A 42,975-nucleotide genomic window follows, 5' to 3' on the forward strand; every position below is an offset into this window, starting at 1 on the left:
GCAGCCCTGTGGGCGCCAGCGGAATGTGGGGTCACCGCGCGGACCGCGTCTGATGGTGTCGACGTCAATGGTATACGGGCGCATCATCGACGTCTTCAATACAGAAAATATCAGTGCGGAATGTTTTCAGAGCTTTACCCTGTAGGGTCCCTGCCGCTACGTAGCAATCAGGGCATCTGGAGTGGACGGCGGCTTGACTACGAGCTGGGGCTGAAGATCTGAATGGATGGGTGCCGTTGCTAGGGGCGCAAGCGTTGCTGGCGATGGTCACTTTGGGACTGGTATTTCCGCCTGCTAGTAAAAAGGCCTCCGGAGCTGTTGCTCTGGAGGCCTTTCGTTTACTTGTAAATGCGCGCGTTAGTTGTTCTTGGTCAGACGCTCGACGTCGTGGGCGATCATGTATTCCTCGTCGGTGGGGATGACCATGACCGTGACGGCGGAACCGGCGGCACTGATGACCTGCGGGCCGCTGCCCACGGCCTCACGGTTCTTGTTGTTGTCGATGCGCACGCCCAACCACTCAAAGCAGTCGCAGAAGGCCTTGCGGATCGACCAGTCGTTCTCGCCGATGCCGGCAGTGAAGGTAATGGTATCCACGCCCGCCATAGAAGCGATCATGGAGCCGGCCTGCTGCATAGCCTTATAGGCGAACATATCGAAGGCGAGCAGGCAGCGCTCATCTCCCTCGGAGGCGCGCGTGCGAATGTCGCGGGCGTCGTTGGAGATACCCGAGATGGCGAGCAGACCAGACTGCTTGTTCATCATGTCGTCGACTTCCTGGTAGCTGTAGCCGCCCTCGCGCTGCAGGTAGCACACGGTAGCCGGGTCGATAGAGCCGCAGCGGGTTCCCATCATCAGGCCGTCAAGCGGCGTGAGCCCCATCGTGGTGTCACGGCATACACCGTCCTCGATGGCGGCAAGCGAGGCGCCGTTGCCCAAATGGCACGAGAGCAGGCGGTGGCAGCGCGAGCCCAGGATCTCCTTGGCCATCATCCACTCGTAGCGGTGGCTCGTACCGTGGGCGCCGTACTTGCGCACGTGGTACTTGTCGCACACGTCCTTGGGCAGGGCGTAGGTGTAGGCAACCTCGGGCATGGTCATGTGAAACGAGGTGTCGAAGACGGCCACGTTGGGCAGCTCCGGATACTTCTCACGGCAATACTCGATTGCTGCGGCCTCGCCATAATTGTGCAGCGGGGCGAGCGGGGCCACCTCGAGAATCTTAGCCATGACCTCGTCGTCGACGACCGCGGAATCCTTAAAGTGCCAACCGCCTTGAACAATGCGATGGCCAATGCCATCGATCGTAAAGTCGGTCTTCTCGAGCTCCTCGAGCACACGCGCGATAGCCGAACGGTGATCCGGGAAGGGAACCTCCTCGGTTTGCTTGGCGCCACCGTTCTCGGAGTGGCCAAAGATGCCCATGTCCGAACCGATACGCTCGCAGTTGCCCTTGGCGAAAACCTCGCGGGTATCGGTATCCAAAAGCTGATATTTAAGGCTTGAGCTACCGGCGTTGACAACAAGTACGTTCATGAGACTCCTTTGCAGTGCGATACGGTCGGCGCAGACCCCTTAAGGCGGCCGCATGTTAATAAGAAGTTATCACACCTTGATAAATAGCTATCAGGCATATCGCCCAACGAGCACAAAAGAGGGGCCGAACGGCGCTCGGTCGTCCAGCCCCTCCCCTCTTGCAATTACTTGCCGTTGACGATGCGCTCGACGTCGGAAGCGATCATGAACTCCTCGTCCGTGGGGATGACGAAAATCTTGACCTTGGAATCCTTGGCGGACAGGCACCAAGCGCCGTCGCCACGCAGGGCGTTACGGGCGTGATCCATCTTGACACCCATAAAGGCCAGACGATCGGCCACGCCGGCGCGAACGGCCGGAGCGTGCTCGCCAATGCCGGCGGTAAAGACGAGCGTGTCCATGCCGCACATGGAAGTAGCCATCTCGGCGGCCTTGGCGGCAATCTTGTAGACAAACATGTCGAAGGCAAGCTGAGCCTCGGGGTCACCAGCGGCGGCGAGCTCCTCGACGTTGCGGCAGTCGTTGGTCTTGCCGCCGGTCACAGCCAAAAGGCCGGACTTCTTGTTCATCATCTCGTCGACCTCGTCGAAGGTGTAGCCGCCCTCGCGCTGCAGGTAGCACACGGTAGCCGGGTCGATGGAGCCGCAGCGGGTGCCCATCATGACGCCGTCGAGCGGGGTGAGGCCCATAGTGGTATCCATGCACTTGCCGTCCTCGATGGCGCACAGGGAAGCGCCGGAGCCGATATGGCACACGACGACCTTGCGGGCCTCGCCGTTGGTCATCTCGGCGACCTTCTTGGAAATGTAGCGGTAGCTGGTGCCGTGGGCGCCATACTTACGGATGTGCAGTTTGTCGCAGACGTCCTTGGGCAGAGCGTAAGTCTTGGCGACCTCGGGCATGTTGAAGTGGAAGGCGGTGTCATAGACCGTGACGTTGGGCAGGTCGGGATACTGCTCCAGGCAGAACTCGATAACGTTGGCCTCGGGATTGTTGTGGAGCGGCGCGAGCGGGGCGACCTCGCGGATCTTAGCGAGAACGTCCTCGTCGACGAGGGAGGAGTCGCCAAAGTACCAACCGCCCTGAACGATGCGGTGGCCGATGCCCTCAATCTTGACGCCGTTGGCCTCGAGGTCCTTCAGGACAACCTCGATGGCGACCTTGTGGTCGGGGAACTCGATGTTCTCGGTCACCTTCTTGGAACCGTTGGCAGCATGGGTGAAGGTACCGCCGGTGAAGCAGACGCGCTCGCAGGAGCCCTTTGCGGACACCTTGTGGGACTTGGTATCGATGACCTGATACTTAAGGGTCGAAGATCCTGCGTTGACGACCAGAACGTTCATGTGTCTCCCTACTAACAGGCGGTGTGGCGCCGCCAGGTTACATACGCTTCAATAATAAACCCAAACGCCCTCGCGCTCGGGTTTATTGCGTTGATATATAAGTTATCGGTGCCTAAATACTCATGGCCTTTGGCTTGTAAGACGAAAGAGCGCGGGGATATACACCAGAGAAGAAATCCCGAGCGCAACAAGCAATATGACTCGAATATCCGCGATGCTGCTCAACGCAGCATTGAACAGGTAGAAAAGGATGGCACCCACCGCCACCATCTGGCTTTGAACCGAAATCAGTGAACAGCGCATCGAAGAATCGGCAGCATTTTGAAAAATCGAGTATTTGATTGGGGCAAACAACGAGTACGCAACCGTCTGCAGCACATAGAACACGGGCAGCAAATTAGCCGGAGTAAGGGGAATCAAAAACAAAGCTGTCAATACTAAGCGAATGATGCCGCAAATACGCGTAAAACGGCCCTTGTCGACACGAGCAATCACACTGGGCACAATAAATCCTATGGAGGCGGAGGCAAGGAGCTGGACCGCAATGGTCACGCCCGAAGCGACGGCATTCATTCCGCGGCCTGCAAGCAACAGTGAGAAGAAGTCTTCCAGGGCGACGAAGGCAAATGCCTGAGAACAGTCCATGATGAACGCTGACCGAAGAATGCCATTACCCGCAATAGCAGCACCGATCATCTTCGGGCTCATTCCATGCCCAGGTGTCACCGCAGCGCCCTCTCTTCTCGCCTCAGGAATACAGACAACGACAACCAATGTCAGCACCATTGTGATGATATCGACCGAAAGCCCAATGAGATACGCGCCAGCGGACGAAATGAAACCGCCCACACAAGCGGAGAGGGCATAAGAGGCATAGAAAACAAATCGCTCAACGACATTAAGTCTTACGAGCTGGTCCTGAGAGACGCTGTCAATGTAAATCGCTTCTATGGATCCGCTCAGACATGCAACGGCAAAACCTTTGAGAGCGAACGCACCGATTAAAAGCAGAGGAGAACGGACGAGAAGCAGGGCGGCGTAGTATCCAAGCATCCCCACGACGCCAACGAGACCGCTTGTCTTTCGTCCAAACCTATCAGCAATATAGCCAGTAGGAACTTCAAGGATGAACTTGCTCACTTGATATGCAATCATCATGCTAGAAATCGCCACCATCGAGAATCCGACGAATTCAAGGTAAACCGTCAGAAAATACAAAATGGTGCTGAAGTTCGACAGAAAAACGAACGTCATATAAAGCAAAACCGTACGGTTTTTCATGTTCCGCCCTCCAAGAGTCAGCAATCTAAATCGGAATCTTGGAAAAGCATGAGGGCAAAGCTGTCAGCTATGTGTTGCAAGGCGTCAATAATCACTTGACGTCTCGAAGCCAATTAATTTCGCGAAGCAAGATGACGCAATAGGTGCAGAAAAACCGTCTGGTGTCGATCAGTCCAGGAATTTTGCCGATAGCAAAAGTAGATAGGCAAGGTTACATCACGCGAGCCTTCAATGGAGCACTCACTCACTTCTGATCCATCCGATGCGAGAGAGGACCCGGACAAACTCAATATCAATCCCCCGGCTTGAAGAAACTCAGCCTGAGCCCTGCTTCCGTATTCAACATCACGGAAGCGAAAATTGACGAGCTGGGCTTCAGGGCATTGGTTGATCGCATTGAGACAGGGTGACAAATTAATGGGAACAGCGAGCCTGCCGCCCAGTAACTCACGAACGGTCATAGCGCCCACGGATTGATGACCCGCTGGGCAGGAAAGAACCTTGAGCTCCTTTTCACCCAAGTATTTCGAAGAAAGGACACTATCCCTTGGTTCCTCAAATGAGATGGCCGCATCCGAAATGCCAAGCACAAGTGATTCAAAGCATGTAGCCGTTGGCTGATGCCACACATCAAGGTGAATATGAGGGTGCGAGCTTTCAAACGAGTCATACCAGTTTTCGGCAAAAAGTCGCCCCCGCCCATGAAGGCAGGGGGCGTAAAGACGAAAGTGGCCGTCGGGCGAGACGCCGTCGTCCCTCGATTGAGCGTACTTTTTGAGATCGTCGACTTGTGCCAGGATCACGCGTGCACGACGCGCAAATTCTCTGCCCGCCGAAGACAAAACAGCCTCACCCGCCGATCGGTCAAGCAAAACAATCTGATACTCAGATTCCAACTTTTTGATTGCCGACGAAACGGCCTGCGGACTCACATGAACGGCGCGAGCTGCTTTGCGCACGCCGCCATAGTTCGCTACCGCTTGAAGGTATTCGAGTTGAGAAAGCTGCATAGACTACTCCAAAGGCAGCCAAGTCGACGGGCTACGCGTCCTCAGATGAGGTTCTCGCCCAGGTTTTTGCCACCGAGGACGTGCATGTGGAAGTGCATGACGGTCTGGCCGGCGTTGACGCCCTTGTTGGAGATGACGCGGAAACCGTCCTCCAGGCCCTTGACCTTGGCGACCTCCTGGATGGCGTGAGCCATGGCGCCCATGGTCTCGGCGGGCACGTTGTCGGCGATGTCGCTGTAGTGCTTCTTGGGGATCACGAGTGTGTGGACCGGCGCCTGGGGGTTGAGGTCGTCGAAGGCGATGACCTGGTCGTCCTCATAGACAACGGTTGAGGGAATCTCGTGGTTGGCGATTTTGCAGAAGATGCAATCACACATGGCTGGTTCCTTTCTCACAGACCAAGGTAATTATATTTGGTCGGGATGGTTAGAACGAAAGCTTGTCGTCGGTGTTGGCGGCCTCGCCGTCGGCGAGCACGTCGTTGCCGTCGACGTCCTTAAGGAGCACCGAGACCTTCTGCTCGGCATCGGACAGGCGGGTGCGTAGGCTCTTGAGGAGCTCGACGCCGCGGGTATAGCTCTCGAGTGACTCCTCGAGCTCCATATCGCCCGACTCCAAGCTGCGGATGATGAGTTCCAACTCCTGCGAAGCCTGCTTGTACGTAAGCTGCTCGACCGGGGTCTTCTCTGCCATATCTGTTTCCTTTCCTAAAGGCTTATCGCTATGTAACGCGGCCTACTCGACCGCATCGACCGTTGCCGCCACATTGCCGTCTGCCATGCGCACGCGGATGGCGTCGCCGGGCTTAAAGGTCTTGGCGGTCGTAGCCACCCCATCATCGCTGTACGCGATGGAATAGCCACGGGCAAGCACCTTGAGCGGCGACAGGGCATCGAGCGACGCGGCAGCTCGGCCTAAGTCGGACGCAGGCTTGCTGAGCATCGTGCGCCCCTGATGCTCCAGACGGGAGCTCGCAAGTGTGAGCGCATGGCGCTTGCCATCGAGCCCTGAGGTGCTTGCGATCAAGCGCTCGGGCAGACGCTCGAAGTTGGAGCGGAAGGCCCCAACCGAACGCGTTATGGCGCCGGACAGACGATCGGCCGTCAGGGCAAGCTCGGACTCGCGACGCTCGACCATAAACGTGGGGTCGTTGAGGCACGGGCGGCATGCGGCTGCATCGAGCGCGTCGCCCAGACGAGCCGTATAGGCATCCCAGGCTCGACGACCGCGCTGGTCGAGCATTTCCAGATCGACCTGATCCGACCCGATCATCGAAGCCATCGCGGCGCCCAGACGCTGATGGCGCGTCTCGAGCACGTCGGCCAACTCCGTCATAGCCGGCGCCACCGATTCTGCCGCTGCCGTTGGCGTGGAGGCGCGACGGTCGCTCACCATGTCGCAAATCGAGGTATCGGGCTCATGGCCAATACCGGTCACCACGGGCACAGGACAAGCCGCCACTGCGCGGGCAAGCTCCTCGTCATTAAAGGTCATGAGGTCCTCAAAGGAGCCGCCGCCGCGCACCAGCAAAATACAGTCGGGCGCCGGCGTAATGGAAGCGGCGCGGCGCAAGCCCTCGATGAGCTCGGCCGGCGCACCCTCGCCTTGAACCTTGGCGCCCACGCAGACGAGCTCGACGAGCGGGTTGCGACGACGCAACGTGCGCTTGACGTCGTCGATTACGGCACCCGAAAGCGAGGTGACGACCGCCACGCGGGAGCAGAACACCGGGATGCGGCGCTTGCGCGCTTCGTCCATCAGGCCCTCGCGGCGTAGCTTTTCGGCCAGTTGCGCCACTTGTTGACGCAGCAGACCCTCCCCCGCCAACGAAAATGAGCGGGCAACAAAGCTCATGCGACCCGTGGGCTTATAGAGATTGAAGCTGCCCTTAAAGCTCACCTGCATGCCATCGCGCAGATCGAAGGTGCGCTTGAGATAGGCGCCCTTCCAGATAATGCAGTCGACGGCGGCCGAGTCGTCCTTGATCTGGAAGTAGCAGTGACCGCTTCGGGCGTTAGGACCACGAAAACCTGTGACCTCGCCCAGAACGCTCAGCTGCGGAATGGCATCGAGCGCACCGGCGGCGATCTCCACTGCCTGGCTCACGCTGAGCTCCTTGCGCTCCTGATCGTCCGAACCGTCGAACTCGGCGGAAACGGCATTGCCGGTTAGATTCCAGCCTGCCACGCAGCCTCCTTTCGTTATCGAGCACAAGGGCTTCGACCCTGCGCAGATTCAAGTCCAACACATAGTACAGCGCCGCGGGGACAAGAATCTCCGCGGCGCCTGTCAAGCCAATTTGTTATCGGTTGGAGTTTCTGTTGTAGCGGGCCATCAGGTAGAGCAGCTGAATAATCGAGGTGAGCGCCGCCGCCACGTAGGTGAGCGCGGCTGCCGTCAGCACCTTCTTGGCACCGTTGACCTGCTTGGAACTCATGCCCGACTGCTCGATATACGCCACGGCGCGGCGACTGGCATCGATCTCGACAGGCAACGTAACGAGTTGGAACAGCACACTAAACGAGAAGAAGATCAATGCGAGGGTCGTGAGCCCGGCGATGTTCATAAACAGGCCCAAGAGCAACACGATGGTCCAGGTGTTCTGGGTAAAGTTGACGACCGGGACCAGGGCGGTGCGAACCTTCATCATGGCGTAACCGCTCTGACGCTGGGCGGCATGACCCGCCTCGTGGCAGGCCACGGCAACGCTTGCGACCGATCCGCCCGAACGGTTAGCGTCCGAGAGATACAGGTTGTTATCCTGCGGGTTGTAGTGGTCGGTGAGCTCACCGGCAACGCCCTTGATACCCACGGCGTTGCAACCGTTGGCGTCGAGCATGCGGCGAGCGACCGTGGCACCCGTGTCGCCGTCCGAGCGAACCTTGGACCAGGTCTTGTACGTCGAGTTGATATAGCTCTGCGCCGCAAGACCAAGCACCGTACAAACAAGGACAACCAGCAGGTACAGCGGGTCGATGCCAAAGCCGTAACCATAGTAATAGGGCATGCGAATTCCTCCGAATCGAATTACACGTTGGAGGCATTCTACCCAATCAAGCGGCTAGGCTTCCTTACAGCAATTCAATTTTGCCATCTTTGACCGTCAACCCCATGTTGCCGGAAAGCAGATCGTCCAGGCGCGAGCCCACAAGCTCAAAACGCCAACCTTCGCGCAAACGGCTTTGCTCAGGATGCTCAATGTAGTCGGCCAGGTCATCGCGCGAGGCAATGACCGAGGTCGCCACGCCCGAGCGCTCGGCAACCAGGCGGATGAGCGCGTACATGAGATCCGTCACGCTCTCAAGCTCCGGCGAAATCTGGCGATGCCCGCGCACCATGAGCGGCAGGCGATCGTGCGGACAGCTTGCGCCGCGCTTGATGGCCATCAACGCGCCATCCACGTCGCGCTCCCCCAGCTGGTCGGTACCGCGGATGCTACGGAACTCCTCGACACGCACGGGATTGCGCTTAACCAGGGCCAGCAGCGTATCGTCGGACATGACCCACTTGCGCGGGATGTTGCGACGCTCGGCGCGGTCCTCGCGCCAAGCGGCAAGCTCGCGCGCAATGCCCAGCTGATGGCGGCTACACGAGTTGATGCGTTTGACCTTGCGGAATGCCTCATGGCGGTCGGCGCGGTAGTGCGACTCGTCGGCCAAAGGACGCAACTCGTCGAGCACCCAGTCCACGCGGCCCAGCTCACGCAGGCGGCTCATCATCTCGGTATAGGCGACGATTAAGTACTTGACGTCATCGATCGCGTACTCGATCTGCTTATCGCTCAGCGGGCGGCGCGACCAATCGGTCAGCGACTCGGTCTTGGGCAGTGATACGCCGCAGAACGTCTGAACGAGCGCACCATACGAAATCTGCTGGCGCTCGCCCAAAAAGGCGGCGGCAACCTGCGTGTCAAAAATCGGTCGCGGCAGTGCGCCCACGGTATGGAGCATAACTTCCATGTCCTGTGAGCAAGCATGGAATACCTTGACCACGCCCTCGTCGGCCATAAGCTCGGCAAGCGGCGACAGGTCGTCGATCACCAGCGGATCGACAGCGACACTCTCGGCGGGGGTGGCAATCTGGACCAGGCACAGGCGCGGATGAAACGTGCGCTCGCGCAAAAACTCGGTATCGACGGCGATCGCGTCGAACTCGCGGGCGCGCTGGCAAAAGTCGACCAGAGCCTGATGTGTGGAAATGTACATATCAACCCATCGAATAAGGTTAGGCCCGAAAAACACGGGTAGGATATCAGCATTGCTCTACAACTATACTCGGTTAGTCACAGAACGGGAACGTAAGTATGCGCTGCCTTATCATCCACAACCCGGCATCGGGCCCCAGCTCAGATGAAATCTACGCGTTCACGCACGCCCTCGCGCAGGGCGGCGACGAGGTCGTGATGCGTTTTATCGGCGATGGCATGGAGCCCGAGGACGCGGTAGCGGACGTTCGCGAGTTCGATCGCGTGGTCGTTTCGGGCGGCGACGGCACCGTCTCCAACGTGCTCGACCAGATGCGCGGGTGCGGTGTCCCCACGCTTGTCTTCCCCTCCGGCACGGCCTGCCTGTTCTTTAACAACATCGGCAATGCCCCCGAGGCGGCGGCACTCGCCAAGGCTTGCCGCGACGGCCGCACGGTCAAAGTGGACATGGGTGAGCTCTTTTGGCTCGACGAGAACGGCAACGAGAAGCGCCACGGCTTTATCATCATCGCCGGCTCGGGCTTCGACGCCGAGATCATGATGAAGGCCGCTCCCACCAAAAACGACATTGGCGAGATCGCCTACTTCCTCTCCGCGCTCGCCACGCCCAACCCCACGGTGGCGCACTTTACCATTGAGCACGACGGCATTGTCGAGGAGCTCGACGGCATCTGCTGCATGGCAGGCAATACCTCGGTCATCCAAAACGACATCAACCTGTTCCCCAACTGCCGCATGGACGACGGCATGGTCGACATCGTCGTTATTGAGCCCGTGCGCACGATGCAGCTGCTCCCCACGGTAATTACCGCCGCGCTCGACCCCGCTGGCAAAGTGCTCGGCCGTCCGCAGTTTAAGATCATCCAGACCAAGGAAGCCAAGATCACCTGCACGCCATCGCTGGGTATGCAGTTCGATGGAGAGATCATCTCCAGCAACTCCGGCGTCTTTGGCGCTCGCGCGCTGCCGCAATGTCTCGACCTCATCGTCGACGATTTTTCACCGCTCGGAAAATAGGAGGACCCCATGAACGACAATCCCCTGATTGGCTTTATCGTCATCGTCTTGGCCATGCTCGTTGGTTACGCCATCAATGTGATCCACCGCCGAAAGAAGTAAATCCACATTGGTATGATATTCATCCAGTTATCGACTCTCCCGTTGTTTATGCAAATCCTAAACAGCGGGAGAGTTTTCTTTTTGAGCATTGTCTGGCGCTTTATTCAGCTACAGTAAATGCAGGGTGCCTTTATTTAACTAAAGCAATAAAATGAGTATTATTATCCGCTCATCGTATATTTCTTCACGCTCATCGAGTAAAAGCTGTTGTCGAATGAATACTCTTTACACTTCCTTTAGGCTAGTAGATGTATTTATTAGCTGAAACTCCGTACGGTTTCGCGGGGTTTCAACAGTTGGGAGGGATCATGAGGTTTACTCATCCTGTCAACACGCTCAAGAAGCTCGGCTGCGGCCTTGCATTTGGAGCAGCGGCCATTATGGCCATGCCGACTTCGGCGCTCGCTTGCACCCAGATCTACATGGGCAGCCAGCTCACGGCAGACGGCAACACGTACTACGGACGCTCCGAGGACTTCGGCCCGCGCTACATCAAGCACTTTGGCATCGAGCCCGCACACAAGGACGGCAGCAAGTACACCTCGGTCGAGTCCGGCTTTGAGTACAAGTCCAAGGGCGCAACCTACCGCTACACCTTCGTTCGCGACAACCCCTCTCAGTGGGAAGATCGTTACGACGCATATTCCGAGGCTGGCATCAACGAAAAGGGCGTTTCCTGCTCTGCCACGCTGAGCACCTCCTATAACGAGAAGGCAGAGGAAGCCGACCCCGTCACCGAGGAGACCGGCATCGGCGAGTACAACTACGCCAGCGTCATTCTGGGCGAGAGCGCCACGGCCCGCGAGGGTGTCGAGCTCCTCGGCAGCCTGATTGACGAGCAGGGCGTCTGCTCCAACGACCAGATCATCATTGCCGACAACAACGAGACCTGGTTGTTTGCAGCGCTTTCCGGCCACCAGTGGATCGCTATGAGGCTCACCGACGATATTGCCTCACTCAACCCCAACATCGGCAACCTCACCTATGACGTCGACCTCGACGACACCGAGAACTGCCTCCACTCCGAGGGCATCGAGTCCATGCCTAAGGAGAAGGGCTTTGCCGAGTACACCGACGGCAAGTTCGACGTCGCCAAGACCTACGGCGAGGAGATTAGCGAGGCCGGTATGCACCAGTGGTCGCGCTATGTCCAGGGCCGCGATTACTTCATGGCTCCGCTTGCTGAGGGCACCGACTATGAGATCGTCAAGGACGAGCGCGAAGACGCTCGTGCGACGACCGGCGCCCTGGTCCACGAGATGCAGCCGCTGTTCTTCCAGCCCGGCAAGTCCGACTGGAACACCTTTGAGATGATTCGTTCCTTCGCCGCTCGCGGCGAGAATGTCGCCGGCCTCAACGCCAACACCGACGGCGCCTATGCCATCGGCTCCAACCGCAACACCGAGATCCACACCTTCCAGATCCGTCACGGCATGGACCCCGAAATCGCGACCATCCAGTGGGAGATGCTCTCCAACGCCGAGTTCTCCGTCGCTATCCCCCTCTATTCCGCACTGCTCACCGAGGTCAGCCCCTACTTCAGCGATCAGGATGTCTCCTTCGATCACTGTGAAGAGGAAGACGTCGTGAACAACGAGGAGCCCAAGAACTCCATCAACTACGTCCTCATGGACATCAACACGCTCGCCTATGAGAACCGCGACAGCTGCGCCACCGGCGTCCGCGCCTATCTCGACGCCCTGCAGAAGGAGCTCATTGAGCAGAACCTGACCGTCGACGAGGCCATGCAGGCCGCCAAGGACACCGAGGCCCGCACCGCCCTGGCCAACAAGGCCGGCAAGGCAGCGACCAAGAACACCTACGTCAAGTGCAAGGCCATGCTCGAGGAGATGCGCGACTACCTCAAGAAGGGAGACTTCTCCGAGAAGTTCGTCCCGAGTGACTACGATGCCGACAACGACTGCCTAGTCGAGTCCATCACCTACGCCGACGAGGCCCTCTCCGATGAGGACGTTGCCGAGCCCGAGGTTGAGGAAGAGGCGACCGAGGAGAAGTCCGAGGGCAACAACATGGCCGCCATGGCCGTTGGCGCCGTCGTCATCATCGGTGTCTGCGGCTTCGTGCTCTATCGCCGCAAGAAGGCCTAAGACCCTCGCGTTCCAAGAGACGGGCGGGGTCGCATGAGTCATCCCGCCCGCTCAGCCTGCCCTTTTGACCGGCAGGAAACGCCGCCGAAATCTTTTCAAAAAAAGATTTCCCCGCACACACTTCGCTGTGCTATAGTGCAGCGCAACAGCAACGAGGTGCAACCGCGCCAAGGCATCACGAAAGGAGCCACCAAGATGATGAACACAATGAAGTCCCTCAACAACTGGTGGTGGCGTGATGCGAATACGATCGGTCGACAGTGAGTCCCTCACGCCTGTTTTTGCGCTCTAGGTGATTGGAAGGCCTCCGGTTTCGACCGGGGGCCTTTTTCTATCTCGAGCCCGATCGCATTCGCATCACGCGCCTCCGTTTTTCTCTTACACTCCCCTTTTTGAAAGGACTTTTACCATGTCTCAGAACACCACCGCCACAGCCCAGCCCCGCACCGTCCAGACCGCCGACCGCGGCAAACTCGATATCCACGCCCTTGTCCTGCTCGCCATTCTGCTTGCCGCAGGCTTCATCCTCAACTTCACCGTCGGCAAGGCAATCTCGGGCATCTCGGGCGGTATGATCAGTCCCGAGTTCATCATCTCGGCCTTCTGCCTCACCATCCTGGTCGTTCGTCCCAACATTGGCCAAGCGCTCGTCATTGGCCTCATCTCAGCGGCCGTGATCCAGATCACCACCACCTCGCCGTTTGTCGATTTTGCCGCCGAGGGTATCGCCGCCATGCTCATGGCCGTCATTGTCAACGCCGCCGCCAAGGACGGCCAGGTTAAGCCCGTCGTCGCCATCGTCGCAACATTCGTGACCACCTTTGTCTCCGGCGTTATCTTCATGGTCATCAAGATGGCCATGCTCGGCGTGGTGGGCGAGCTCGCCGCAGCCATGCTGCCCGTCGTCGCCATGACCGCCGTGTTTAACGCCATTCTGGTCGGCGCCCTCTACATGCCCATCCAGAAGGCCCTTAAGCTCAACTAACCTGTTCGGCTTTGCGAGCCACCCCATCTTGGCGTTCATTCGTCGCTCGCGTACCCAAGTACGCTTCGTTCCTCTTTCGCGCCAACCTGGGGCACCTCGTAAAGCCGTCTCCGTGCTTCACCGCCAAAGACTGTCCCAAACAACGAGCTCTTGAGGACGTTCTTATAAACGACTGGACATGCAAGAACGTCCCCAATGACTATGAAAGGTACCCATGGAAACGATCATCAACGTCGACGACGTCTCGTTCTCCTATGGCACGCAAACCGAGCAGGCGCTCAGCCACGTTTCGCTCAGCGTGAACAAGGGAGATTTCATCGGCATCATCGGGCCCTCGGGCGCCGGTAAGTCCACACTTGCCGCCTGTCTGTCGGGCGCCGTGCCTCACCACTACACCGGCACCTTTTATGGCTCCGTGTTAGTTGACGGCCACGACACCTGCGAGGTCTCGCTCACCGACGTATCGCAGGTCGTCGGTAGCGTACTGCAGGACATCGATACGCAGATGGTCGCTTCGGTCGTTGAGGACGAAATGCTCTTTGGCCTCGAGAACTTTGGCGTTCCGCACGATCAGATCGAGCAGCGCGTGAGCGAGACGCTTAAGACCGTCGGTATCAGCGACCTGCGCGACCGCGAGATCGCCACCCTCTCGGGCGGCCAAAAGCAAAAGGTAGCTATCGCCGCCATCCTCGCCATGCGTCCGCGCGTCTTAGTGCTCGATGAGCCAACCGCAGCGCTCGATCCCGCCAGTTCCACCTTGATCTTCGAGACGCTGCGCGAGGCAAACCGCGCGCTCGGCATCACCATCGTCGTCGTTGAGCAAAAGGTCGCTTTACTTTCGGAGTACTGCAACCGTGTGTTGGTGCTCGATCACGGCCAGATCGCGCTGCAAGGTGAGCCGCACGAGGTCTTCGCACGCACCGACGAGCTTCGCACCATCGGCGTCGATTGTCCGCGCGTCACGCGCATCTTCAACAGTCTCGAGGCCGATGGCTTGGTAAGCGGCACGCCCTGTCTGGATGTCGACGAGGCAGAACGCCTGATCACGGAAATCGTCGACCCCGACCGTGCGACAAGCGATACCCAGGCGCCCGCAGGCTCCCCGCACGCGCCGTCGCTGCGCCCGCATGCGAAAGACGCCGAGCCGGTGCTCACCTTTGACCATGTCGAGTTTTCTTACCCCCATGGAGGCGCCGCCGTCCACGACCTCAACTTGACGCTCTACCCCGGCGAGCTCGTGGGCATTGTCGGCCAAAACGGAGCCGGCAAAACCACGCTCACCAAACTGCTCACGGGTTTGCTCAAGCCCGCATCGGGCAGCGTACGCGTTACGGGCTTGGACACGGCATCGGTTCCCACGAGCCGCATCGCACACGAAGTGGCAACGCTTTTCCAGAACCCCGACCGCCAAATCTGCAAAGACACCGTGCTCGACGAGGTCGCCTTTGGTCTAGAACTTGCCGGCATCGACCGCGCCGAAGCCCTGCGTCGCGCCCAGCTGGTCATCGACCGCTTTGGTCTGCCCGCCGACGAGGCACCGTTCTCACTGTCGCGCGGCCAACGCCAGATGGTGGCGCTCGCCTCCGTTGTGGTGATCGAGCCCAAGATCGTGGTGCTCGACGAGCCCACGAGCGGCCTGGACTACCGCGAGTGCATGACCGTGATGGAAACGGTGCGCACCATGGCAGAGCGCGGTTGCGCCGTCATCATGGTCTGTCACGACATGGAAGTCGTTTCCGACTTTGCCGAGCGCATCGTGGTGATGGCCAACGGTCGCATCCTCGACCGCGGCCGCACGCACGAGCTGTTCTCGAACATCGAACTCATGCAGCGTGCCTACGTTGAGCCGCCCCAGGTCATCGAACTCTCGCGCCGTCTGGCATCCACCGTCTCGCCCGCCTTTACGCAGGTGAGTGAGGTCACTGATATCGTTCGCATTACCGAGGAGATGGTCCGCCGTGGTTAACGTCATCGACTACATGCCGGGCGACACGCTGCTACACCGCCTGAACCCCGTCATCAAACTGGGCCTCGCCGCCACCATCATCATCGGCATTTTCTTGTCCGACACCTATGTGGCACTGCTGGGCTTTCTGGCACTCACGCTCGCGCTGGGAGCCTACGCCGGCGTCGTCGACCGCCTGCTCGCTCTGCTCAAGCTACTGATTCCACTCGCGCTCATCATGCTGGTGCTGCAGCTGGCTTTTATGCGCGATGGCAACGTGGTGTGGAGCTTTGTCACCGATGAAGGCCTCATCACCGGAACAAAGGCCTGTCTGCGTCTGCTGGGCGTGGCGCTACCGCTTATTCTGATGCTCATGGTGACCAAGCTCAACGACCTTGCCAACGCCTGCGTCGAGGTGCTGCACGTTCCGTATCGTTACGCCTTCACCTTTACCACGGCGCTGCGCTTTGTGCCAGTGTTTGGCCAGGAGATGAACGCCATCATGGAGGCGCAGACCGCACGCGGCATCGAGTATGACACCAAGAACCCCATCAAGAAGCTCAAGCTCATGCTGCCGCTGTGCGTGCCGCTACTGATCTCGAGCGTGGGTAAAACCGATGCCACGGCCCTGGCAGCCGAGCAGCGCGGCTTCTACCTGCGCACGCGCGCGAGCTCGTACAAGCGCTACCCCATCAAGGGCCAGGACATTGCCATGCTTATTGTTAGCATTGCCCTCATCGTCCTCGGCTTCCTGTTCTAACCCATCGCCACCGGAAACCGACAAACGAAAAAGGCCGCGGCTCGCATCAAACGAGTCGCGGCCTTACTGTTTTCGCAGATAAAACCTGCCAAAATAAACCTGTCCCTTTTTGGCAGGTCGAGGGCTACAGGCGGTAGGGGGCTCCGCTACGGATGATGGATTCGCGCACCAGGACGTCCATGGCATCGAGGGTGATCTCGGGCATCTCGCGGTACTTCTGCAGCACCGAGAGCTCTGTACAGGCCAGGATAACGCGATCGCAGCCGCTGCGAGCGAACTCCCACATCACACGATCGAACTTATCCATATCGGGCTCACGTCCGGCCTTCACGTCGTCGTAAATGAGCGACATCACGTCGGCCTGACGCTTCTCGCTGGGATAGACGACTTCGACACCTGCCGCCTTACACTCGCGCCCGTAGACGCCGGCGCCCACGGTGCCGTCGGTACCCATAATGCCGATCTTGTGCACCGGCTCGGCCGGCATGCTCAAGTTAGGGTCGAATTCGCACTCCCCCATCACCGCGCCCGCCAGGGCATAGCGAACCGACTCGCGCGGCATATGGATAATCGGCACCTCGGTAAACGACTGAATCTGGTCGTAGAAGTAGTGCGATGTGTTGCAGGGAATGGCGATATGCGCACAGCCCAGCCCCTCGAGCGCCTGCGCACATTCCTTCATGGTCGCCAGCAACTCGGCATGCTCGCCGGTCTTGATGGCCAGCGTGCGGTCAGGCATGGTCGATTTAGAGAGCACCACCATGTCGATATGTTCCTGATCGCAGGCGGCCGCCGTGTGACGCACTACCTGGTCGTAGTAATACGACGTAGCCTCGGCGCCCATACCGCCGATAACTCCCAGTTTTTCCATCGCCGCCTCCTTGATGACGCTCGCACAATTGCGCGTATCATACCCGCGCCCGCCCGATACAAACCGGGCGGGCGCGACGTTCATTCTATTTGTAATACGTCTTGAACAGCTTAAAGTGGCGCAGCTTGGTGTGCCACATGCGCAGCCAGCGGTTAAAGACAAAGTCGCCCTTCATAAACGAAGGATCGGCAGCCTTGCCCTCCTTGGCCAGACGATGCGCCTTCGCACGCAGCTCGGGGTCCTTGACATACTTGTCAACGACGCCCATGGGGACAACCATCCACAGCGCCTCGTCCTGCGCCGTCACAAATTCCGGCTCAAACGGACGGTTATAGACGTACTCATCCACCACGTATTTAGCAACGTTAAAGCCGCTGTTGGTGACGTAGTAGTTACTGCGGCCCTGACGCGTGTTGAAGTCGAAGAACTTAAACGAACCATCGCGTTGGTCGTACTTGACGTCGAAGTTGGAGAAGCCCGTGAACTTAAGGTCCTCAAGCAGCTTGCGCACGCCACCCATGAGCTCGTCGTTGGGCTCGGTGATGATGCAGGCGTGGTTGCCGACACCATGGGGCTGATGCTCCTCGAGCAGCACGTGACCCAGGCACATCATGCGAACCTTGCCGTTGCGGTCGGAATAACTGGTAAGCACGCGCATGTACTCGTCGTTGCCGGGCACGCGGTCCTGCAAGATGAGGTCATCGGTGTAGCCACTGGCGTACACATCGCGAATGACCTGCTCCAGCTCGGCGCGATCGGCAATCTCGTAGGCCTTCTTCTGGCCCTCGAACTCGTGCTCCCACCACATGATGCCGTCAGAGGGCTTCAGAATCATCGGGAAGGGAAAGTCGATCTGGTCGAGCACCTCGGCGGAAGCCTCGCCCTGGGCGTTGAGCATCGCCATGGTAAAGGTAAACGTGTGCGGATAGGGTACACCGTGCTTCTCGCACAGCTCGTAGAAGATCTCCTTCTTCTGGCACTGCTCGAGCATACTGTAGGGCGCATAGGGCGCGATGACGTTGGAGGCAAGCTGGCCGGCATCCTGAGCCTGTGCGGCAAGCGCGACGTAGTTATCGCCGCAGCCCATGAGGATAATCTTCTTATCGGGATTGGCCTGTGCAATGCCGTTGACGGTCTCGATCATGACCGGCATAGTGTCGATATCCACATTGGGCGTATAGTCGATAATCTGGCTGCGGTATGCAGGACCCGTCTGATACTTGCCAAAGACCAGGCTCTTGACCTGATACTCCTCGTAGAAGGCGCGCGCCACCGAATAGGCGTTGATATCGCCGCCGAGCAGCACGGGTATAAACTCGCGCTCTGTAAACTGCAATGCCATGGAAACTTCCTATCATCAACTGCCCGTACGATGGGCGGTCTTTATGCAACTGGTTTATTCTAGCGTGCCAAACTGCCGCTTCCCAAAGTTCCACCATATCTATGGCAAGCAGGCGCTTATGATCGAGCCCGCAGGGTTCCGTAACGTTAAAGTTGAACTCTATGGTTTCTTAACAATTCACTATAACTGCAGGTCAAGGCCAAAACCTCAAGTTCAACTTGACCCTTTAGAACCTTTAAGGTTCAAGTTGAAGTCGAAAGCAGTAGTAGAATACCTTTCGAACTATAACCTACGATTGATTGCAGAGGGACTGGATGCAGCATTCGAACCATCGCACCGCAGCGCTCATCGCGTCGAAGCCGGCTCGTATCATCACGAGCGCCGCGCTTGCCGTTACACTGACGGCCGCGCCGATGCTCTCCCCCGTCGCAGCCTATGCCGCCTCGCAGGCAACGCAGGATCAGCTTTCCGCTGCCCAGCAGAAAATCGAAACCGCCACGAGTGCCTACAACGAAGCCCGCACCAAGCTCGAGGATCTGCAGAAGCAAATCGACACTAACGAGGCAAGCATCGAGAAGATCGAAGCCGAACTTCCCGATCAACAGGCCAAGGCGAGCTCCGCCATGCGCGATCTGTATAAGTACCAGAAGGGCACCAACCCCATCGTGAGCTTCCTGGTCAACGCGCAGAGCCTGGGCGAGTTCATCACCACCTGCAAGTACACCAACCAGATCACGAGCTCGAGCGTCGACGAGATCGAAGAGCTCAACAAGATGCAGACCGAGCTCGAGCAGAACAAGACCGAGCTCGAGCAGGCGAAGTCCCAACTCGAGACCGAGCAGAAAACCGCCGAGGACGCACTGGCACAGGCCCAGCAGCTTCGCAGCGAAGCCCAGGCAAAGGCCGAGCAGGAGAATGCCGCAGAGCTGGCCAAGCTCGAGGCCGACAAGGCCGCTGCCGCCGAGAAGCTCTCGGGCGAGGGCGTGAGCGGCAACAACTCCAACAGCCAGGCCAATAACGCCAACACCACTATCGACACCACGGTGAACAACTCCAATACCGGCAACTCCGATTACGACTCGTTTATCAACGAGTGGACGAGTCGCATCGACAACTACCTCGCCGGCTCCCCCATGGCAGGCCAGGGTTACAACTTTGCCGTGGCAGCCTGGAACACCGGTGTTGACCCTCGCTGGTCTCCCGCCATCGCCTGCATCGAGAGCAGCAAGGGCCTCTATTGTGCCGGCTCCTATAACGCCTGGGGCTGGAGCGCCCGCGGCGGCGGCTGGCGGAGCTTTGGTAGCTGGAGCGAGGGCGTCTCTGCCCACGTTGCCTACCTGGGCGCCAACTATGGCTCCACGCTTACCCCGGCAGCCGCCAAAAAGTACTGCCCGCCCACGTGGCAGGACTGGTACAACAAGGTTGCAACCCAGATGAACCGCATCTAAGATCAACGTCAAAGGGCCCCAATTGGGGCCCTTTTTCTTTTACGCGACGGAGGTATCGACGACGCCAGTCGCGTTTGCAATGGCAACAATGATAATCATTACCAACAAGAGCACACCCATAGCCTTGAGCCAGAGCTTTGCAAGCTTTTTACCGCGGTATCTATCGAGTAGCTCAAACCGCCGGCGAAGGCGGCGTTTGTCGAGCATCACAAAATGGATGAGCACTACGAGACCGTCGACGAAGATAAAATACTCAATCGCGAGAAACCACATCGGGTAGTTTTGGTTGGCGCCCGTAGGATGAAAAACGGCAAAATGGCTTCCGGCAAAGAAAACAAGTAGCGAAAGATAGACGAATGCGTTCCAAATGCGCCCAACGGTGTCGGGAATGCGGGAGAGTAAATTCGGGCGCTCAGGCACCAACGGCAATCCGCCCTGAGACTGATCCGTGGGGAGCACGGGCGCAGGGCACACGGCTCGCCGCTCCGGAGGCTCTTGGAAGGAAGCAGCATTCGGCGCGGACGACGGCGTCGGTGCGGACAACGCATAGGATGCACGCGCAGCGTGCCCTAGCGCCTTCGCGCTTGCAAAGCGCTTGTCCGGATCGAGCGCCATCGCCATGCAAATAACATCGGCAAGCGAGGCGGGGATATCATATGCCTCGCATTGCTCGCGCATGTTCCGACCCGGCTTGGGGTCGGCCCCCGTCAGACAAAAGAACAGCAGGGCACCGAGCGCATAGACATCGCTGCGCACGCTCGTCTGGCCAAAACCATACTGCTCGGGCGGCGCATAGGGACGCGTGCCAAACTTAACGGTATCGGCATCGGCTCCCTCGCGCCACACGCGAGCGATTCCCAAGTCGATAATCACCAGCGATGAAAATGTCATGCCTGTATCGGGCGTATAGTTTGCGCCCGATACGATGATATTCGAGGGCTTTAGGTCGCGATGGATCACCGGCGCAGCCATCTCCCCCGCCGACGCAAAGCCGGCATGGAGCTCCGCAACTGCATCACAAAGGGCGCCAAACAGCTCACAGGCATAATCGGGCGTCGCACCCAAACGCCCCACCAGGGCCCCGAGCGTTTCGCCTTCGATGTATTCCATGACCACGCAAAGCTCGTCGCCCACGCGGCGGCAATCGACAATCCGAGGCAAGTGCTCGTAACGTCGCCCAGCATGCTGGGCCGCAAACAGGCGTTCATACGCCCCGCCAATCTGGGCCGACGCGTCGATGCGCTTGCGAACAAAGGGGCCAAGAGATCCTCCGCCGGAGCCCTCAAAGTACACGAGCTCGGTCGTCTCGACGTCGGAGTGCTTGAGCACACGGTCTACGCGATAGCTGTCATCACGCTCAAGTGACGCCAGGTGTCCGGCGAGCGCAGCGGTCAGCTCATCATCGGAATATGTTGGGCTCTGAGTATCCATAGCGTCCATAATAACGCAGGGCGCGGACGCCCCATGACGCCCGTGCCCTGCACGTTCTAAATATCGTGAACACCGCTTCCGCCGGCAGCCAACCGTTAGCTCACCGTCTCCTCACCAAAGCGATACAGCTCCTCGTTCACCTTTTGCAGGCTGCAGCCACGATCGATACAGAAAATGATGATGGCGTCACGGCGGTCCTTGCAGTTGAGGACATTGGCGCCCGCCGCCGACAAGGCGCGGTTGGTCTCCTTGAGCGTCAGCGCCATGGCAAAGGCAATCTGCAGCACCTTATTGCGGCTCGGATGCCGCGCACCGGTAAAGATCTGATAGCCAAACGTCTCGTTGAGGTCGGCCATACGCACCACGCGCGAGCGCTCCAGCCCCTTTTCTTCCAAAAGCTGTTTCAGATACTCCGAAAGCGACGGGGCGGTAAAGTCGTGCTCTTTGATATAGCCCTCGATACTCGGAGCATCGAGCAGCTCGTTGAGCAACTCTTCGGTTAGCTTCTTATCAGGCATATGGCCTCACCCCCCAGCTCGCATAGTAACCATGTTTTTAATTCTAGTTAAAAACCGCTCACGTCAGAACGTTCCCAGCTGGCAACCTGGTCGGGAGATACCGTGCTCATCGCTTCGAACTTCCAGGTGCCGCCCGCTTTGAGATGGTTGGTGTTCGCAAGAGCCGTTCCCACCTGATTGCCGTCTGCGTCATACAGAACATACTCAATCTGAATGTAGCTTTGCTCTTTATCCGTATTATTGGTCAACGTGCCAGTGATCTTATACGCGAACTGATTAGACGTATCCCCGGCCTCATCCGAAACCGTATAGGGTTCTTGTGCCTCTTTTTTCTCCTCGACTTGCTGGGTCTGTTCGGCAGGCTTTGCTGCATCACCCGTAGACGAATCAGACGAGTTACCGCCCATAGAACCCACGACGCCGGCAACAACGAGCACCACGATGACGCCCAAAACGATCTTGCCGATCGGCTTCTTTCCCTCTTTTGCCATTATGCATCCTTCCTACGATCCGGCTACCGTGCCGGCACACAGCACATCGTAGGAGGCAGCGAGCTCAAATTCATTAGCTGGGAGCTAATGTCGCAGCACAGCTTGCCACCTGGCACTCATTGAGTCTTTTTTCCTTCACCGAACTCACTCCATTGTTGTTGACTATTAAACATTTAGACGTAAACTGCTTTGTTACCTTGTCAACATCTGAAAGGAACCTCATTGGGAAAAGACGTACTGGTGCAGCAACTCGTCGACTCATTCGACAGCTGGCCCGCCAAAAATTCCGGTTGCGGATCGTCCCGCATGACACAAGAGCTCTATCCTTTTGACAAGCTCTTCTCTCCCATCAAAATTAACAAGCTCACCGTCAAAAACCGCATTGTCATGGCACCGATGGGCAATATCGACATGTGCGAGGAAACTGGCCGCCCCAGTGACATGATGCTGCAGTACTTTTTCGCCCGCGCCAAAGGCGGCTGCGGCCTCATCACAACAGGACTCGTACCGGTAAGCCACGGCATCGATACCACGGTCACCGAGCTGGACAAGCTCACCTATTTCCCGCGCATCGATCGAAGCCGAACCGTTATGGCAGGCTGGCGCGACCTTGCCCAAGGTGTCCATGCCTTCGGATCACGCATTTTTGTCCAGCTTACGGCCGGACTCGGCCGCGTGGGCAACCCGCAATGCCTCATCACGCAAAAGAAGTTTCCGGTCTCGGCGAGTTTCTTGCCTAACTACTACATCCCCGCCATTCCATGCATGCGCCTCTCGGACCAAAAGCTGCGCCGTATCGTAAACAATATCGGCCAAGCGGCGGCCGATGCTCATGCCATGGGCATCGATGGCGTCTATTTGCACGGGCACGAGGGTTATCTTATCGAGCAGCTCGGAAACCCCGCCTTTAACCATCGCAAGCTCGGACGTTATGCCGATTGGCGTCAGTTTGGCCTCGATATGATCAAAGAAATCCGTCGCCGCGTTGGACCCGACTACCCCATCATGTACCGCATCGACCTTTCGCTTGCACTCGAGGAAACCTATGACGAGCAGGTCATGAATTCGACCTATCTGGGACGCATGCGCGGCGGCCGTACAGTCGAACAGACCCTGGGTTATATGGAAGAGCTCGTGGCGGCGGGAGTAGACATCTTTGACGTCGACCTTGGTTGCTATGACAACTGGTGGATGCCCCACCCGCCTGCGAGCATGCCCGCAGGCTGCTTCGTTCCCGTGGCGCGCGCCGTTCGAGAGCGCTTTGCCGCCGACAATATCCGCTCCAATGCCGGCCTTCCCGTACCCGTTGTCGCGGTGGGTAAGTTGGGCTACCCCGACATTGCCGAACGCGCCCTTCGCAATGGCGACGCCGATATGATCATGCTCGGACGCCCGCTGCTTGCGGATCCCGAGTGGCCCAACAAGGCGTACGCCGGTCGCGTGGCAGATATTCGCCCCTGCATCGGATGCCAGGAAGGATGCCTCAACGAGTTTGTCGAAGGGGGCCATCCGCAGTGTGCCGTCAATCCACGCTGCAGCTTTGAATACCTCATGCCCCAGACACCCGCTCCCGCCAAAGAACCCAAACGCATAGCGGTGATAGGAGCCGGACCCGCTGGGATGGTCTGTGCGCTAATCGCCGCGCGTCGTGGCCACGACGTAAAGCTCATCGATGCCGAAGATGAACTTGGAGGAAAACTCCTCTCCGCCAGCGCCGCCCGGATCAAGTTCGACCTCGATAACTACCGATCATATCTTGTTCGACAGGTGCGCGAGCAGGCAGAAAAACCCAACGGGAACCTGACACTCGAACTTGGACGGGCAGCACGCGCCGAAGATCTTGCAAAAGCAGGCTTCGACGCAATCGTGTGCGCGACAGGCACTTCCAATGCAATACCGCCCATCCCCGGTCTTACGGAGCTTGCAGCATCGGGCCATGCCGTGCTGGCAACGCAGCTACTGCGCCAACCCGCGCTGCTTGGCAACGCCAAAACCGTCACCATCATTGGCGGAGGGGCCGTGGGCTGCGAGGTTGCCCAATGGCTCACCGTCGAACACGGCATACCACAGGTCAGCGTAATTGAAATGCTGCCTCACATGATGCAGGGCGCCTGCACGGCAAATCGCGGCCACCTACTCCATACGCTCAGGGGACGCAATGTGCGGCTCCTCAATATGACACGCGTCGAGCGCGCGGAAGTCGGCGGCAAACGCGAGTCTGGAGCCCCATCGAGGTGTGCGCGTCTCCACTTGAGTCGCAACTGCCACAAAAACGTTCCCGACCCCTACGTCTCGTGGTCACCGGTCTTGCCCGAGAACGTCGAAAACCCGCTTGCACCCAAAATCGGCAACGACTGGAAGTCACTCGAGCTAACCTGCGACTTGGTAATCATTGCCTGCGGCGGACACCCCGACGACGCGCTGTTCTACAAACTGCAGCAGACGCACGCCGCTGACGAGCTGCATAACATCGGCGATGGGTTTGCGCCCGGCCGTGTGCTCGAAGCGGTCCGTGCGGCATACCGACTCGGCACCAATATCTAACACGAAAGGATGGGCTCACAGATGAACCTGACCTCCCAACAACAAGCCCTGCTCGACGGCGCCAAGGGCCCCGCCATGGCCAAAGTGGTCAAGACCCTCGTTATGTACGGCGAATGCTTTGGCGCCGAGCGTATGGTTCCCGTGACCGGCGCAAACGGTCATCTTGTCACAAGTTTTGGCCTCTCCATGCTCGGTCCAGTCTATGACCTTATGGATGAGCTGCTGAAAGACGGCGCCCTGTCCGGTCAGTCATTCTCGGTCGACCCGAGGCCCCTCGACCCCGCCGTCCCGGCCAACCCGCTGCAAAAGCTGCTGTTCAAGATTATGTATTCCAAACAAGACGATTATGAGGCACAGCTGCGCAGCATGGGTCTATTGGACAACGATGCTTTCACCTGCACCTGTTACCAGCCCGAGGTTGGCAATCGACCTCGGCGTGGCGACATCCTAAGCTGGGCAGAAAGCAGCGCCGTGGTCTTTGCCAACTCCGTGCTGGGCGCTCGCTGCAATCGCAACTCCGGCATCATCGAGATGTTCGGCTCAATTGCCGGCTTTGTCCCGGAATTCGGCCTGCTCACCGATGAGGGCCGCAAGGCGACCTGGATCATCGAAGTCGACTGTAAGCGCAAGCCCGAAGCGCAAGTGCTTGGCAGCGCCATTGGCATGAAGGTGATGGAAGACGTCCCTTACATTAAAGGCCTCGACCGCTGGCTTGGCCGCGAACTCACACCCGGCACGCAGGACTACCTTAAGGACATGGGCGCCGCCAGCGCATCGAACGGCGCTGTCGGGCTCTACCACGTGGACGGCATCACGCCCGAGGCCGTCGAACAAGGCGAACACCTCATAGCACTAGACGCCCAAATCTATCGCATTGACGACGCCGAGCTGGAACGCATCCGCTCGAGCTACCCCGTTATGTGGAAGAACCCGGGCGCACGCCCCAAGCTTGCCTTCATCGGCTGCCCCCACCTCTCGTCTGCACAACTCGCCCATTGGGCAGACGCCATCTGCGATGGGCTGAGCGCCTCCGGCAAGTGCCGCGTGCAAGTACCCACCGTACTGACCGCCGCCCCATCCGTGGCAGACGCCTTCCGCAAGACTGCGGCATACAGACGCCTCTCGACTACCGGTGCCGTCGTCTCGAGCATCTGCCCGCTTATGTACACCAACAACCCGCTGTGCGGCAGCATGCCCATCATCACCAACTCCAACAAGTTGCGTACGTACTCGGCATCGCGCTACTACACCGACGACGAAGTGCTCGCCTACGTCACCACCGGAAAACCAATCAAATAGGAAGGCGACTCCTCATGGAAAAAATCTTTCACGGCCGCGTCGTTGTCCCCGGAACTGCCCACGCCAAGGCACTTGTCTCTCACGGAGGGCTCAACACGCTCGCATCGTTTCAGAAGGCACTGATGTTTGGCGACAAAAAGGCCACGTGTTCCGACCAAAACAATCCCGACTTGTACGGCAAACCTTTGGCGGGATGTGCCTTGTGTCTTCCGCAGACTATCGGCTCCACCACAGGCGGCATGGTGCTCTTCTGCGCCACCAAAATGGGGCGCCAACCCGCATGCCTGCTGTTTTCCAAACCCATTGACAGCCTTGCCGCCGCTGGCGCGATCCTCTCGGGTGTATGGACCGACACCCCCATGCCCACCATTGACAACCTGGGCGATGAGTTTCTCGATGCTGTGTCGACGGGAGACGCCATCACCGTGACCGAAGACGGCACGGTCATCGTCGGCTAAGGCTATCCGACCCGCCGCCCGCAGATGAGCAACGTGTTTCGCCATTTCCCACGCGCGGTGCGGGCGATAATCTTGACGTATTCGATATACAACACGAAAGGAGTCCCACCATGGGAGCATCGGTATCGGTCGCACAGGGCGCGCCTCTTGATGCAGGCACCTACAAGGCAGACGAGGCAGCCGTCGAGCGCTTTTGCGAATTGCTGCGCATCCCCACCGTTTCGCGTGAGAACATCGCCGAGCGCGACGATGAGCCCTTCAGCCAGTGGATTCCCACGCTTCAGCGACTTTACCCGCATTTCTTTAAAATCGCCGAGCTCACACGCGTCGACGACTTTGGCATGCTCCTGCGTTGGCCTGGCGCCGATTCCGCCTTGGACCCCATCGTCATGATGGCGCATCAGGACGTCGTGCCCGTCGAGGGCCAAGACTGGAAGCACGATCCCTTTGGAGCCGAGATCTTCGACGGCGAGATCTGGGCCCGCGGATCACTCGACACCAAGTGCATCGTCTCGGCTTTCTTCGAGGCCGCCGAGCATTTGATTGCCCAGGGCTTCGTTCCCCCGCGCGATGTCTGGTTCTTCTCGAGCGATGGCGAGGAAATCGCCGCACCTACTGCAACCCATGCAGTGCAGTGGCTTCGCGAGCATAACATCCATCCCTACATGGTGCTCGATGAGGGTGGCGCCGTGGCAACCGACGCCCCGCTCGGCGTCACCGAACCCGTTGCCATGGTAGGCGTGTCCGAGAAGGGCCACGTCGACCTTACCGTCACGGCGCGCGCCGACGGCGGCCATGCCTCTACGCCTGCGGCAAACGATGCCTGCCGTCTTCTCTGCCGTGTATGCGAGACTATCTCGGCCAACCCCGGCAAGCCGCAGCTCACGCCCGCCGTCGAGGCCACACTGACCGAGTTGGGTGCCCGTAGCAGCGCGACGTATCAGGCAATCTTTGGCAACCTGTGGCTCACGCGCCCCGCGGTTACCAAGATCATGGCCGCCAGCCCCGAGACCTCGGCCATGCTGCGCACAACCTATGCGCTCACGCAGCTCGAAGGCTCCAATGCGCACAATGTGCTGCCACCAGTTGCTCGCGCCAACTTCAACGTGCGCATCGCTCCGTTCGAGACCATCGCCGATGCCGTTGAGCGCGCCCGCAAGCTCGCCGCCCAGCAGTGCCGCGCCTCGGGCGTAAGCCCCGACCATGTCACCGTCGAAATCAACGAGGCGATTCCCTACACCGAGCCCGCGCCCATCTCGCCTTACGAAGACGATGCCGCCTTCAACTACATCCATCGCTGCGTGTCGGGTGTCTATCCCGAGGCCGGCTTTGCTCCCTACGTGCAGAACTCCTGTACCGACTCGCGCGAGTTCAACGAGATCTGCGATCGCGTCTACCGCTTCTGCGGCTTTATCTACTCGGGCGAGGCGCGCAAGCTCATCCATGCCGCCAACGAACGCATCGGCGTCGACGTCTACAAGCGCGGCATCGAATTCTATGTGGCGTTTCTCGCCAACCTTGAACAACTGTAGAACGGGGGCCGATAGCACCCCTCCCCGCTTTTACCGACCAGGAGAACCAGCATGACCCAACCAAATCTTAGGCGGGCGGCCCGGCTCGACACCAAGGCCGTCGCCCTCGCCTCCCTACCCTTTATGGGCATGATCAGCTTTTGGCAGGTCTACGACGGCATCGTTCCCAAGATGCTCACAGGGACCTTTGGCCTATCCAACTCGCTCACCGGCGCGATCATGGCCATCGATAATGTCTTTGGCCTGTTCCTGCTTCCGCTCTTTGGCATCCTCTCGGACCGTTGCACAAGCAAACTCGGGCGCCGAACGCCCTTTATCTTGGGCGGCTCCGCGGTGGCAATACTCTCCGTCCCGCTCATCGCGTTCGCCAACAACATGGGCAGTCTACCTCTGCTCATTGGCGCGATTATCCTCACGCTTTTGGCAATATGCGCCTATCGCACCATGACGGTCGCCATCGTGGCCGATATTACGCCTCGCCCACTTCGAACCAAGGCAGACTCGATCGAAAAGATCGTCGGCTATGCGGGAACGGGTCTTATGCTCGTCGCCATCTCGGTCATGGTTCCCAAGGCCGACAAACCTGATTATCTTCCGCTCTTTATCTTGCAGGCCGCCTTTATCCTCGTGTCGGCCGTTGTCTACGGAATCTTTGTCCGTGAGCCCGCCCTCGTCGAAAAGATGCGCGAGAAATCGCTGTCAATGGGCATCGACGAGGATCAGATTGACAAAGACGACTCCCCCGAGGCCGGCGGTAAAAATCGCATTGCAGACGCCGGCGTACGCCGCTCCATCATCATGCTGCTCGCCGCAACGTTTTTCTACTACATGAGCTATAACGCCATGACCACCAATATCAGCCGTTATGCCGATTTGTTCTACGGCATGGAGGGCGGTTCCTATGCCATCATCAATATCGTGACGATTGCAGGCGCGCTGCTAAGCTACGTACCCCTGGCAAACCTTTCGCTCAAAATCGGCCGCAAAAAGGTCGCCCTGGGCACCGCCGTCATCATGGTTTTGTGCCCCGCGCTTCTTTGGCTGGCACCCGGCTTCTCGCCCGTGTTGTACGGCGTCTTTTTGTTGATGGGCGTCGCGCTGGGCGGCGTGGACCTGTGCGTGTACACGATGATTCTGGAGTGTTGCAGCTCCCAAAGCGTGGGCCGCTACTCCGGTTACTACTACACCGTGAGCATGGCGGCTCAGGTGGCGACGCCGATTCTCTCCGGCATCGTTATGGACGTGGCGCCGTCGATGCTCTTCGCCTACATCACGGCAATGGGCATGATTATGGCCGCGAGCATTGCCGCCGCCAAGCACGGCGATGCCATCTTGATCGACGAGGTCGCTCGCCGCGAGGCAGCCGAGTAGAAGTGCACGCCAATATTGAGCAATGGAGCCGGATGGGGGTATTTCCCATCCGGCTCCATTTTTTCATCCTCAAGAGGCTCGTCGAAGCCTACCCCACCGTGACGGATTCCCCGGTAAAGGCACTGATCATCAACAGGACAAAGAACACCAGGTAGCTGACACTCAGCAGGTACGCAATGATCAGAAAGAAGACCCATCCGACATTGGTCTTGCCATTGGCACGACGTTGCTCGCGAGAGCGGCAAAGCCAAATCGTCACGCCAATGGCCACAATCAACAGCACAAGTGCCGCTGCGGCCAGTCCAGCAAGCGCAAACATCACGCCAATGCTCACGGCGATGACCGGAAGCAGAAGCAAGCCACACCCGCATCCACCCGGACTATACACGGCAGTCTGTCGGCGCTTCATCATCACTCCAAGTCAAGCAATCGCTTGTAGACATCGAGGCCTTTGAGCAGGATTTCCTCGTCAAAGAGCATGGTATCGGTATGCAGAGCGTTCGTGGCATAGGCTGGGCAGCCATCAGCGTCAATCGGGTTTTCTTGCCCCTCTGGCACGCCCGTGCCCAGCAAGAAGAACACGCCCGGCAGATGGCGCTGGTAGAAAGCGAAGTCCTCGGCGATTAGCAGCGGCTCGTCCACAAGTTGCAGTTCGGACAAGGCAGGCGCAATGTGGGCGAACAGCTCGGGGTCGTTGTCGACCGGCGGATAGCCCTCGGCAAAGTCGAGATCGTACGTGCAGCCCGTTGCAGCGCATGCCTCATCAAGCACGCGGCGCACGCCCTCACGCGCACGGTCGAACATGTCGTCCGTAAACACACGCAGACTGCCGGCAACATGGGCCTCCCCCGCCACCGCGTTGCAGACGGTACCGGCCTGCAGCAGACCAAACTTACCGATACAGGGCTCGTCGGTGCCCAGCTCGTCCATCAGTTCGCGCTCGGCAACCAAGAACTTGGCAGCGGCCAGCGCCGCATCGTGCGACTCCTCGACCGGAACGCCATAGGTCTTAGCGATATGGATGCTCGTCCCGTGAATATGAATGTGTGTCTCACTCGAACGCGCCAGCAGCGGACCGGAACAACTCGCCAACGTGCCGGCAGGCAGATCGGGCCACACATGGAAGCCAAAAATGCGGTCAGCCCCATAGCGCTCGAACACACCGCTCTCGCATACCGTCTTGGCACCACCGGTCGTTTCCTCGGCCGGCTGGAACACAAAGAGAACGTTGCGCCTCATGGCGCCCGGCTGCTCGCGAATCGTACGGTCGACATACGTCGCGGCGGCAAGTGCCATGGCCATGTGTCCGTCATGTCCGCAAGCGTGCATCTTGCCGGGATGGATCGAGGCAAAGGCCGCTCCCGTCGCCTCCGCGATGGGCAGCGCATCCATATCGGCGCGAATCGCCGTGGCACGCGCGGCACCAACGCCAGCGTCGAAGAAAGCGCAGACGCAGCTGGGACACGGATGGGTCACCTCGCAAGCGAGCGGCGCCAACACGCCCTCGATATAGGCGATAGTCTGCGGAAGATCGAAATCGAGCTCCGGAATGCGATGGAGATCGCGGCGATAGCGACGGAGTTCTTGGAGCTCGGTCATAGAGAATCCCTTCGTGAGGCACATCTGTTGCAACTTATTGTGATACAGGATTGTGGCACACATGTTTCCAGCATATTGCTGCATTTTTTAAACGTTATATACGAATACTCTTGTTTGGTAAAGTGCAACGTGATAGGGTCTTTACCACTTGATAGAGGCGCGGGCACGAAGAGCCGCGGGCGAGCCGGCAGGCTTTGACCCCGTGGGGAGGCGAAACCCGCCGAACTGGGTTTTTCGGGCACGAACAACCTGGTGGGCCTGTGGGAAACACCCACAGGACTGTCTGCAGCAATGCGGGAGCGCTATCCGGACATTGGATCCACGTTATGCGGATTCGATGCGCAGATGGCGCCGTCTGGATAGCGAGGTTTACGGGACATGGCATTGACCCCCAACGAGCCATATGCGGCCAAGCAGCCGTTTGTGGACAAGGAGACGCTCGAGCATATCGTCGAGCAGTTCCCCACGCCATTTCATCTATACGACGAGGCGGGCATCCGCCGCAACATGCAAGAAGTGCGCGACGCCTTCGCATGGAACCCGGGCTTTAAGGAATACTTTGCCGTCAAGGCCAATCCCAACCCGGCGCTCATCTCCATTCTCAACGAATACGGCTGCGGCTGCGATTGTTCGAGCTATACCGAGCTCATGATCGCCCGCTCGCTGGGTATCACCGGCCACGACATCATGTTCTCGTCCAACGACACGCCGGCGGCGGACTTTGCCCTTGCAGATAAACTGGGCGCCATCGTCAACTTTGACGACATCAGCCATATCGAGTTCTTTGAGCGTGTCGCGGGGCCCATCCCCAAGACAGTCAGCTGCCGCTTTAATCCGGGCGGCCTGTTCCAGCTCTCCAACGGCATCATGGATAACCCCGGCGACTCCAAGTACGGCATGACCACCGAGCAGCTCTTTGAGGCCTTCCGCATGCTCAAGGCCAAGGGCGCCGAAAACTTTGGCATCCACGCATTCCTTGCCAGCAACACCGTCACCAACGACTACTACCCCAAGCTTGCACGCATCCTCTTTGAGCTTGCCGTGCGCCTGGAGCGCGAGACCGGCGCACATGTCGCCTTTATCAATCTGTCCGGCGGCGTCGGCATCCCCTATCTACCCGAGCAGCAGGCCAACGACATCCACGCCATCGGCGAGGGCGTACACGCGGCCTACGACGAGATTCTGGTTCCCGCCGGCATGGGCGATGTGGCGATCTGCACCGAGATGGGTCGTTTTATGATGGGCCCCTACGGCTGCCTGGTGACCAAGGCCATCCATGAGAAGCAGATCTACAAGAACTATATCGGTGTCGATGCAAGCGCCGTCGATCTGATTCGCCCTGCCATGTATGGCGCCTACCACCACATTACGGTGATGGGTCAGCCAGGTGGCGCCGACAAGACTGCAGCGCCCGTTACGGACACCTACGACATCACGGGCAATCTGTGCGAGAACAACGATAAGTTCGCCATCGACCGCAAACTGCCGCATATCGACGTGGGCGACCTGCTCGTGATTCACGACACGGGCGCGCATGGCTACTCCATGGGCTACAACTACAACGGCCGCCTGCGCTCCGCAGAGGTGCTGCTGCGCCCCGATGGCTCGGCCGACCTTATCCGCCGTGCTGAGCGCCCGGGCGATTACTTTGCCACGCTCGACGTGCTGCCGAGCGGCCGAGAGCTACTGGCCAAGTCGCGCGCCGATACTGCCCGCCATCGTGCCCAGGACGAGCGCCTGGCGGTCGCCGCCCAATGGAACAAGCGCATCCAAATCGCGGAAGCGAAGGAGAAGAACATGGACATCCGCAATCTCGAGGGCTCAATCGTCGCCCTTGTGACGCCGTTTAAAAAAGACGGCAGTGTCGACTTCGATGCGCTCGAGCGCCTTATCGATTTCCATCTGCAAAATGGTACCGACGCCATCCTCACTCTGGGCACCACCGGCGAGAGCGCCACGATGACCGACGACGAGGACAACTCCGTCGTTGCCGCAGTGGTCAAGCAGGTCGCGGGCCGCGTCCCCGTCATCGCCGGCTCGGGCTCCAACTCCACGCAGACCATGCTCACCAAGTCGCTCACCTACCAGGGCCTGGGCGCCGACGGTCTGCTACTCATCACCCCCTACTACAACAAGTCCAACGAAGAGGGCATCTATCAGCACTTTAAGACCGTTGCCGACGCGGTGGACATCCCCTGCATCCTGTACAACATCCCCGGCCGCTGCGGCTGCGGCATCAGCGAGCGCAACGTAGAGCGCTTGGCTGCGCACCCCAACATCATGGGCATCAAGGAGGCCTCGGGCAACGTCGCCTACGCGGCCAAGATCGCCCACCTGCTGTCCGATGACTTCCGCATGTACTCGGGCGAGGACGCGCTTACCGTGCCGCTCATGAGCCTGGGCGCCTCGGGCACCATCAGCGTGTGGGCAGACATTCAGCCGCAGCTCGTGCACGACATGTGCCGCGCCTATCTGGACGGTGACGTGGAGCGCGCCCGCGATATCCAGATTGCCGGCCAGCCGCTCATCAACGCCCTCTTTAGCGAGGTCAACCCCATCCCCGTCAAGGAAGCACTCGCCCAGATGGGTATGATCGAAGCCAACTACCGCATGCCGCTGTGCCCCATGGCAGACGACACGCGTTCCGCACTTACCGATGCTCTGAAGGGAGCTGGTCTGCTTGATTAAGACCGTCATTATGGGAACGGGCCGCATGGGCTCGCTCATCCGCACTACCGCCGAAGGCATTGCCGACGCCTCCGGGCAGCCCGTTTTTGATATCGTGGCCCAGATCGGTTTTGACCTGTCCGAGCTCGAGAGCGCCCCGGCAGCCGACGTCATCATCGACTTCTCGAACGTCGTGACCTTCGATGCCGTCGTCGCCTATGTCGAGCGTACAGGCGCCGCGTTGGTCTCGGGCACCACGGGCTACACACCCGATCAGATGGACCGCCTGCGCGAGCTGGGCCAGAATGCCCGCGTCATGCACTCGGGCAACCACTCTATCGGCATCGCCGCCCTGCGTCACCTAGTGGCCCAAGCCACGCGTGAGCTGCCCGGCTTTGACTGCGAGATTGTCGAGACGCACCACAACCAAAAGGTCGACGCTCCCAGCGGCACCGCCAAGCTGCTACTCGACGCCGTGGTCGAGGCCGAGCCAGAGGCTGGCTATCATCCCGTCTACGGTCGCGAGGGCATGTGCGGCGTTCGCGATCCCAAGGAAATCGGCATGCACTCGCTGCGCGGCGGCACCGTCGCCGGCGTACACGAGGTGAGCTTCTTTGGCCAGGACGAGGAGGTCACGCTTAGCCATCGCGCTACGAGCCGCCAGATCTTTGTCAACGGCGCTCTGGCCGCCGCTCAAAAGCTCGTCGTCCGCGACCCTGGCTTCTACACCTTCGATCAGGTCATGTTCGCCTAACCAGTTAACTACCGTACCCACGCAAAGGAGAAACAGCATATGAGCAACGCAGCCGAGATGGATGCCCAGGAGATTATCAATTACATCGCCACCGCGCCTAAAAAGACGCCTGTCAAGCTGTATGTGCGCGAGAAGCCCGGCATGAAGGTTGCCTGGGGCGATGCGCACGTCTACGGCGGCCGTCGTGGTAAGACCGTCTTTGGCGACTGGGAAGAGCTCAAGGCCATCCTCGATGCCAATGCCGACTCCATCGACTACTACGACGTCGAGAATGACTGCCGCAACTCCGCCGTCCCCATGCTCGACCTTAAGGGCATCAATGCCCGCATCGAGCCGGGCGCGATCATCCGCGACCGCGTCGAGATCGGCGACCGCGCCGTCATCATGATGGGTGCCATTATCAACATCGGCTCCGTCATTGGCGAAGGCTCCATGATCGACATGGGCGCCGTGCTGGGCGGCCGCGCCACCGTGGGCAAGAACTGCCACATCGGCGCCGGCACCGTGCTGGCAGGCGTTGTGGAGCCCGCCAGCGCCACGCCCGTCATCATCGAGGACGATGTCATGATCGGCGCCAACGCCGTGGTCCTGGAGGGCGTGCACGTAGGCAAGGGCGCCGTCGTTGCCGCCGGCGCCGTGTGCGTCGAGGACGTCCCCGCCGGTGCCGTCGTGGCCGGTGTTCCCGCTCGCGTCATCAAGATGCGCGACGAGAAAACCGACAGCAAGACCGGCTTGGAAGAGGGTTTACGTCAACTGTAGGGTTACGCGGTTTTACCAAACCGCGTAACTAGCCGACGCTGCAAACGCCCCAGAGCGGCAATCTGACGTTCAGTCGTCGGGCATGACCAAAAGGTCAATGCCCTCCTCTTTCACGTCACCTTGCTCGCTCTGGGGCGTTTTCGCTGACTTATGCTCAACCTGCGGCGCAATTCAATCCCAAGCAAAAAAGGCCGAAGCATCATCGGAGCTTCGGCCTTTGTTTTCTGCAGCGTCCGAGCGCAGTTTATCGGTTCTCGATGCTGCCGATATTCTTGAGCTCGATGGAGATGAGGCCGTTGGGCTCGTTAACGAACTCGATGTACTCGGAGTTCGAACCCATCTCGGCCGGGAAGCTGATCTCGATACCCGTGTCGGTACGAATCTTATGATTGCGCACGGCTGCGCGCTCGACCTGCTTGCGTTCCACGGGCACGCGCTCGGGAACCTTCTCCTCGGTCAGCGCCGCGCGCACGCTTTCCTTGATGACCGGCTCGTCCTCAAAGACCTCATCGACGATATCCCAAGGCGGCAGCTCCTCGTCATCCTCAACCTTCTCGGCCACAGCGGCCTTAACCTTGGCGAGCGCCACGGCCGTGTTGGCGCCGTGCTCCTCGGCGACTTCCTCGACCACACGCGTCACGGTGTCGATGACCTCCTTGCCCGACACGCCCGTGTCGCACTGCAGCAGGCCATCGGGAATGAGCATACGGTCCTCGCCGGCAATCTTGCGCTTCTTGTCCACGTAGCCGATCTCCATGGTGCTCGCGCGCACGATGGCATAGCTCGGCACCTTTTGCGAAGGGTTCGGCAGAATAGCGTAGTGGCGCGCGATGTCGTTGCGCACCTCCCCCTCCTCGCGGCCCACCTCGTGCATAAAAGCCTGCTTGGAGCCCAGCAGCATCACGGCAAACCAGCGGGCATCCTCATCGTCGTCAAAATCGGCCACGAGCACGTCGGTTGACTCGGCTTTCTCGGCTTTGGTGAGCTCGGAGGAGATAAACTCCGCAATCTGCTGCGACAGGTCCACGAACTCGCGCTCGCCAAAGAAATAGCCCTTGAGCTCGCCGCCAAACGCAGAGTTCTCGGCAAACGTGGCGCGTTTATTGTCGGCCGAGGTACGTGCGCGGCGCAGATGCGTGGTCACGAAGTTGCGCACGGTACGGCTCTCGATATCGAGCTCGCGCTGGCTCATAACGTTGACGGCAGAGTCAAAGTCCAGGATATGCAGAATCGCGTGATTGATTTTCATATACGGCATTCCGTTCTAGATCGATTTCGGCACGAACCAGTATAGCGGTCGAGCCCGCCCCAGGCGCATCGAAGATTGGTGCATCGGGGACAGGTTGCTTTGCACCAATGGCTAGCGCAGGAGCTCGGACTGCCATACCTCGAGCTGTTCTGCCAGGCTCTTACCACTAGAAGGCACGCTGAACTCGGGACGTTTGGGCAGCAGCGCACACTTAAGAATTGCCACGATGGTCTGCGAGACAAAGCGTCGCGTATCCTTGTCAAACCCTTGCGCAGCCTGGAGCATCACGGGCAGGCTCTCGCGCAGATTCCCAGCGATATCCGCAAACCGCTCAGCACCCGTAGCCTCAAACACGGAGAACAACGCATCTACAAAACGCTCGCGCTCGCTAGGCGAAACTGCAAGCAGCATCTCGCGAATGGAGCCATCAACGTATCGAGCACCGGCGGACAGGCGCTCACAGTACACGAAGTCGCGACCATCAACCACCCAGCTAAAGGGATTGTGCTGCAGCAGGCTGAACTCGGTGCTCTCAACGATGGCATAGTCCTCCTGTGTCTCGAACATCATGCCAAAGATCGACGACCGAGGTAGCGTCTTGTCGATTCGACCGGATAGGTCGGCGAAGGCGTTGCCGCTCAGAAACTCCTCGACGAAGCCCGGACCATCATGGGAATACGCCCGTTCGATTCGCTCGCGGGCGACATCGGAGCACATCGCCGCACCGTACACCGCAAGGTTTCCACCCTTGGAATGACCTCCGCACAAAAGCGGCCCGCCAATCGCATCCGCCGCCTCGTCCACATAACGTACCGCGGATTCCTGGGCCGGCACAGGACACCGGAACGCCATGTTAAAGTCCTCTTTCCAGCCCACAATCGTGCTGTCGGTCCCCCGGAAGGAAAGATAACTAAACCCCGCCGGAAACCGGAACGCCATGGCTGCAAACTGCTCTGTCGCTACCACATCGCTCACGGCACGATAGCCGCAAACGTGCACGCCACGGTAACGAGGGTTTGCTGCCACGGCCTCCAACAAGGCCCTGCTCCCCTCTGGATCCCACAAGTCGTCAATCATGTCCCGGTAGCACTCGGCACGCAGCAGTTCGCGTACGTCTAGGCCCTGCCAGTTCGTCAGCTCCGCCATATCACCCGGCAAACGCAAATAGGACAACCACGCAAAGACCAGGCTATCCACCGCGCAGAACGACCGCTCCTCAAACGGATCAAACACCGTCTGGGCATATGTCAAAAAATTAGGCGAATCCGACATGGCGCTCCCATCAACTATGGTGCATTGGGGTCAGGTTACTTTGCACCAAAAAGGCGCCCGGGCCGTGTGGACTCGGACGCCTTCATTGTAGCTTTTCGCTCCAACGAGCTTGATTTAGCAGGAGAAGTCGACGCTGTCGATAATGTCCTTGAGGGCCTTGGCGGAGGCGGTGAGCTCATGCTGCTCGTCATCGTTCAGCGGCACGGGGACGCGACAGACGACGCCGTCGCGGCCAACGACCGTCGGCATGGAGATGGCAAGATCGGACAGGCCATACTCGCCCACCATGAGCGAGGAGACGGGCAGAACGGTCTGCTCATCGCGCATGACGGCGGTGCAGATGCGCTTGACGGCCATGGCGACGCCATAGTAGGTGGCGTGCTTCTTCTCGATGATGGTGTAGGCGGAGTTCTTGACGTCCTCGGCGATGCGCTTCTCGGCAGCCTCATGCTCCAGATGACCGTGAAGCTCGCAGAAAGTGTTCAGCGGCACGCCGGCAACCTGGGCGCTGGACCAAGCGACAAACTCAGAGTCGCCGTGCTCACCCATGACATAGGCCTGGACATCGCGCGGGTCAACCTCGACGTGGGCACCAAGCATCTGCTGCAGACGGCCAGTGTCGAGCACGGTGCCGGAGCCGATGACATGGCCCTCGGGCAGGCCGGACATCTTGATGGCGGCATAGGTCAGAACATCGACCGGGTTGGAGACAATGAGCAGAATGCCGTCGAAGCCAGACTTCTTAATTTCGGGAATGATGGACTTAAAGATGTTGACGTTCTTGTTGACCAGGTCCAGACGGGTCTCACCGGGCTTCTGGGCAGCGCCAGCGGTGACGACGATCATGGCGGCGTCGGCGACATCGGAATAATCGCCGGCGTAGATCTTCATCGGCTCGGCAAACGTCATGCCGTGCGCGATATCCAGGGCCTCACCCTCGGCGCGGTTCTTGTCCACGTCGATGAGGACCATCTCGGAGAACAGACCACTCTGCATCAGCGCGAACGCCGAAGACGAACCAACGAAACCGCAGCCGACAATAGCGACCTTCTTCTCGTTAACCATTAGAAACTCCCATCTCTCTCCACAAGCAAGCCGCCCGGGAACGACCCGAGCGGCTTGCCGTAATCCCAATACATCCAATCGGGACTTTGATTATGCTCCTATTCGCAGCCAAAAATCGACCGTTTACCGAAATTGTTTGCAGAAATCGTAAAATAACTGCACGAAATCGGTTTCGAGCTATTGACGAGCCGAAATACCTTTCTAATACAGGCCCGCCTCGCGAATGGCCTCGACAGCCAAAGCAATCTGGTCGGGCGGCAAGACCAGCGCCATGCGCACGTGCCCCTCGCCCGAAGGACCAAAGCTCGCGCCCGGCGTCACCACAACGCCGGCCTTCTCCATGAGCTCCTCGCAAAACGCCATGGAATCGGTGCGACCACCGGGAAGCTTGGCCCACACAAACATAGAGCCATGCGCGTTGGGACGCTCCCAGCCCAGGCCCTCAAGACCGTCGCACAGGGCATCGCGGCGCTCCTGGTACTTCAGACGCTGCGCCTCGACCTCATCGCGCGGACCGTTCAGGCAGGCGATAGCAGCCTTCTGGATCGGGAAGAACATACCAAAGTCGATCTGGCCGCGCAGCTTGGCAAAGGCCGAGACCACATCCTCGCGACCGACCAAAAAGCCGATACGCGCACCGGTGACGTTAAACGACTTGGAGAGCGAGAAGAACTCAACGCCCACCTCGAGCGCGCCGGGATACTGCAAGAAGCTGCCGCCCGGCTCGCCGTCGAACACGATGTCGGAGTATGCGTTGTCGTGAACGATGAGCAGGTCGTGCTCGCGGGCGAAAGCGATGATCTCCTCGTAGACCTCGGGCGTGCCCACCGAGCCCACCGGGTTGGCGGGCAGCGACACAATCATGTACTTGGCACGATCGGCCACCTCGGGATCGATACCCGCCACATAGGGCAGGTAATTGTGCTCCGCCACCAGCGGATAGTACTCGAGCTTGGCATCGGCGATCTTGGCACCTGCCTCAAAGACCGGGTAGCACGGATCGGGAACCAGAATGGTGTCACCCGGATCGAGCAGGGCAAGGCCCAAATGGCCAACGCCCTCCTGCGTGCCGTTGCACGACTGCACCATAGACGGCGTAATGCCCGAAACGCCAAAGCGACGCTCGTAGTAATCGCACACGGCTTGCTTGAGTTCGGGCAGGTCGCGCAGGGCATACTTCCACATCTCGGGGTCCTGGGCCGCTTGCGTGAGCGCCTCGACCACGTGGTCGTACGGCTTAAAGTCGGGCGTGCCCACGCTCATGTTGTAAATGGTCTTGCCCTGAGCCTTCAGCGCAAGCAGTTTGTTGTTGAGCGAGGCGAAGACCTCCGCGCCAAAGCGGTCGAGACGCTGCGATGCCTGCATGGTGCCACCTTTCGATATGAAAAACGCGGCGCTCCGACAAGAGCGCCGCGCGATACGGGCCATCAGATTGCAAAAGTGTAACGCTTGCAACCCCCGCATTGGTTCAATTTAGCCAACCTTAGTCAATTGGATTGAGCGCGTCGATCTGCGCAAGCCACAGTCGCGAGCTGGCGTCACTCGGCATACGCCAATCGCCGCGCGGGCTGAGCGTCACCGAGCCCACCTTGGGACCATCGGGCAGGCAGCTGCGCTTAAACTGCTGGGCAAAGAAGCGACGGTAGAACGTACGCAACCACGTGTGGACAGTCTTGACGTCGTAGGCGCCCTCGAAGCTCTTGAGCGCCATGCGGTAGATCTTGCCCGGCTCAAAGCCAAAACGCAGCAGGTAGTAGAGGAAGTAGTCGTGCAGCTCGTACGGGCCCACCAAATCCTCAGTCTTCTGCGCAATCTCGCCGTCGCCCGTGGGCGGCAGAAGCTCGGGGGACACCGGCGTATCGAGGATATCGAGCAAGACCTCGGCAATACGCCCGCCAAAAACATCAGCGGCATAGCGCACCAGATGGCGCACAAGCGTCTTGGGCACGCTCGCGTTGACGGCGTACATGCTCATGTGGTCGCCGTTGTAGGTAGCCCAGCCGAGCGCCAGCTCCGACAGGTCGCCCGTGCCGATGACAAAACCGCCGGCCTGATTGGCCAGGTCCATCAGAATCTGCGTACGCTCGCGGGCCTGGCTGTTCTCGTAGGTCACGTCCTGGACGGTCGGATCGTGCTCGATGTCCTTAAAATGCTGCTCCACGGCTGCATGGATCGAGACTTCGCGAAAGCTCACGCCTAGGTCGTGAGCGAGCGACTCGGCATTGGACTTGGTGCGGTGCGTCGTGCCAAAGCCGGGCATGGACACGGCCGTGATACCGGTGCGCGGCAGGCCCAAGGCGTCGAACGCACGCACGGTCACGAGGAGCGCCAGCGTGGAATCGAGGCCGCCCGAAAGGCCGATGACGGCCGCCTTGGTGCCCGTATGGGCAAGGCGAGTCTTGAGGCCAGCAGTCTGCAGATTGAGAATAGTCTCGCAGCGCTCGGCCAGATCACCGTGGTCGGCCGGCACAAAAGGCGCGCGAGGGAAAACGCGGTCGATATCGCAGGCATCGCGCAGAACAGGCTCTTTGGCCAGCACGCCCTCAAACGAAAACTCAACGGTCGTGGCCTCCAGCGCATCGTCCGCGCGTGTCCACGTCGTCGAGCGACGGCGCTCGGCAACCAGGCGGTCAAGATCGACGTCGGCGATGGCCATGTCGCAGGTAAGCAGCTTGGTCGCGGCGAGCTTGGAGCCGTTTTCGTAGACGAGGTTCTCACCCGCAAAGACCATATCGGTCGTGGACTCGCCCTCACTCGCGTCCGCATAGGCATAGGCGCAGTACAGGCGCGCACTCTGATTGGAGATAAGGCTGCGGCGGTAGTCTGCCTTACCGATAATCTCATCCGAGGCCGACGGGTTGAGAATCACCGTCGCACCGGCAAGCGCCATCTCGGTCGAAGGGGGCGCCGGCACCCACAGGTCTTCACAGACCTCAACGCCCAGCACCATATCCTCGGCACCTTCATCACAGCAGCGGTAGACAAGCCCCGAACCCAGCGGAACCGGACCCTGACCGGCAAATTCAACCCACACGGGATCCGCAGGCGCTGGAGCAAACCAACGGCGCTCATAGAACTCGCCATAGTTGGGCAGATACTTCTTGGCCGTGAGGCCCAAAAGCTCGCCCGCGCAGCACACGGCGGCGCAGTTGTAGATATTCTCGGCAACTGCAACGGGAAGACCGATGGTAAAGACGACCGGCAACTCACGGGTTTCATCGAGGATGTGCACAAGTGCCGCCTCGCAGGCATGCAGCAGTGTGCGGTTATGGAACAGGTCAGCCGCGGTATAGCCGGTCAGGTTAAGCTCGGGCAGCACCAGCGCGCGAACGCCGCGCTCGGTAGCCTCGCGAACAGCCGCCAACGCAACCTCGGCATTGCCCTCGACATCGGCAACGCGAATCTTGGGCGAGGCCGCCGCCACACGCAAAAAGCCGTCGTTCTTATTAGCCGAAACGCAGCATTGCCTTGTTGATCTGGACACTGGAGGCCCCTTCTACCCTGAGATTCAGTCTAACGGACGTTCACATATCTCTAACTAGCCAAAGCAACCTCCCAGTTTACTGAGACGCCAACCTGTGCTAAGAGCATGTATTCCAATAATATCTTTAATTAAAAAAGGAGAAATCGATAATCGACTTCTCCTTTAAGCGAGGCAAGTAAATTCCGAAACTAATGGCAGAATTTATCCATGTAGTCCTCAAAGTCGAACACTTCTACCACGACGCCCTCTTCCTGAGACTCTTTCAGTTGCTCCAAGAGATCTTTGTTAATAACGTCCATGCAGAAACCTCCTCTATCTAATCAATTGTAGTATATCTGCTTTCATGCAATTATCAACCAACTTGTTTAATTGCTCCTCGTTTGCCGATAGTCCCTCTTTTTTCCCTTGATTCTCATCTTCATTGCAACAGCCTCAGGACTCAGCGCAACGCGTTGCGCTGAGTCCTGAGTCGCGAATCCGGGTAGGCAACCCCAGAGGGGCCGGAATCCCCCGGCCCGCGATGGAGGGAG

At 59.2% G+C, this 42,975-nt stretch carries 35 protein-coding genes and 1 riboswitch; of the genes, 14 read left to right on the plus strand and 21 right to left on the minus strand.

What is annotated here, in order from left to right; translation table 11 throughout:
• Positions 1–357: 357 nt before the first annotated feature.
• The 9 genes from AAAX73_RS08255 to rnd form a co-directional block, all read right to left on the minus strand.
• Complete coding sequence (locus tag AAAX73_RS08255) at positions 358–1,536, minus strand: acetate kinase (protein ID WP_055252342.1); 1,179 nt, start codon at positions 1,534–1,536, stop codon at positions 358–360.
• Positions 1,537–1,700: 164 nt separating this feature from the next.
• On the minus strand, positions 1,701–2,879 hold the full coding sequence (locus tag AAAX73_RS08260; protein WP_055252343.1) for an acetate kinase: 1,179 nt from the start codon (positions 2,877–2,879) through the stop codon (positions 1,701–1,703).
• A 120-nt stretch (positions 2,880–2,999) separates the two neighbouring features.
• Positions 3,000–4,160, minus strand: a complete 1,161-nt coding sequence (locus AAAX73_RS08265) for an MFS transporter (RefSeq protein ID WP_055252344.1) — start codon at positions 4,158–4,160, stop codon at positions 3,000–3,002.
• Positions 4,161–4,273: 113 nt separating this feature from the next.
• Complete coding sequence (locus tag AAAX73_RS08270) at positions 4,274–5,170, minus strand: LysR family transcriptional regulator (protein ID WP_055252345.1); 897 nt, start codon at positions 5,168–5,170, stop codon at positions 4,274–4,276.
• Positions 5,171–5,211: 41 nt separating this feature from the next.
• Complete coding sequence (locus tag AAAX73_RS08275; protein ID WP_022094103.1) at positions 5,212–5,547, minus strand: histidine triad nucleotide-binding protein; 336 nt, start codon at positions 5,545–5,547, stop codon at positions 5,212–5,214.
• 49 nt (positions 5,548–5,596) lie between these two features.
• Complete coding sequence (gene xseB, locus AAAX73_RS08280; protein ID WP_055252347.1) at positions 5,597–5,863, minus strand: exodeoxyribonuclease VII small subunit; 267 nt, start codon at positions 5,861–5,863, stop codon at positions 5,597–5,599.
• Positions 5,864–5,905: 42 nt separating this feature from the next.
• A complete protein-coding gene (gene xseA / locus AAAX73_RS08285) occupies positions 5,906–7,357 on the minus strand; it encodes an exodeoxyribonuclease VII large subunit (RefSeq protein ID WP_349125606.1) in 1,452 nt (483 codons plus the stop codon).
• Positions 7,358–7,472: 115 nt separating this feature from the next.
• Positions 7,473–8,177 (minus strand): zinc metallopeptidase, encoded by a 705-nt coding sequence (locus tag AAAX73_RS08290; RefSeq protein WP_118081779.1) that lies wholly within the window; start codon positions 8,175–8,177, stop codon positions 7,473–7,475.
• 64 nt (positions 8,178–8,241) lie between these two features.
• Positions 8,242–9,375 (minus strand): ribonuclease D, encoded by a 1,134-nt coding sequence (gene rnd / locus AAAX73_RS08295; protein WP_117745907.1) that lies wholly within the window; start codon positions 9,373–9,375, stop codon positions 8,242–8,244.
• A 98-nt stretch (positions 9,376–9,473) separates the two neighbouring features.
• Between rnd and AAAX73_RS08300 the strand changes: the two genes are divergently transcribed.
• From AAAX73_RS08300 to AAAX73_RS08320, 5 genes are all read left to right on the plus strand, one after another.
• Complete coding sequence (locus AAAX73_RS08300; RefSeq protein ID WP_055252351.1) at positions 9,474–10,391, plus strand: diacylglycerol kinase family protein; 918 nt, start codon at positions 9,474–9,476, stop codon at positions 10,389–10,391.
• A gap of 410 nt (positions 10,392–10,801) precedes the next feature.
• Positions 10,802–12,601, plus strand: coding sequence for a C69 family dipeptidase (locus AAAX73_RS08305; RefSeq protein WP_343007020.1), 1,800 nt, complete (start codon positions 10,802–10,804; stop codon positions 12,599–12,601).
• Between the two features lie 409 nt (positions 12,602–13,010).
• Complete coding sequence (locus AAAX73_RS08310) at positions 13,011–13,586, plus strand: hypothetical protein (RefSeq protein WP_343007021.1); 576 nt, start codon at positions 13,011–13,013, stop codon at positions 13,584–13,586.
• A gap of 214 nt (positions 13,587–13,800) precedes the next feature.
• Complete coding sequence (locus AAAX73_RS08315) at positions 13,801–15,552, plus strand: energy-coupling factor transporter ATPase (RefSeq protein WP_349125607.1); 1,752 nt, start codon at positions 13,801–13,803, stop codon at positions 15,550–15,552.
• Positions 15,545–16,291, plus strand: a complete 747-nt coding sequence (locus tag AAAX73_RS08320) for an energy-coupling factor transporter transmembrane component T (protein WP_349125608.1) — start codon at positions 15,545–15,547, stop codon at positions 16,289–16,291. The genes AAAX73_RS08315 and AAAX73_RS08320 overlap by 8 nt, the downstream gene beginning before the upstream one ends.
• A gap of 124 nt (positions 16,292–16,415) precedes the next feature.
• Here the strand turns inward: AAAX73_RS08320 and AAAX73_RS08325 are convergent, their stop codons facing one another.
• Both AAAX73_RS08325 and AAAX73_RS08330 read right to left on the minus strand, forming a co-directional pair.
• Positions 16,416–17,162: an aspartate/glutamate racemase family protein gene (locus tag AAAX73_RS08325; protein ID WP_349125609.1), complete on the minus strand. Its 747-nt coding sequence runs from the start codon at positions 17,160–17,162 to the stop codon at positions 16,416–16,418.
• A gap of 85 nt (positions 17,163–17,247) precedes the next feature.
• The gene (locus tag AAAX73_RS08330; RefSeq protein WP_118081792.1) at positions 17,248–18,504 is read right to left on the minus strand and encodes an ATP-grasp domain-containing protein; all 1,257 of its coding nucleotides are present in this window, start codon (positions 18,502–18,504) and stop codon (positions 17,248–17,250) included.
• 314 nt (positions 18,505–18,818) lie between these two features.
• On the opposite strand from AAAX73_RS08330, the gene AAAX73_RS08335 reads away from it, so the two are divergent.
• Positions 18,819–19,952 (plus strand): glucosaminidase domain-containing protein, encoded by a 1,134-nt coding sequence (locus AAAX73_RS08335; protein ID WP_118081795.1) that lies wholly within the window; start codon positions 18,819–18,821, stop codon positions 19,950–19,952.
• Between the two features lie 39 nt (positions 19,953–19,991).
• Here AAAX73_RS08335 and AAAX73_RS08340 read toward each other — a convergent pair whose 3' ends face one another.
• From AAAX73_RS08340 to AAAX73_RS08350, 3 genes are all read right to left on the minus strand, one after another.
• The gene (locus tag AAAX73_RS08340; protein WP_158567298.1) at positions 19,992–21,383 is read right to left on the minus strand and encodes a protein kinase; all 1,392 of its coding nucleotides are present in this window, start codon (positions 21,381–21,383) and stop codon (positions 19,992–19,994) included.
• Positions 21,384–21,478: 95 nt separating this feature from the next.
• Positions 21,479–21,901, minus strand: a complete 423-nt coding sequence (locus tag AAAX73_RS08345; RefSeq protein WP_349125610.1) for an XRE family transcriptional regulator — start codon at positions 21,899–21,901, stop codon at positions 21,479–21,481.
• Between the two features lie 47 nt (positions 21,902–21,948).
• Positions 21,949–22,392: an FxLYD domain-containing protein gene (locus tag AAAX73_RS08350; protein WP_349125611.1), complete on the minus strand. Its 444-nt coding sequence runs from the start codon at positions 22,390–22,392 to the stop codon at positions 21,949–21,951.
• 222 nt (positions 22,393–22,614) lie between these two features.
• On the opposite strand from AAAX73_RS08350, the gene AAAX73_RS08355 reads away from it, so the two are divergent.
• From AAAX73_RS08355 to AAAX73_RS08375, 5 genes are all read left to right on the plus strand, one after another.
• Positions 22,615–24,936, plus strand: a complete 2,322-nt coding sequence (locus tag AAAX73_RS08355; RefSeq protein ID WP_349125612.1) for an NAD(P)/FAD-dependent oxidoreductase — start codon at positions 22,615–22,617, stop codon at positions 24,934–24,936.
• A gap of 21 nt (positions 24,937–24,957) precedes the next feature.
• Positions 24,958–26,235, plus strand: a complete 1,278-nt coding sequence (locus AAAX73_RS08360; RefSeq protein WP_118081804.1) for an aconitase X — start codon at positions 24,958–24,960, stop codon at positions 26,233–26,235.
• A 14-nt stretch (positions 26,236–26,249) separates the two neighbouring features.
• Positions 26,250–26,693 carry a DUF126 domain-containing protein gene (locus AAAX73_RS08365; protein WP_195544163.1) on the plus strand — a complete coding sequence of 148 codons (444 nt, stop codon included), beginning with the start codon at positions 26,250–26,252 and terminating at the stop codon, positions 26,691–26,693.
• Positions 26,694–26,803: 110 nt separating this feature from the next.
• Positions 26,804–28,225 carry a M20/M25/M40 family metallo-hydrolase gene (locus tag AAAX73_RS08370; protein WP_349125613.1) on the plus strand — a complete coding sequence of 474 codons (1,422 nt, stop codon included), beginning with the start codon at positions 26,804–26,806 and terminating at the stop codon, positions 28,223–28,225.
• Positions 28,226–28,276: 51 nt separating this feature from the next.
• Positions 28,277–29,596 (plus strand): MFS transporter, encoded by a 1,320-nt coding sequence (locus AAAX73_RS08375; RefSeq protein WP_349125614.1) that lies wholly within the window; start codon positions 28,277–28,279, stop codon positions 29,594–29,596.
• 88 nt (positions 29,597–29,684) lie between these two features.
• Here AAAX73_RS08375 and AAAX73_RS08380 read toward each other — a convergent pair whose 3' ends face one another.
• On the minus strand, positions 29,685–29,954 hold the full coding sequence (locus AAAX73_RS08380) for a hypothetical protein (RefSeq protein WP_349125615.1): 270 nt from the start codon (positions 29,952–29,954) through the stop codon (positions 29,685–29,687).
• Positions 29,955–30,007: 53 nt separating this feature from the next.
• Positions 30,008–31,195 (minus strand): N-acetyldiaminopimelate deacetylase, encoded by a 1,188-nt coding sequence (locus AAAX73_RS08385; protein ID WP_349125616.1) that lies wholly within the window; start codon positions 31,193–31,195, stop codon positions 30,008–30,010.
• Positions 31,196–31,339: 144 nt separating this feature from the next.
• Positions 31,340–31,508: riboswitch (Lysine riboswitch) on the plus strand.
• Positions 31,509–31,573: 65 nt separating this feature from the next.
• Between AAAX73_RS08385 and dapA the strand changes: the two genes are divergently transcribed.
• Genes dapA through dapD form a run of 3 tightly spaced genes read left to right on the plus strand, consistent with a single transcriptional unit; the run spans position 31,574 to position 35,375 of the window.
• On the plus strand, positions 31,574–33,883 hold the full coding sequence (gene dapA / locus AAAX73_RS08390; protein ID WP_349125617.1) for a 4-hydroxy-tetrahydrodipicolinate synthase: 2,310 nt from the start codon (positions 31,574–31,576) through the stop codon (positions 33,881–33,883).
• A complete protein-coding gene (gene dapB, locus AAAX73_RS08395; protein WP_349125618.1) occupies positions 33,876–34,616 on the plus strand; it encodes a 4-hydroxy-tetrahydrodipicolinate reductase in 741 nt (246 codons plus the stop codon). Before dapA ends, dapB begins: the two co-directional genes overlap by 8 nt.
• Before the next feature lie 39 nt (positions 34,617–34,655).
• Positions 34,656–35,375: a 2,3,4,5-tetrahydropyridine-2,6-dicarboxylate N-acetyltransferase gene (gene dapD, locus AAAX73_RS08400; protein WP_349125619.1), complete on the plus strand. Its 720-nt coding sequence runs from the start codon at positions 34,656–34,658 to the stop codon at positions 35,373–35,375.
• Positions 35,376–35,619: 244 nt separating this feature from the next.
• Here dapD and AAAX73_RS08405 read toward each other — a convergent pair whose 3' ends face one another.
• The 5 genes from AAAX73_RS08405 to AAAX73_RS08425 all read right to left on the minus strand — a co-directional run bounded on the left by AAAX73_RS08405 (position 35,620) and on the right by AAAX73_RS08425 (position 42,445).
• The gene (locus AAAX73_RS08405; protein WP_022094136.1) at positions 35,620–36,624 is read right to left on the minus strand and encodes a nucleoid-associated protein; all 1,005 of its coding nucleotides are present in this window, start codon (positions 36,622–36,624) and stop codon (positions 35,620–35,622) included.
• Positions 36,625–36,735: 111 nt separating this feature from the next.
• Positions 36,736–37,896, minus strand: coding sequence for an Mbeg1-like protein (locus tag AAAX73_RS08410; protein ID WP_055252356.1), 1,161 nt, complete (start codon positions 37,894–37,896; stop codon positions 36,736–36,738).
• Positions 37,897–38,010: 114 nt separating this feature from the next.
• Positions 38,011–38,961 (minus strand): L-lactate dehydrogenase, encoded by a 951-nt coding sequence (locus tag AAAX73_RS08415; protein ID WP_006234343.1) that lies wholly within the window; start codon positions 38,959–38,961, stop codon positions 38,011–38,013.
• A gap of 201 nt (positions 38,962–39,162) precedes the next feature.
• Positions 39,163–40,326 (minus strand): aminotransferase class I/II-fold pyridoxal phosphate-dependent enzyme, encoded by a 1,164-nt coding sequence (locus AAAX73_RS08420; RefSeq protein ID WP_006234344.1) that lies wholly within the window; start codon positions 40,324–40,326, stop codon positions 39,163–39,165.
• 118 nt (positions 40,327–40,444) lie between these two features.
• Positions 40,445–42,445 (minus strand): NAD(+) synthase, encoded by a 2,001-nt coding sequence (locus tag AAAX73_RS08425; protein WP_055252355.1) that lies wholly within the window; start codon positions 42,443–42,445, stop codon positions 40,445–40,447.
• Between the last annotated feature and the right edge of the window lie 530 nt (positions 42,446–42,975).

The sequence above is a fragment of the Collinsella sp. CLA-ER-H9 genome (assembly GCF_040092295.1).
Lineage (GTDB): Bacteria > Actinomycetota > Coriobacteriia > Coriobacteriales > Coriobacteriaceae > Collinsella.

Coding starts and splice junctions, on each gene's coding strand:
- AAAX73_RS08265 (WP_055252344.1), bottom strand. CDS start 4,160: ATGAAAAACCGTACGGTTTTGCTTTATATGACGTTCGTTTTTCTGTCG.
- AAAX73_RS08315 (WP_349125607.1), top strand. CDS start 13,801: ATGGAAACGATCATCAACGTCGACGACGTCTCGTTCTCCTATGGCACG.
- AAAX73_RS08310 (WP_343007021.1), top strand. CDS start 13,011: ATGTCTCAGAACACCACCGCCACAGCCCAGCCCCGCACCGTCCAGACC.
- AAAX73_RS08375 (WP_349125614.1), top strand. CDS start 28,277: ATGACCCAACCAAATCTTAGGCGGGCGGCCCGGCTCGACACCAAGGCC.
- AAAX73_RS08345 (WP_349125610.1), bottom strand. CDS start 21,901: ATGCCTGATAAGAAGCTAACCGAAGAGTTGCTCAACGAGCTGCTCGAT.
- dapD (WP_349125619.1), top strand. CDS start 34,656: ATGAGCAACGCAGCCGAGATGGATGCCCAGGAGATTATCAATTACATC.
- AAAX73_RS08365 (WP_195544163.1), top strand. CDS start 26,250: ATGGAAAAAATCTTTCACGGCCGCGTCGTTGTCCCCGGAACTGCCCAC.
- AAAX73_RS08275 (WP_022094103.1), bottom strand. CDS start 5,547: ATGTGTGATTGCATCTTCTGCAAAATCGCCAACCACGAGATTCCCTCA.
- AAAX73_RS08330 (WP_118081792.1), bottom strand. CDS start 18,504: ATGGCATTGCAGTTTACAGAGCGCGAGTTTATACCCGTGCTGCTCGGC.
- rnd (WP_117745907.1), bottom strand. CDS start 9,375: ATGTACATTTCCACACATCAGGCTCTGGTCGACTTTTGCCAGCGCGCC.
- AAAX73_RS08405 (WP_022094136.1), bottom strand. CDS start 36,624: ATGAAAATCAATCACGCGATTCTGCATATCCTGGACTTTGACTCTGCC.
- xseB (WP_055252347.1), bottom strand. CDS start 5,863: ATGGCAGAGAAGACCCCGGTCGAGCAGCTTACGTACAAGCAGGCTTCG.
- AAAX73_RS08385 (WP_349125616.1), bottom strand. CDS start 31,195: ATGACCGAGCTCCAAGAACTCCGTCGCTATCGCCGCGATCTCCATCGC.
- AAAX73_RS08255 (WP_055252342.1), bottom strand. CDS start 1,536: ATGAACGTACTTGTTGTCAACGCCGGTAGCTCAAGCCTTAAATATCAG.
- AAAX73_RS08335 (WP_118081795.1), top strand. CDS start 18,819: ATGCAGCATTCGAACCATCGCACCGCAGCGCTCATCGCGTCGAAGCCG.
- AAAX73_RS08350 (WP_349125611.1), bottom strand. CDS start 22,392: ATGGCAAAAGAGGGAAAGAAGCCGATCGGCAAGATCGTTTTGGGCGTC.
- AAAX73_RS08360 (WP_118081804.1), top strand. CDS start 24,958: ATGAACCTGACCTCCCAACAACAAGCCCTGCTCGACGGCGCCAAGGGC.
- AAAX73_RS08270 (WP_055252345.1), bottom strand. CDS start 5,170: ATGCAGCTTTCTCAACTCGAATACCTTCAAGCGGTAGCGAACTATGGC.
- AAAX73_RS08305 (WP_343007020.1), top strand. CDS start 10,802: ATGAGGTTTACTCATCCTGTCAACACGCTCAAGAAGCTCGGCTGCGGC.
- AAAX73_RS08260 (WP_055252343.1), bottom strand. CDS start 2,879: ATGAACGTTCTGGTCGTCAACGCAGGATCTTCGACCCTTAAGTATCAG.
- AAAX73_RS08410 (WP_055252356.1), bottom strand. CDS start 37,896: ATGTCGGATTCGCCTAATTTTTTGACATATGCCCAGACGGTGTTTGAT.
- dapA (WP_349125617.1), top strand. CDS start 31,574: ATGGCATTGACCCCCAACGAGCCATATGCGGCCAAGCAGCCGTTTGTG.
- AAAX73_RS08415 (WP_006234343.1), bottom strand. CDS start 38,961: ATGGTTAACGAGAAGAAGGTCGCTATTGTCGGCTGCGGTTTCGTTGGT.
- AAAX73_RS08370 (WP_349125613.1), top strand. CDS start 26,804: ATGGGAGCATCGGTATCGGTCGCACAGGGCGCGCCTCTTGATGCAGGC.
- AAAX73_RS08420 (WP_006234344.1), bottom strand. CDS start 40,326: ATGCAGGCATCGCAGCGTCTCGACCGCTTTGGCGCGGAGGTCTTCGCC.
- AAAX73_RS08325 (WP_349125609.1), bottom strand. CDS start 17,162: ATGGAAAAACTGGGAGTTATCGGCGGTATGGGCGCCGAGGCTACGTCG.
- AAAX73_RS08300 (WP_055252351.1), top strand. CDS start 9,474: ATGCGCTGCCTTATCATCCACAACCCGGCATCGGGCCCCAGCTCAGAT.
- AAAX73_RS08290 (WP_118081779.1), bottom strand. CDS start 8,177: ATGCCCTATTACTATGGTTACGGCTTTGGCATCGACCCGCTGTACCTG.
- AAAX73_RS08340 (WP_158567298.1), bottom strand. CDS start 21,383: ATGGATACTCAGAGCCCAACATATTCCGATGATGAGCTGACCGCTGCG.